Genomic DNA, 54470 nt, shown 5'->3' on the forward strand with positions numbered 1-54470 from the left:
GGGCAAAAAAGTTCGGTTGCATAGTCTGTGTACTGTGATTGAAAAGTTGTGTGTGTGTTATTATCGCAGATTAAGGTGGGTTTTTAGAGATTCCCTTAAGTATTGGTAGCCAGTAATCACGCAGATCCTCATCCTGTATCAGTTCATTCTTTTTTATGAACATGAATAGTTGCTTGATGGCGATATGCAATTCAATCTGTGTGATGAAATCCGGCTCTTGACCCGTGTTGATGTACTCTTGGAACAGGGTAACGGAGTAGTCATGGCTAGCACCGTCTTGTTCCAAGTTGCGGGCTGGAATCTTTTGTTCGTTGCCGATCTCCAGGATGCGCAGAATATAGGGCTTGATCGTTAGATACTTGTAATTTGATCTGAGCTCGAGAAACAGATCGCTCAGTTCACTGTTCAGTGCAATACAGTGTTTGATGGGGAAGTTGCTGAAGGGTTGCAGGGTTTTAATAATTGCGGTCAGTCCCTTTTTGACCCTGATCAGATCCTCCTTGTAATGTGTAACGAGATTCTCTGTGAGCCGTACTTCCTCTCCGGATTCACTGTTTTTCCTTACATTGACGATAAAATCGCCCGGAAAATGTGTCTCCAGGTAGATTCCGCAAGAGGGAAATTGTAACGCTGTTTCAGCCGATCACCGATTTCGAAAAAATTCTCATCGGAATGCTTGCCCCTGTTTATGGTATTCGCCAGTGAAATTTCAGTTAGCAGTGCCTTTGTAACGCCGTGCAGGCTGGTGACGGATGGTTTTATCCTCCTGGCGTTTAGAAGTTTTCTGTAGATGCGCTGAAAACCAGGTTTGTTCTTGTACTCGTTGATGGTATTGATTGTGCCGCTTACATCTCTCTTGAGGTAGAGACGGCTCAATTCTTTAATGAACTCTTGGGGTTCCATGTCCATCGGTTGGATATCGCCTGGTACGGGGGATTTAATTTCACGACTGTAACCATAATCCGCTTATCGGATATTCGCAACCAGTAACATCTGTTCCAGGTGCGACTAAGGGAGGTACGTCACATTGCTCCAATCAGAGGTAGAAAAAATATTCCCATGAGGAGAAAGTAAATTGTGATTATATATAGTTGTGGAGTTATTCGGCCCGGTAGGTGAATAAGATCGCCAGGAAGGAGGGCAGGGCAATAGCCCCAGGGAAATTGATGGAAATGCTATATCAGTAAGGGAGTTACACCATGAAAATCTTTATCAGCAGAGTGCCGGAGAATACCACTCGCAAGGATCTGGAGAAGTTCATTCGTGATGGAATGAACGGTGGAATGAGGAAAATTCCACTATTCAATGCGGCTTCGAATATTCGTTGTCGTCTGGTGAGAATCACCGATGATCACACAGGGCTCGAGGAGTTGCATGGATTTGCTATTATCGAGACCAGTAAGCCTGCTGAATATGTCACTGAACGGCTGACCGGAAAGAAGCTTTGCGGTAAACCGGTTTCTGTTCATGAATACCGTCGCCGTACCTCGAAATAGGAGCGTAGATCCCTTGACACCTATCCCGGTGCTTTGAAGACATTAGAGCGCAGGGAGACTGATCGGCGCCGTTACCAACTCACCGTGGAACCACTGACTGCGCCACAGGCAAATGGGGTGGCGGGTTTCAATAAAGTTCACGGCTGAATTTCCCTAGTCAGACCCAACAAGAGCGAAATGGCTTTACTACGTATAAAAATAGGAATATAATTAATCTGTTTTGGGTGTGCTATGTGTCACATCAACACCCATATATGTTCCGTACACTTAATATCTGTCTCCAGGCACAAAGAGCCAACTGAAAACGAAACTTGAGATTGGGGCTAAAAAACAGAGTCTCATGGAAATCCCAGTAGGTATGACTGTGGTCGATGAAACTCTTGAGCATCATAAAGTATGGGGAAGCAGGGAGGGTACTTTCGGTTATGCAAGACTTGGCGTCGAATGCACCATCTGATAGTGAAATCAATATTGTCCTCTCATCGGATGATCAATATGTTCACTATTTGCTGATCGCGATACAGAGCATTGTCAGGCATACGAAGTATGCAAACGATCTATGCTTCTATATCCTGGATGGTGGATTGAGTGCAGAGTCTATTAAAAGCATTGCCGACTATGCAGCTTTACACGAACTGGAAGTGCATATCGTTCGCTCTGACCCCAACAGGTTTCAAGGCATTATCTTGCCCTCTTATCTGACAAAGGCATGTCTTTACCGGGTATTGATCCCGGAACTTCTTGGTAATGTTGACAAGGTTATCTATATAGATTGCGACCTGCTTTTTATGAGGGATATTGCTGATTTGTGGGGTATCAACCTGGGAGATCATGCCTTGGGGGCCGTAGAAGACCCCTGGGGAGCAAAAAATAATTTAATCATAGCTCGGCCCTATAACAAGATTTATTTTAACTCTGGTGTCCTATTGATGAATTTGAAGAAATTCAGAGCCCGGGGATATACAAGAAAGATACTCTCTTTTCTGGAAGATAATAACGGCAGGCTGCCAACCTTGGATCAAGATGCGTTGAATGCAGTCGTAGGAGATGATTCTATGATCATCCCACTTAAATGGAACGTCATATCAAGAGCTTTTGAAAAGAAGGACGTATATCTATACAGGATGTATGCAAAGGGAGAGATTATCAGTGCATTGAAAGCACCTGGAATCATCCACTTTACTGGAAAGAACAAGCCATGGATGAGAAGCTGTGTTCATCCCCATAGCCATACATACAGACGGAATCTCAGGCAACCTTTGATCGACTTCCCCCATGAGAATGGGTTATTGCACAAAGCAAAAAAAGGGATCAAGACCGTTCAGTACTTTCTGATCAGAAAGGTTAATTATCTTCTGTTTTATTTTAAAATCCCCCAGTCTCAGGAGCATTGACAGTCTGTAGCCAGTTGGGTTGGCTAGTCCACTCACTGTTTCAAATCATTCACCATACCCCGCCCTTGTTGAGGGGCTCCCGCTTCCTAATTGATGCCATATCTGTCCCTCACTGTGACCAGATTGCGACAAACAAGGATTTTTCGCGGATTTCGATGAAAGAAAATCAGGTTATACCCGGTCTGCTGGTGGGTAAGATATTGATTTTCTTAAGATGTTAAATGGCGCCCCTGACACGATTCGAACGTGTGACCTTCCGCTTAGGAGGCGGATGCTCTATCCTGCTGAGCTACAGGGGCGATGAGAGAGGTGCCTTGTTAGTCCTGATTTTAGTTGCAAATGATGCAATCTCAGGAACTTCAGGCAAAAAACCATTTTAGCATCTGTTCCCGGTGTTCTGCCAACCTTGCCGTGAAGGCTGTTGCTGAATACCATAGGCCCATGATTACTGCTGTTTGAATCCATGTTAGATACCGCACACCTTTTATTTCCAACAACATTCCCCGATATATCCCGTGCCCAACTGGAAACCCTCCAGGTCAACTTGGGTTATCTCTGCAACCAGACATGTCAGCACTGCCATGTCAATGCAGGGCCAAAACGTACGGAGCTGATGCAGAAAGAGACCATTGATCAGCTGTTGGCGTATATCGATACACACGAGATCTCTGCTATTGATCTCACCGGGGGGGCGCCTGAGTTAAATCCCGAATTTCGCTACCTGGTAAGCGAGGCGCGTCAACGTGGGGTTCGCGTCATAGACAGGTGCAACCTGACGGTCCTCGAGGAGGAGGCGCAGGAGGACCTGGCGGCGTTCCTTGCTGAACAGCGGGTGGAGGTGGTGGCCTCGTTGCCCTGTTATCTCAAAGATAACGTTGATAACCAGCGGGGCAAGGGGGTATTCGAGACGAGTATTGCCGGCCTCAAGCGATTGAATGCCCTGGGTTATGGGCAGGATGGAAGCGGCCTGTTACTCAACCTCGTATTCAACCCGCAAGGGGCGACCCTGCCACCTGCCCAAACCGCCCTGGAGGCGGACTACAAGAAACAGCTCTGGGAGAGTTATGGCGTTCGCTTCAATCAGCTCTTTACAATCACCAATATGCCCATCAGCCGGTTCGGCAGCATGCTGCTGTCCAAGGGCGAGTTCAAGCCCTACATGCAGCTGCTGAAGGCGTCATACAGCAGTTGTAACCTGGCTACCGTGATGTGTCGCAGTCTCATCAGTGTGGACTGGCGGGGCTATGTCTATGACTGCGATTTCAACCAGATGTTGGGGATGCACCTGGAGACAGACTCAAACGAGCGCCCCCATATTTCCGACTTGATGGACATTGACCTGCAGCGGCTGCCCATCAGGACCGGAGAGCACTGCTATGGCTGTACGGCGGGGCAGGGAAGCAGTTGCGGAGGAGCGCTGGGGGAATGAGCGCTGATCGCCTTTCGGTGGTGATACCCTGTGTCGATGAAGGGGGTGTTATAGAGCGACTGCTTGATAGCCTGCAACCGCTGCGCAAGGCGGGTCATGAACTGATCCTGGTGGATGGCGGTAGTACCGACTCCACGGTCGCGTTGGCTGCGCCCCATGTAGATCATCTCATCGATGCACCCAGGGGCAGGGCCAGACAGATGAATGCGGGTGCGCACATCGCATCAGGAGATATTCTGTGGTTTCTGCATGCAGACAGTACTGTCAGTTGTGATGCTGTGGAGCTTATCGTGAAGGGATTGACTTCAGTGGAGTGTTGCTGGGGTCGATTCGATGTCTCGTTGTCCGGCCATCACCCACTGCTGCGTGTTGTCGAGTTTATGATGAACTGGCGTTCCCGCCTCACGGGTATTGCGACAGGGGATCAGGGGATCTTTGTGAGGCGGCATGCATTTTTCACTGTAGGTGGTTTCCCCGATATCGCCCTGATGGAGGATATAGCCTTGAGTCGCCGGCTCAAGCGCCTGTCCAGGCCCCATTGCCTGAGGCAACGTATCGGAACATCCAGCAGGCGCTGGGAGAAACAGGGCGTTGTTGTCACCATATTCCGCATGTGGTGGCTGCGCCTCGCTTTTGCACTGGGGGCCGATCCCGACAAACTGGCCCGTCAATACCATCAATGCAGTTCCCCGATTCAAGACTCCTGATTTTTGCCAAGGCACCCATCGCCGGGTTGGCTAAAACACGGCTGGCGCCTGCCCTTGGTCATGAAGGGGCGGCTGATTTCTATGCGGGTCTGTTGCATGAGACAGTCAGTAAATTTTCGGCATGTGAAATTGCCCCTATAGCATGCTGGTGTGCCCCCAATACCGATCATCCTCTTTTCAATTCCTTTCGGCGCGAACACGGTATTACCCTGGAGGTGCAGAAGGGGCGGGATCTTGGGGAACGGATGGCCACGGCAGCCGCCACAGCGTTGGAGAAATCGACTTCGGTTGTACTGATCGGCGGTGATTGTCCTCTGCTCACCCCAGGGCATTTGGAACAGGCCCTGCTATGGCTGGAGGGAGGGGCGGATGCTGTGCTGGGTCCCGCAGAGGATGGCGGTTACGTCCTGCTTGGCCTGAGTCGTTTCGATGAGCATCTGTTTCAGGATATTTCGTGGGGGGAGAGCGAGGTGCTGGAGACAACGCGCAGCCGACTGTCTGATCTCGGCTGGTCCTGGCAGGAGCTGGATACACTCTGGGATGTTGACCGGCCGGAAGACCTGGTGCGTTACCGTAACGAGGTGGCTATAGAGTCTAACCGCCCCTGAGGCGTTTCAATTGTGCCCGTTCAAGCTGGTTGATCAGTTTGTTGATCTTTCTCTTGGATTCCCTGTCCAGGTTCTTGAAGCACCCGCCGAGCCGGCATTTTCTCCGGTACTGGGGTTTGCTGGTAAAACGGATTTCCAGTGAGAAGACTGCATCGCCCTCTTCATAAGGTAATAGTGCAGGAGGGGAGTGTGTCGCCCTGTCGCAGGTATACCGCCTCATCCAGTACGATTCCGGCTCCGCTTTCGGAGAGATCACTCAAGTAACCACTGAGAATCTGTTCAATGCTGCCTGCACGACGTCCTTCAAAAGGGATCTGTACCCCGGTTGTGGGAACCCTGTGGTGTTCGCGTCGCTGCAGGTAGAACAGTTTTTCCGGGAGCGACATTTTATAGAATAGGATCCCCTCGTGGATACCGTGATCTATGAGCTCCGTTTCGAAGCTTAACTCCACGCCGTGGAGGTAGCCAAAGAGCCGAACGCTCTTCTCATCCAGCAGGAGTTCGTGGCTCTGCTTTGGCGTGATTTCATCCAGGATGATGTAGCGATTTCCCTCCTCTTCCTTGACCTTGAGGATGGCGGTGTTGAAGGGGTGGCTGTGGGATTTGAAGCTGGCGTTGAATAACGTGTGTGATTTACTGGCCTGGCCCAGGATTGAAGCAATCCGCCCGGCGTTGGTAATAAAGTGACCGTCGGCATCCTGGGTCTGTTTGGTCTTTTTATTTTTTAAGCGATGTAGTGCCTTGAACATGTTTTGACTGCTGCGGATCAGGTTTTCAGGGTGCTTTGTAGCGCAATTGCTATACCTTGGCCAGGGGGTCGGTGGAGGCGTCTCTTCGCTCTTCGCCCCCCGGACCGTAGGTATCACCATCATGCTGTTTGCCGCTCAGTATATCCAAGGCCTGGCGAGTATGTCTCTGTCCCACGTTAACCATGCCACCGTTTATGGCGTTTTGCTGATGCAAGGCTACGGCAAGTTCTTGAAGCTCCAGCCAGAGTTTCCCGGCTGTACTGCCAGGTGGGAGATTATCGAGTATCGTGCTGCTTTGCTCCTGCCTGGAGCCTAGAAACCGTTCACGCTCTATATCGTGTTGCTGCATTTGGTGCAGCACGGTCTCTTTATCCCGGGCTACTGCCAGTATCTGATCAGGTTTCCCGCTGGAAAGGGATTTATATTCCCGTTCCAGCAGCTGTTTCAGTTGCTTGGCTGTTGCCACTTCTGCTGAAAGGATATTTGCGAGAATTTGCTGTTGGTCTTCAGGTAGTGTCATGGGCAGCTATTTTTGTTCGCTGATCAGGGCGAAGTTTTTTTCCTGTTCGACAAGATTGTCAGCCGCTGTCTGGGGCTCAAAGTGGAAGCTGCCGGTTGCCAATGAACGCTGGACACTGGAGACAAGCTGGGCATCTACAATCGGAAGGCTCGCCAACCGGGCTTCAAGTTCCTGGAGCTTTGAGGCGGAGCCGGTCAGGGTAACCTTGTCGTCACCACCCGAAACGCTCGATTCGGATTGGCTTTGAGAGGAGGTGCTGCTCACGGAACCGGTTTGGTTCTGCTTTCTTGTGTCCTGAATGGGGCTGTCTGATAGACTTTTAATATCCATTGCTAAGACTCACCTTTCGATAGGTTCCTGACTTCATTAGCGGCTGTTAATTGTGAAAACTTTAATTTGGTCAGACTATTTTACACCTGAATCGGGGAAATCAGGACCTGTGTCACAATTGCTTTTTGACTCAAAGAGATACCTCAACAAGGTCTGATCCGACCACAATACCTTCGATTTTGCGCTCAGAGCTCAAATTTTTCACCTGCACACGCTCTCCAACCGCACCGCTGGAGAGGGCCTTTCCTTTCATTCGTACTTGTATTCCCCCCGTTTTTGCAAGAATTGTGACCAGAGAGCCTTTCTTGATGGCGTTGGCAGCGACCAATTGGCTGGGTAGCAGTACCTGGTTTGCCTGGGTGGTGCGCTTTACGATTTTACCCACCACCTCTGCAGGGGTTTTGAAATAGCCGCGATGCAGACGGGAAATATCCTTATCTTTCAATTGGATATCCGCTTGTCCCACGGTGCTGCCTCGCTGCAGTTGGTGTGTGGTTACCAGGATTGGCACGTACTGGGATACTGTGACTGGTACATAAATGGTCCAGGGTTTGCTGCCGGTGCAGCGCACTCCCACGGTTTGCCGGTTGCTGCTCTGCCTTCCCGGGGGAGCGAAGGTTTCAAGCGCCTGCTCACAACGGTGAAGCCTGAGACGCTTGTCGAGCATGCCGACCTTGATTTCGATACGTGCATCAGATTCGGGGGCGCTGGTCTCAGCGTGTGCTCTGACCGATTCCCGTATGCTGTCATGGGATTGAAGGTCAGCTGCACGTATCTCCCCCTGTGTAGATAAACTCAAGACTACAAAAGAGAAGAGCATGCCTAGCCATGCGAACCTTCGAGGCCCGTGACTGACTGATGTGACGGTCATTTGACGTTGTGTGGTCATGACAGGAAATATGCAATCAATGTGCCTATTCCATTTAAACCAGGGATGATGGACTCACATATTCACCTAACTCTATGAAATTACATAAGCTATAGTGGATTACACAGTGGTTGGATTGGTTGCAGGGAAATAGGCACTTTATGGCGGGAATTCTAGATAACGTCGATCAGCGCACGAAACTTGCCGGGCAGAACCGCCTGGAGCTTCTGCTATTCAGCCTGGGAGGGCAGGAGCGTTATGGCATTAACGTATTTAAAGTGCACGAGGTAATCCGCACCCCCGAATCACTCTCTCGCGTGCCTGGCGCTCACCCTGCAGTCAAAGGGCTGGCCACCATACGTGGTAATGCGGTCACCATTATCGATTTGAGGATGGCGATTGGTCATGAGCCCCTGGAAGATGCATCAGGCCGATTCGTGATCGTTACCGAATACAATCGCCAGACCCTGGGCTTCATGGTTCCGGCAGTGGAGCATATTGCAAACCTGAGCTGGGAAGAGGTGGAAGCTGCGCCGACGCGACAGGGAGAGAGCTACGTCACTGCCGTTGCCCACATCAAGGAAGAACTGGTCGAGATTATCGATGTGGAGCGGATTCTCCAGGAGATCATCGGTGTATCAGAGGAGATCACCGAAGCGATCGATGAGACCGGCCTTTCAACAGGTCAGCCAAAGCTGGTGATGGTGGTGGATGATTCCACTGTTGCCCGTAACCAGGTTAAACGGGTGCTCGATCAGTTGGGAGTGGACTCAATACTTTGTGATGACGGCAAACAGGCGTTGGAGCAACTCAAGAGTTGGGTTGACGAAGGTATAGATCCGGGGCAGAAACTGTCCATGGCGATCTCGGATATCGAAATGCCCCGCATGGATGGCTATACACTGACCACAGAGATCAGGAATGACCCGGCACTGGCTTCTCTCTATATTGTTCTCCACTCTTCCCTGAGCGGTATGTTCAATCAGGCAATGGTTCAAACGGTTGGAGCGGACCGGTTTCTCCCGAAGTATGACCCTAATGAGCTGGCAAAGACCATAACTGAGCGTATCGGGCAGCAGGTATTGGCACAGGATTCTGAGTCGTGATTACAGCGGTAAACAAGGCAACGGAATGATGGAAGGCAGGGCCGCAGAAGGCCAGCATTTCGCCCCTAGGGATTACCAGGCATTTCAGCAGTTTCTTGAGCAAGCCTGCGGTATTGTGCTGGGCAGTGATAAAGAGTACCTGGTGGCGAGCAGACTCTCAGGATTGATGCAGGAGCGGGGGCTTGTGGGCATGGGAGAACTGCTTCAGCAGCTCGAGTCGGGGGCATCGGCCAACCTAAAAGCTGCTGTGATAGATGCCATGACCACCAACGAAACCTTCTGGTTTCGTGACAAGCCGCATTTTCAGATGCTTGAACATAAGATCCTTCCTGAAATTGCTGCAACTCCGGGGCATCGCTTGCGTATCTGGTCCGCCGCCTGCTCCTCTGGTCAGGAGCCATACTCGATCAGTATGACCGTAGAGGAATTCAAACAGATCAACCCCACCTCCTTTACTGGAGGGGTGGATATCATGGCGACGGATATATCTCGAACCATGCTCGAGACGGCCAGGAAAGGGGTGTACTGCGGATTCTCTGCAGCCAGGGGACTCGACGACCAACAGCGTAATAGTTTTTTTGAAGACAAAGGGCAGTGCCTTGGAGTGCGGGATGAACTCAAGTGTCACGTCGCTTTCCGGGAACTCAATCTGACTAGGGGCTACGGGACGCTGGGTCGGTTCGACATCATATTCTGCCGCAATGTACTGATCTATTTTTCACCTGAACAGAAAAAGGCCATTCTCGAGCGCTTCACCAGCAGCCTCAACCCGGGGGGCTATCTGTTCCTCGGCTCCACCGAATCACTTTCCGCATACTCCGACCAGTTTGAAATGGTGAAGGAGCAGGGCGGAATCGCCTACCGACTTCGCTGAATCCACTTTTTCGTGACCTTGCCCGGATGGCCATTGCCGCCCTCCCGGTTTTTGCTTGCCGCTTTTCGCCTCAAGGCGCGACCATATCTTAAAAATATCAAGAAAGAACAAATACTTATAAATATGGTATGAACATTGCTTTATGTGGATTGAGAGCAACTCACTGGAGCAGATGAAATGAAACTTGATGGTGCTTTCGGAATTCATGCACAGGCCCTGCAGCTGAAGGCGCGTCGTGCTGAAGTAATTGCCGGGAACATTGCCAATGCCGATACCCCAGGCTACAAGGCGCGGGATTTTGATTTCCGCGCCCTGCTGAACCGGGAGATGGGGCAGCCCGTACGGATGTACACCACCCATCAAAACCACATGCAGATGGAGCCTGGAACCATCCCCCCCAGCCAGATGAGTTACAGAATTCCAAGTCAGCCGAGCCTGGACGGGAACACCGTGGACAGCCAGATAGAGCATGCGGCATATGCTGAAAACGCACTTGAGTACCAAGCCAGTCTCAGATTTTTGAATGGTGCAGTTTCCAAGCTCAGGCTTGCAATCAAGGGGCAATCATAATGTCGATGTTCAAGATTTTTGATACCGCTGCATCGGGCATGAGTGCGCAGTCTCTGAGACTCAACCTGATCTCCAGCAACCTGGCCAACGTGGACAGCATCAGCAGCAGCATCGAGCAGACCTACCGTGCACGCCAGCCGGTATTTGCCGCGCTGCTGGATGATATGAACCCCGACAATCCCGCAGTAGGCGTTCGTATGAAGGGGGTGGTCGAGAGCCAGGCTCCTCTGGTTACCGAGTACGCCCCTGATCATCCCCTGGCCAATGAAGAGGGCTACATCTACCGCCCCAACGTCAACGTGGTTGAAGAGATGGCCAACATGATCTCTGCCTCGCGTTCCTACCAGAGCAATGTCGAGGTGGTGAATACGGCCAAGCAGTTGATGAGAGCCACCTTGCAGATGGGTAAATAGGAGTAACAGGTTATGACCACAGTCAACACCGACAATGATTTACTGGCACAACTTGGCCTCAGTCCCATTCAGTCTGACAAGCGGGTCAATGATGCCTCGGAGCTGGGGATCGACGCCTTCCTCAAGCTGATGGTGACACAGTTGAGCAACCAGGATCCCTTCGAACCCATGGACAATACCCAGTTCGTAAGCCAGATGGCGCAATTCGCCTCGGTCACCGGCCTGGACAAGCTGAATGAATCTTTCGACAGTTTCTCGGCTTCCATGACTTCAGACCAGGCATTGCAGGCCGGTGAGCTCATCGGTCATGACGTGTTGGTGCCTGCATACCAGGGTTATCTCGCCCCCGGTGGGGCGATCTGGGGGCAGGTGGAACTGGATCAGAATGCCAAGGTAACCCTCAGGGTCACGGATGCCGTGGGCCAGGTGGTGCGCGAGGTCTCCCTCGGTCAGCAGCAGGCCGGGCCGGTTCATTTCTCCTGGGATGGCATCACCAGTGCTGGTGACTATGCACCGTCCGGGAATTACTACATTCAGGTCGACGCCAGCTACAACGGCAAAACAGAGGCCCTCCAGTCTTACCTGTTCGCACCCGTTGAGAGCGTCGTCCTTGGCAGTTCAGGGCAGGGCCTGACACTGAATCTGGAGGGGCTTGGCCCCGTTGCGTTCAATCAAGTTAAGCAGATCAACTAACGGCAGGAGAAGCAACCATGACATTTCGCATTGCACTTAGTGGGCTTGAAGCCGCCTCCACTGATCTCGATGTTACCGGTAACAATATCGCCAATGCGGGGACTACCGGTTTCAAAGAGTCACGGGCGGAGTTTTCGGATATCTATGCCACATCCCTTCAGGATCTGGGTGCCCAGGCATCAGGGCGTGGTGTGCGTGTAGCCCGGGTCGCCCAGCAGTTTACCCAGGGGACTATCGAGTTCAGTACCAATAACACGGACCTGGCAATTAACGGCGAGGGTTTTTTCGTGGTCGCTGACGATGATGGTACCCGTCATTACACCCGGGCGGGAGCTTTTACCGTGGATAGGGACGGCTACGTGGTAAACCATGCGGGTCAGCGGCTCCAGGTCTACCAGGCAGTGACCTCGGGTGGCATCACCACTTTCGATACCGGTACCCTGATTGATCTGCAGTTGCAGACTCAGCCCAGTGCGCCCAATGCCTCAACAGCGATTACTGCAGGTGTTAACCTCAACGCCTCCGCAACAGACCTTGGGACGGGTGTGATCGATCCCACCGATGCCTCCACCTACACCAGTGCAACCTCGATTACCATCTACGACACACTGGGTGATTCTCACACGGCGACCATGTATTTCCGCAAGACAGCGGCGAATAGCTGGGATGTGGTGACCTATGTGCCCGACGCCACCTCAGCATTGCCCGCGCAGCAGACGCTGACCTTTACGGCAGCCGGTGCTCCTGACACACCGTCGCCACCAACATTGAACTTCACCAACTATACCTTCGCTAATGGTGCAAGCCCGGTGGATCTGGCGATTGATTTTGCGACTGCCACCCAGTTTGCAGGTGAGTTTGGCGTGAATGACCTGGGGCAGGACGGTTATGCGTCCGGTCGTCTCAACGGTATCGACGTCAGTGATACCGGTGTCGTATTTGCCCGTTTCACCAACGGTCGTTCAACAGACCTTGGGAAGGTTGTGATGGCAAGATTCAACAATCCGATCGGTCTGGGTAAGGAAGGCGATAACAACTGGGCAGAAACGTTCGAGTCCGGTGACGCCCAGTTGGGTGAAGCTGGCACGGCAAGTTTCGGGACTATCCAGTCAGGCGCCCTGGAGCTTTCCAACGTGGATATTGCGACCCAGCTGGTGAAGCTGATCGTGGCCCAGCGTAACTTCCAGGCCAATACCAAGGTGATCCAGACCTCTGACCAGGTCACCCAGGCAGTAATCAACATCAGGTAGTGAGAAGCCTCCTCTCCCCGGCAGGGGAGAGGGCTAGGATGAGGGGATAGAGGAGAAAATCATGGATCGCATGCTTTACGTCGCAATGAGCGGGGCCCGGGAGACTTTTCTGGCGCAGGCGGCCAACAATAACAACCTGGCCAATGCCAATACACCGGGGTTTCTTGCTGATCTCCAGCAGTTTCGAAGCATGCCGGTTTTTGGTGACGGTCATCCGACCCGGGTATTCGCCCTCAGTGAACGTCCCGGCATCGACTTCAAGCACGGCTCCCTTGCACATACCGGTCGCAGCCTGGATGTGGCGATCAATGGTGAGGGTTTTTTTACCGTCCAGGCCGCTGATGGCAGTGAGGCCTATACCCGTCGGGGCGACCTTATGGTGGACGTCAACGGCATGCTTACGACCGGCAATGGATTGCCGTTGATGGGTAACGGCGGTCCGATCGCAATACCCCCGGCAGAGAAAATCGAAGTTGCTCCTGACGGCACGATCTCCATTCGTCCCCTTGGCCAGGCGGCCAATGAATTAGCTGTTATCGATCGGATCAAGATGGTCAACCCGGATCTTACGTTGCTGCGCAAGGGAAGGGATGGGCTCCTTAGCCAGGAGAATGGTGAGGCTTTGCCTGCAGATGCCGCTGTGCAACTGGCCACGGGAACCATTGAAAGCAGTAACGTCAACGTGGTTGACGTCATGGTGGATATGATCGAGTTGTCTCGTCGCTACGAGTTCCAGGTCAAGATGATGAAGGCGGCCGAGGAGATGGGCCGGGCCTCTACCAGCATCATGAAGATGACCTGATGGCAAGCATTTTGCATTTTATTGGTTAACACGAATTTTTGAGGAATAGATCATGTACCCGGCTCTCTGGATCGCAAAAACAGGTCTCGACAGTCAACAGACGCGGATGGCGACCATAGCCAATAACCTGGCCAATGTGAGTACGACCGGCTTCAAGCGTGATCGCGCCTCGTTTGAAGCCCTTATCTACCAGAATATTCGCCAGGTGGGTTCCCAGACATCGGAAACCACCGAGCTTCCCTCCGGCCTGGTTTTGGGTACCGGTGTGCGTACCGTCGCTACCCAGAAACTCTTTACACAGGGAAATATTACCCAGACCGGCAACTCACTCGATGTCGCCCTCGAAGGGCGGGGATTCCTGCAGATCTTGCATCCGGACGGCACCATAGTCTATACACGAGACGGTACTTTCAGCCTCAATTCGGATGCGCAGGTCGTCAACAACAATGGCTATGCCCTTGAGCCTGCCATAACCGTTCCCGACAACACGGTATCACTGACCATAGGCTCTGACGGCGTGGTCAGTGCACTGGTTGCCGGCAATACCGCCCCCACCCAGATTGGAAGTATTGAGCTGGCCGATTTCGTCAATCCCATCGGGTTGGCGGCAATAGGCCAAAACCTCTTTCGCGAGACGGGTTCAAGCGGTGCACCTACCACGGGGACTCCCGGCACTGAAGGTATGGGTACCCTGATCCAGGGCTCGTTGGAGAGTTCCAATGTGAATGTCGTCGAGGAGATGGTGAACATGATCGAGACCCAACGGGCCTACGAGATGAACTCCAAGGCGATCTCCACCACTGACGAGATGCTGGCTTATCTCAATAACCAGCTCTGATGGTGAACAGGTGATGTGATGAAGAGGCTTAGCGTAATTTCGATCTTGGCACTTGCAGCACTCTCCCTCGCGGGCTGCAATACTGCACCAAAGCGGGATCCAGCCTATGCGCCCATCCGCCCGGTAGCCATACCGACACCGGTGCAGAGCAATGGTGCAATCTACCAGGCAGGTTATGAACATAGCTGGTTCGAGGATATGCGTGCCCGGCGTGTTGGCGACATGCTGACCATCAAGCTAGTTGAGAAGACGGATGCCTCGAAAACGGCTGCAACCAGCGTGGACAAGAGCAACAGCACGACCATCACCAACCCGACTATTCTCGGCTCAACCCCCCAGTTCGACACGCCCAGTATCATTCCGCTCGCCAGCAACAGCGACAACAATCTCGGCATGAATCTCTCTTCGAGTTCATCCTTTGCCGGGTCAGGCGACAGTGCCCAGAGCAACAACCTGACCGGTGATATCACGGTTAGCGTGGTGGAGGTGATGCCCAACGGTTATTTGTTGGTGCGAGGTGAGAAACGTATCGGTATCAACCAGGGCAACGAATACATCAAGGTCTCCGGTATCGTCAGGCCTGCAGATATCGATTCCACCAACACGGTGCTTTCGACCAAGCTTGCCGATCCGACCCTTATCTATGTTGGCGATGGTGCAGTGGCCGAATCCAACACAATGGGTTGGCTGTCACGCTTCTTCATCAGCGCTCTCTTCCCATTTTAGGTGACATCATGAAACGCTATACACCTAAACAAACGATCCAGCAGTCAGCCTACTCAAAAATGAGTGAACGGTTTGGCTGGTATCTCATGGCACTCGCAGTTCTGCTGGGACTGATGAGCGTGGTCATGCCCGCAAGGGCTGAACGCATAAAGGATATCGCTTCCATCGCCGGGGTGCGCAGCAACCAGCTGATTGGTTACGGCCTAGTTGTCGGCCTCGACGGAACCGGCGACGGAAACACCAATTCTCCTTTCACCATCCAGAGCCTGCGCAGCATGCTCAACCAGTTGGGCATCGTGGTTCCCCCGGGAACCACGATAAAACCAAAGAACGTTGCGGCGGTGACCCTGCATGCCGATCTGCCCTCATTCGCCAAACCGGGTCAGAAGATCGATGTGACCGCCTCCTCCATCGGCGATGCCAAGAGCCTGCGCGGCGGTACCCTGCTGATGTCACCAATGAAAGGTGCAGATGGCAAGGTGTATGCCGTGGCCCAGGGTAACCTGGTGGTCGGTGGTCTGAGTGCCGCAGGAGCGGATGGCTCCAGTATCACCGTCAATATTCCCACCGTGGGGCGTATACCCAACGGTGCTTCAGTTGAGCGCAGCGTACCGACAGCATTCGGCCAGGGTACTTCATTGACCCTGAATCTGCATGATGCCGATTTCACCACGGCACAACGGGTGGTGAAGTCCATCAATGAAACCATTGGTCCCGGTGCTGCCCAGGCACTCGATGCGACCTCCATTCAGGTAAGCAGCCCGTTGAACCCTTCACAGCGGGTGAGCTTTGTCTCCCTGATCGAGAACCTCGAGGTTCAACCCGGCTCAGCGCCTGCAAGGATCATCGTCAACTCGAGAACCGGCACGGTGGTGATCAGCAACGAGGTGAGGGTATCGCCCGCGGCGGTCTCCCATGGCAGCCTCACTGTCACGATCAGTGAAGAGCTGGAAGTGTCGCAACCAGCCCCGCTCTCAGCCGGCCAAACTGAAGTGATATCCAGGACCGATGTTGGCGTGGAAGAGGGCGGCAGTGCGATGTTCCTGTTCAAGCCCGGCGCCTCCTTGGACGAGGTTGTCAGGGCCGTCAACCAGGTGGGTGCAGCGCCTTCTGACCTGGTAGCCATTCTTGAGGCCCTGAAGCAGGCCGGTGCGCTCAAGGCGGAACTGGTGGTGATCTGATGAACAACCTGGCCAGTGCATCCATCTATACAGACTTCGGAGGCCTTGAAGCACTCAAGGCCCAGGCGGTCAATGATGAACAGGGTTCACTGGATACGGTTGCGCAGCAGTTCGAGGCCATGCTGATGCAGCAGATGCTAAAAGCGATGCGCCAGGCCAGTATGGGGGAAGGCTTGTTGGACAGTGATCAGAGCCTCTTCTACCGGGATATGTACGACCAGCAGTTGGCTATTCATCTTGCCGAGAGTGGCGGCCTGGGTATGGCAGAGATTATCAAGCGCCAGTTGAGCGAAGGGCAGACAGGTCCTTCCGAGCAGGGTAAAGAGATCGATGACTATCCGCGTTGGGGTCATGAGATATCTGTGCAGACGGATAATTCCAATTCTGGTCGACACGTCGAGCTGAACGCCGAACTGCAGCAGCAGGGAGTGGGTGATCAGGCTCCTGATACCCGCAATTGGCAGCCTGTCGACTTCGTCAAGGAGCTCATGCCCTGGGCACGCAAGGCGGCGGCACTTTTGGGGCTACAACCCCAAGCCCTCTTGGCCCAGGCTGCCCTGGAAACGGGTTGGGGTAGACATATCATGCGCTTTGGAGATGGCCAGTCTGCCAATAACCTGTTCGGAATCAAGGCTGACCAGCGTTGGGATGGCAATAAAGTGGCCGTGAACACCCTGGAGTACGAGAACGGCGCCGCGGTGAAAAAACGGGCCTTCTTTAGGGCATACGACTCTCTGGGTGAGAGTTTTCTGGATTACGCAGAATTTGTAAGCAGCAGCCCCCGCTATCAGGGTGCGTTGGCCAAGGCTGATGATCCTACGGCGTACTTCATTGAACTGCAACAGGCCGGTTACGCTACAGACCCTGAATATGCAAGCAAAATAAAAGGGATAATGTCTGGCTCCCTGATGAAGGAAGCCATGGCCGGATTAAAGGCGGAAGGGCCGGAGCCGCTATAGATGATAAGACGCCCCTGGTGCCTGGCACCTGCGCGTCTGATATCGAGGTAAAGATATGGCAACAATTTTTGGAATAGGCACCTCAGCACTGCTCTCCTACCAGCGGGTATTGACCACGGTGGGGCATAATGTTGCCAATGCCAACACCGAGGGTTACAGCCGCCAGCGGGTCAATCTCGCTACCCGTACACCGGATCTGACTCCGGCAGGCTGGATGGGCAACGGCGTGGATGCCGTTTCCGTGCAGCGCTTCTACGATGACTTCATCGCTACCCAGATGCGTGGTGCCCAGACCGCTGCCTCCGAGATGGAGACGATTCTCGAGCACGCTGCCCGGCTGGACAACCTTCTGGCAGACCCGATGGTCGGGCTCGATCCCGCTATCCAGCGTTTTTTCGATGCATTTCAGGATGTTTCCGACAATCCGGCCTCCACCTCTGCGAGACAGGTATTGTTGGTGGAAGGTGAGTCCCTGGCCGATCGCTTCGCCTACATCAACCGACAGTATGATCAACTGCGCCAGGATATCTACCAGGAAATTAAAAATGCAGTCACCGAAATCAACACGTTGTCTGACAACCTGGCGGAGGTGAACAAGGCAATAGTCATCGCGAAAGCCGAGGGACGTGGCGAACCCAACGATCTGCTTGATCAGCGTGAAATGCTCCTGAATGACCTGTCCAAATTTATCAGTGTCCAGACGTTTATGCAGGATGACGGGGCGATGAATGTCATTATCGGTCAGGGCCAGCCCCTTGTTGTCGGCTTTGAGAATGCGGAACTTACCGTTGAGCCCAATCCGGTGAATCCCACCAGCCCGAATATTGAGCTGAGCATTGATGACGGTGCTTCATCAATTGTCGTCACCAATCAAATCAGCGGTGGAGAGCTCGGTGGATTGGTTCGGTTCCGTGAAGAGTACCTGGATGAGGGGCAGAGCCTGCTCGGCAAGGTCGCCATCGGAATGGTGGAAATGATAAACGACCAGCACGTGCAGGGAATCGATCTCCTAAACCACTTTGGAGGCAATTTCTTTCAGCCCATATCCGTGTCCGGGGCACCTAACTTTTACAACACCGGCACTGGTGATGTATCGGTCACGTTTTCTCCCAGTGATTTGGGAGATCTGACCTCATCGGACTATCAACTGGTTCGTGATGACCCGCTTGGGCCCAATACGTATACCCTGACTCGTCTCTTGGATGGCACCACGACCTTGATCAACCCGGCGAGTATCCCTGTCATCGATGGTTTCCAGATGACTATCACCCCAGGTGCGGCAGTTGGGGACTCATTCCTGATTCCTCCCACAAGGGATGCGGCAGGTGAGGTCTCCATGTTGATTACGGATGTCAACCGGATCGCTGCTGCCGGGGCATTGAGAGGGGGTGCAGCGACCGATGCCAATGGTAATCCTGTAAATATCGGAGATGCCTCCATTTCCGGTATTGCAACCAGTAGTGCCACAGGGCTTTCGTCCGCGACCGCCATGACCCTGACCTTTTCTGCTGATGCAGACGGTTTGGGCAATCCGGGTTTTACCATTGCCAGTACTCCAGCAGTCGTTCCCAGCTACGTTTTGTATGATCCCGCCACTGAATCCGGCGGCAAAACCTTTCCTGATGGAACGGTCCCGGGACATTTCGATCCCATTGGTGGGCTCAGTTTTCAAATCAAGGGTATACCCACGGCAGGTGACCAGTTTGTGGTCGAATTCAATGCCGGAGGCAGGACAGACAATACCAACGCCCTTGCACTGGCAGGATTGCAGAATGAATTGTTGATGAACGGCGGTACGGCGACCTTCCAGGATGTCTATTCGGAACTGATATCCGATGTAGGGGCCAAGACGCACCAGGCAGAGCTCAATTACATGGCCCAGGAGGGGCTGCTTTCCTCCCATACCGAGAGACTGCAGGAGATCTCCGGTGTGAACCTGGATGAAGAGGCGGCAAATTTGGCCAGGTTCCAGCAGGCCTACCAGGCTTCCGCCCAGATTATCCAGGTGGCCAATACCCTGTTTGAGTCTCTACTGAACTCAGTAGGGAGGTAATGATGTTTAGAATTTCAACGAACACGGTTTACCAGCGCGGCCTTGAAGGGATTCTGAAGCGCGAACATGATCTGAGCGAAGTACAGATGCAGGTCTCTTCGGGCAAGGCTTTTCTGAAGCCCTCTGATGATCCTTCGGGCAGCGCCCGGGTACTGGATTTCAACCGGGTAATTGAAAATACCGAGCAGTACCAGAGAAATATCCTCAGCATCAAGAACAGGCTTGCAATCGAGGATAATGTCCTGGACGGACTGGGCAAGGGACTGCGGCGCATCAGGGAACTGGCACTGCAGGGCTCCAGTGAAACCTACACGCCAGATCAGCAGGCCTACCTGGCTAAAGAGGTCAGGATCCTGCTCGACGACATGGTTAGCCTGGCTAATAGCCAGGACTCTTCCGGTGACTATATCTTCGCCGGTTACCAGGGAAGTGTCAGGCCCTTCGAATTGGTAGGAGGCAACTATGTCTTCAACGGCGATATGGGCCAGCGGCAGATCCGTGTATCCGATGACAGGACTATTGCCGACAGTGATTCCGGTTTTGAGGTATTCATGGATATAGCCACCAGCGCAGGTGGGACCCGAAACGCTTTCGAGACCGTGGATCAGATTGCGACCTCCCTGGAGAGCGGTGTGGCGGTCGGTACCCTGCTGGATGACCTGCAACTGGTGATGGAGAACGTTCTGGAGATCCGAGCAGGTGTGGGTGCACGCCAGAATGCAGTTGATCAGCACGAGATTATCAATGAGGATTTCATCCTTACAATGGAAGAGAACCGCGCAAAAATAGAGGATCTCGACTATGCAGAGGCCCTGACCCGCTTCAGCCAGTTGCAGACCGCCCTGGAAGCCGCCCAGAAGACCTTTATCAGCCTCCAGGGACTGTCGCTGTTCAATTTTTTGCGGCTCTGATGACTGGGTAAAAATTCAATGGTGTTCAGGAGCTTAGATAGTTCCTGAGTGATGGGAATCGAAGTATACCCGGCTCTTTTGCAATCCGAATTGATACTGACAGCATGAATGCAGGTCGGTTTCTCGCCCTGCCCGGTGGGAAATCGGCCTGCAACTGCTCCTCATGCCGGTGTTGGGGTCGGTCGTGCTAGGAAATAGATTCCATGAGCTTGGAGTCTCAGTCCGGCAGCGCTGATCCGGTGAATCTACTTATGTTTTTGAAAAATAAGTGGAAAACTCGGGGGCAGAAAAACAGGTTTTTTTCTAAAGATAGTTTTCCGGCGGCCGCTATAAATTACGGAAGCGGTAAACACCATCCAGTCAGAGACGGTATATCCGCTAGGTAAAACACTCCCAGGTCGCGATCTGACTAAACCTGCGCCGAGTGCATTTAAGGATTGAAATCATGGCTATCACAGTCAACACAAACCTGTATTCACTGGCTGCGCGTCGTAATATCAGCCGTTCCCAATCAGACATGATGACAGCGGTACAGCGTCTATCATCCGGCCTGCGTATCAACATGGCAAAAGATGACGCGGCGGGTATCGGTATCGCTCAATTGGCAGAAGGTTTTGCACGCGGAAACGCCGTTGCACAGCAAACCCTGGGTGACGCCTTCTCCCGTCTGCAGATCGCTGACGGCTCACTTCAGACCGCAAACCAGATCATCCAGCGTATCCGCGAGCTGGCGGTACAGAAACAGAGTGGCACCTACACCTCGGTCCAGAAAGGCTACCTCAATACTGAAATGACCCAGTTGGGTACCGAACTGAGTGCAATGATCGGTCGTGCCAAGTACAACGGCGCAGACGCATTCGGCACCTTCACCGTTGTAGCTGACGGCGAGGGCGGTACTATCTCGATCGCTCTGGGTGCAGCACCCTCTCTCTCACTGGGTTCCAGTACCACAGTGGCCCAGGCAACCTCCGCCTTGAACACCATCAACAGCTCCCTGGCTACCATCGGTGCCTTCGAGAGCGTGGTCGAGAAGGCGATTACCACGGCCATGAACAACGAAGAGGCACAATGGGCTGCATATGGTCGTGCAATGGATGCTGATATGGCTCGCGAGACGGCGCGTCTGACCAGTGCCCAGGTGGTGCAGCAGGCCGGTGTAGCTGCCCTTGCCCAGGCCAACACGCTGCCTCAGCTGGCACTTGGACTCCTTGGGTAACTCAGGTGACCCCGGGCTGAAAAGCCCGGTGTGAACGGGAAACGAAAACGAGGAAATAGCTATGGCAGTTGATATCGTCAACATTAACAGCCTACCGCCGGCTAAGCGTCCTGTGACTTCGTCTCGACCTGAGAACGTCCAGAAATCATCTGGACCGCCCCAAGTCCAACAGGCAATCGAGAGTGTCGCTTCAAAACAGGCGGAAGTTCAGCAGGATGTGGAAACACAGAATGCTGATAAGTTTGTTGATGCGGATCAGCTCAAGGGTCTGTTGGATGAAGCGAACCAGATGATGCAAGTGTCGAAGCGCAAGCTTCAATTCAGTATCAATGAGGACACAGGAAAACCGGTAGTGAGGGTATATGACGCGGAGACAAAGGAACTGATCCGCCAATACCCTCCTGATGAAATACTGGCTCTGGCAAGAACCATCAAGGAGATGATGGATGAGCCACAACTTGGCTTTATGCTGGACGAAAAGGGATAAAGCCTATTTGGCCATGAAAATGGCGGTTGGGTGGTGGGTAGTATTGTTTTCAAGGAGTTAGGTTATGCCAATCGGTATGCCTGGTATCGGATCGGGTCTTGACCTGGGAACGGTGATCGATCAGTTGATGGCGATCGAGCGCCGTCCCCTCGACCGGCTATTGCAGCAGCAACAGGAGGTCGAGACCCAGATCAGTGCCTATGGTCGACTCTCCAGCGCGGTAACGTCATTTCAGCTCAGCCTGAGCCCGCTGAGATTTCAGACCGCGTTTCTCCCCAAAACGGCCACGTCCAGTAACGAAAGTGTGGCCACGGCTACGGCAACCGCAGGAGTCGCGACATCTAGTTATGACCTGGTTGTCACCGACCTGGCACAGGCGCATAAGCTGGCATCCTATCGATACACTGACAGTGCTGAAGAAGTTGGTACGGGCACCATTACCCTGGAGGTCAATGGCAGTTCCACCTCCATTACGGTGGACAGCAGCAGCAACACCCTGGCCGGCCTGCGGGATGCGATCAACGACGATGCAAACAATCCTGGTATCAGCGCTTCACTGATCAACGAGAGCGGTGGAACGAGGCTGATACTGCAATCAGACGAAACCGGTGAAGATAGCGAGATCACGGTGACCTGCTCCGGCGACGGCAGCGGTGATGCCGACAATGTCGGGTTGTCCAAGCTGTTCTATGTTGATGCCGGTGATCCGGCAGCTGCCGAAGAGGTCACGGCAGCCCAGAATGCGGCGGGAACCATTGATGGTTTTGCCTTTACAAGCGCCTCCAACACGGTGAGTGGGGTTGTGGAAAATCTCACCTTCACGGTTAAATCTGCAGGTTCTTCAACCCTGTCCGTGGAAAAAGATACTGCAAGTATCAAGTCCGCGATCCAGAATTTCGTGGACAAATACAACAGCCTGCACAGCGTGATCCAGTCTGAGCGAGCAGCAGATCTGAGCGGTGATACCTCGCTCAACTTTATCGAGATGGCCCTCTCGGGGGTGCTTAACGAATCAACGGGCGGGACCCTGGGCAGCCTGGCGGAGATCGGTATGTCCCGCGATCGCTACGGTGTGATGTCAATCGACAGCGAAGTATTCGACTCGGTTCTGGAGAACCGGTTCGATGACGTGGTCAGCCTGTTTACTGATGAGACCACGGGCGTCGCAAACCGACTCTACGATATAGCCGGTGCGATGCTGGATGAGAGTGGCGTGATCGGTTCAAGGCAGACCAGCCTGGACGACAGAAAGAGTTTCCTGCAGATTGACGAGCTCAGGCTGCAGTCAATCCTTGATGCCACCGAAGAGCGGCTGGTGAGGCAATTCGCGGAGCTCGATCAGCTTGTTGCCTCTTTCCAGGGGATCAGCGATTATCTGTCGAACAACTTGTCCAGTCTCAACAGGTAGCAATAACTGGACTATCTAAAGTAATGACGTTGTGTGGTGCCAGAAGATATGATGATGAACAACAAAGGCTCTAGTGCATCGAAGTATTCAGAAGCTTCAGGTAGTGAAGCCCACTTCGCGACCCCCCATCGCCTGGTGCGGATGCTGATGGAAGGTGTCCTGGATAAAATTGCCGTCGCCAAAGGAGCGATCGAGCGGCATGATGTTGAATTGCGCCAGCGCAATATCACCTGGGCGGTTTCGATTATCGATGCCTTGCGCTCCAGTCTCGACTTTGAGAAAGGCGGTGAGATTGCCGCCAACCTCGAATCGCTTTACAGCTACAGCAATCACAGGCTGATGGAGGCCAATATCAGTGATGATGTCACGAAGCTTGATGAGGTTACCGACCTTATCAGGGAGCTCAAAAGGGGATGGGATACCATTCCCGATGAGATCAAGCAGGCATCGAGCATTGAAGAAGCCGTTACTTCCTCTCCCAAGTGAGATCCCATGGCTGCCACCGGCCAATATCTGCAGCAATCACTTGAATTGACGCGTGACCTGTTGGCGCTTGCCAGGCAGGACCAATGGGATGCTATTCTGGAAAAGCAGAAACAACGCGTTGAGTTGCTCCAGTCATGGGAGAAGCATGAAAAAGGTTTACTCGACCGGGCCGTTGAAGAATCGATGCTCGAGGAGATGTTGAACCTGAATAACGAGATTGTCTCGCTCAGCAGCAAGGCGAGGGATGCCGCCAAGAAAGAGTTTCAGAATATGCGTAAGAGCAGGGCAGCAACCGACGTCTATAAGAAATTCCGCTAGCTTTTCGTTAGAGCCCTTATTTTTCCTCGCGGCCTCGGTATCCGCCAGTATCCATGTCTGATCATAGTATGCTTGATGACACGGTTATTAGGCCGTATTGACCCATGGTGATAACATCAACACTACCGTCATGGGCCAGGAAACCGGAAAATGGATGTCTTGGAGAAGGAACCTTTTATATTCAACCAATCTGGTGAGCAGTTTCTGTTTTCGGCCAACAGGGAAGATTTTTCAGCGCAGTCGAGTGCAGATGTTTACCGGGAAGCGTTCGGTGACTCCCTTTTCAACGAGAGCAGCTTCTATCTCATAATTGGCACGGACTCCGGGCTTCTTCCCGCCTTCATTGCAACCAGGGGTATACCCAGGGGAACGCATTATTATTTCCTGGAAAGCCCTGCCGTGCTGGAGCGTTTGAATGAGAAAGAGGGAGTGCTTGATACACGCTTCCATTTCAGTACACTTGATTCCATCGACTCCACTCTGGAGCAGATGAGTGCTGACGGCCTGGTTTTCTACCTGGCCGATGATACCTTCCAAGTTATTCCTTCTCTTGCGGCTCGTCATGATTACCTTAGTGAGTATGCCCTGATCCAGACGGCCACCAATGAGAGGCTCAAGGCATTTGCCTGACAACACGCCTTTGAAATCAAAGAAGATCTTCACTTGATGAACGGGCTTGAGAACAGTCAGGACAGCCTGCTCTATTGTGATTGCCTGAAGGGGAGGGTTAAGGATATTACAGCTGTTGTATTGGCTGCAGGTCCTTCGCTGGATACCTTTTTACCCTGGGTCAAAGCGCATCAAAGGGATTTGCTAGTAGTTGCCGTGTCGAGAGTCTGCGCCTATCTGAAGAACCAGGGTATCACGCCGGATATAATGATCCATACCGATCCCAATGATTACAGTGTCGGCGTGGGGAAAGGAATTTTTCATTTTCCGGAATCACTCTTTGCTTATACATTCTGTGCGCATCCTTCGCTGGTAACCCAGTGGCCTGGTATGAAGGTGCTGCTGGATAAAGCGTCGATCATGGGGCAAGTGTTCCCGGATGCTGTCAACATACATGAATTCGGATCAACTGTGTCCAACATGGCGATCAGCCTGGCTTCCTATATGGGGGCAAGCAGGGTTGTTCTGCTTGGAATCGATCTTTGCAATGGGGTCGATGGAATGAGGCATGCGAAAGGAGTAACTGAAGCATATTATCCGATCATAAGTAGAAATTTGATTAAGGTTGAAACCAACCGGGGAGGATATGCCTATTCAACAACGGATTATGTGCAGGCTGCCAATGAGTTGGAGATGCAGGCGCAAAGCCTGAAGTGCTCTGGAGTCACTTTGGTCAATCCTTCGCCTGAGGCGGTAAAACTGGCGCACGTGGAGTATTGCCCCATAGAGCACATTGAGATTCCCGGTTTGGAAAGAGACGTTGTGGAAACCATTCGATCGGCTTGTGCAGGCAGGGATCCTATCGGTTTTCAACGGCGGCTCAAGGGTAGCGTGGAAAAAATGCTCCAAGAACTAACTCGATTGGAAGCCCGCGTGCAATCGGTGTTGGAGTTCATCCGGCAATTGGGAATTGGCGGGAGCAAGCTATCAGCAAATGTTCGACAAGAGATGGTGACTTTATTGAATGAAACACAAGGTAGTGAAAGTTTCAGGCTTGCCCTCAGAATTTCATGGCAGGAGATCTTTGCAGCGCTGAAGCGTATACAGGAGGGGGTGGCTGATGAGAGGGCTAAGCTGAACTGTCAGCGTGATTATTTGCGTTCTTATCTGTCAGCATCGGCTCGTTTTCGTGATCTATTGACTGGAACACTTGAACGGGTGCATTGCAGACAGAAAGAGTTGAACGGATATCAGGATATTGGAAGTATTCTGGACCAATGGGATAAAGACGAGCAGCCGGGACGCAGCCTGATGATCCAGGAGCAGGTGTTGGAGTCAGGCGACATTGGGCAGCCCCACCTTGGTCGTATACAGGAAATGCGCAGGAAGTTTAAGGCGTTTCTTCAGGAGGATCAGAGTGCCAAGAGTTCAGGGGGAAACCATTAACTATGGGCTGCAGAATGTTGTGGCCAGAGTCTCAGAGCTGTTCAGGACCAGGGATTACCTGGGGTTTGATTATTTGTTGACCATGTTGGGTCAATATCCCGAAGAGATGGCCTTTCCATATCTCTGTATCACTCAAGGCATGAAAGCGGAGCTCGAAGGAGACCCGGGCCAGGCTGTTAAGCACTATCACGCAGTCCTCGATAATATTGAATCTCCGGTAATCGAGTTTGCACTGAAGCGAATCGCGCATATTTGCATGAATGCGGGTGATATGGAGAACGCGGTATATGCAGTGGATTCCCTGGTACATATTTCGGATAGGTATGTCCCATTTTTTGCCAATCTGCTTACTAGCATCGGCCAGCCGGAAGATGCGATAGCGCTTTATGAGCAGTACACAGGGCAACATCCCGGGGACATGGGATCGGTAGAGAAGCTGGCGGTGCTTTACCACAAGCTTGGGAGGCAGGATGATATTGTGCCGTTACTGCAATCTGTAGAGCAGCTGGCTCCCGGCTCAGAAATGCTCGGCAGATTGAAGCTGCTTTGCAGTTCCAGCCTGCCTTGAGAATCAGGTGAGGATGAGCTCGATCACCGCCTTACTGCCGAAGTAGGCCAACATCAGTACCACAAATCCTACCAGTGTCCAGATCAGGGCCTTCTGTCCCCGCCAGCCGAATCTGAAGCGCCCCCACAGCAAGGTGCCGAATACCAGCCAGGCTGCGATGGAGAGAATGGTCTTGTGAACCAGGCGCTGGGCGAATATGTCCTCCAGGAATACAAAGCCACTGATCAGGCCCAGGGTGAGCAGTGCAAAGCCCAGGATGATCATCTCGAACAGTAGTACCTCCATGGTCTGGAGGGGAGGTAGGGAGCGGATGAAGCCGCCAGGATGGCGATGTCTCAAATGATGATCCTGGACAGCAAGCAGTACCGCCTGAACACTGGCCAGTGCCAGCAGACTGTATGCCAGCAGTGAGATCAGGACGTGAATCTGCAGTCCCCAGGGTGCCGTCGAAGAGAGGAAATGCTTGGCCGGAAAGTGCAACTGTAAAATGATGACTACTGCCGCCACGGGCAATAAGGCGATGCCCAGGTTCTCAACCGGTTTGTTGATCGATGAAAAGAGGAGCAGGAGCAGGGCGGTCCAGGCAATCAGGGATGCAGCACCAAAAAAGCTGAGATTAATACCGCCGTTACTCATGATGCTCTGGAACAGCATTGCCGCATGAAGGTTGAGGCCAATGAATATCAAGCCGAGACCGAGTCCTCGGGGCAGCTTGTTTTCAGGGGCTGGCCTGAACAGGCGAATGGCGATAACGATGGCGCTTGCCAGGTAGCAAGCGATGGCTAATGATGCGATTAGAGTGGTGTTCATATCGGACTGAATCATCGCATATCTGTGGCAGTCATGGAATGGGTTGCCTGTTTATTGTCCTTCATCGGGACCCTCTGCCAGAGGGGCGACGGCGTCATACGAATGCGTTCCAGGTTTCCACCCGGGTCGGCAGCATATTTGATAATCATCCACAGAAACCCCACATACCTATATAATATGCAGAATTTCCGCCTATAAACTGAACTGAAGTGAATAGAAGTCATGTTTGACAATCTCACCGAACGCCTGGGTGGCGTACTCACAAAACTGCGCGGCCAGGGTCGCCTGACCGAGGACAACATCAAGGAGACCATGCGCGAGGTGCGTATGGCGCTGCTGGAGGCCGATGTGGCCCTGCCGGTAGTGCGTGCCTTTGTAGACCAGGTTAAAGGGAAGGCCATGGGTGAGGAGGTGATGAAGAGCCTCACACCTGGCCAGGTTCTGATCAAAATACTCAACGACGAGCTCGTCAAGGTGATGGGCGAGGCCAACGAAGGCCTCGACCTGGCATCACAGCCCCCGGCAGTGGTGATGATGGCGGGCCTTCAGGGTTCAGGTAAGACCACCAGCGTGGCAAAACTCGCCCGCTGGCTCCAGGAGAGCCAGAAAAAGTCGGTGATGGTGGTCAGCTGCGACGTCTACCGCCCTGCGGCTATCGACCAGCTTGAAACCCTGGCCAAAGAAGTGGGTGCAGACTTCTTCCCAAGCCGTGGTGACCAGGATCCATTGTATATCGCCACGTCTGCATTGGAGCAGGCGCGCAAACAGTACAAGGATGTTCTGATCGTGGATACCGCCGGCCGGTTGCACGTGGATGAGGCGATGATGGGCGAGATCAAGGCGCTGCACGCCGGGATCAATCCCGTCGAGACCCTGTTTGTGGTCGACAGCATGACCGGCCAGGATGCGGCAAATACGGCCAAGGCCTTTGGCGATGCACTCCCCCTGACCGGCGTGGTGCTGACCAAAACGGATGGTGATGCGAGGGGTGGTGCGGCGCTCTCCATACGCCAGATCACCGGAAAGCCGATCAAATTCCTCGGTATCGGCGAGAAGACCACGGCGCTGGAGGCATTTCACCCGGAGCGCATGGCCTCACGCATCCTGGGTATGGGCGATGTCCTCTCCCTGGTGGAGGAGGTGCAGCGCAAGGTCGACCACAAAAAGACAGAAAAGCTGGCCAAAAAGCTCCAGAAGGGCAAGGGGTTTGACCTGGAGGACTTCAAGGAGCAGATGGAGCAGATGGCAAAGCTCGGCGGCATGGGCGCCCTGATGGATAAGCTTCCTGGCATGGGCGATGTCCCTGATCATGTGAAAAATCAGGCTAACGACAAGGAGATCAACCGCCTGGTGGCCATCATCAACTCCATGACGCCCAAGGAGCGGCAATTTCCCAACATTATCAAGGGGTCACGCAAGCGCCGGATCGCGACCGGATCAGGCACCCAGGTGCAGGATGTGAACAAGCTTCTCAAGCAGTTCACCCAGATGCAAAAAATGATGAAGAAGATGAAGGGCGGCGGCATGGCCAAGATGATGCGCGGACTCAAGGGGCGCATGGGGCCAGGTGGCGGGATGCCACCAAGCGGCGGCTTCCCATTCTGATGGGTAACTCATTGAATTTATAAGGATACGATCTGTTTTTGTAGGAGCCCGGTCCCCCGGGCGATAAAACACCAGCCTCGCTATCGCCGTCAGGAGACGGCTCCTACAAGAACCATTAGACCCGCTACAGGCTCATAATCACCACTTCCCATTCGGAGAGATGAGCGGGATGAGTTCAACCCGTATGCCTATATCTAGTGCGCCCTGCAAAAAAATCACACTAAAAGAGTGAAAAAGGCTTCACTTTTCCTCAAATATAAGTACAATTCCCCGTTTTCCTGCCCCCGGTCCCCGGCCCCCGGTTGGACCGGGCGGTAGTGCGTGGAAGATTAATTCATTTAGGGTAGAACATGGTAACAATTCGCCTTGCACGGACGGGCGCCAAGAAGCGGCCGTTTTATCATATTGTTGTGGCTGACAGCCGCAGAGCTCGCGACGGTCGCTACATCGAGCGCGTCGGTTTCTTCAATCCCATTGCTACTGGCGGTGAAGAGCGCCTGCGCCTCGACAACGCGCGTATCGATTACTGGGTTGCCACCGGCGCCCAGACTTCCGATCGCGTTGCCCAGCTGATCAAGGAAGCGGCCAAGGCTGCTGCCTGATCATTGGGTAGGGCTTCTGGCCTGCTGAAACATGCCGGACAAGAGAAGCCCAAAATCCGCTGAACCCGAGGTTGCAGCGGAGAGAGACAGAGACTCCAAGTGGGTCACCCTGGGCCGGGTTTCCGGCCTGTTTGGTGTCCGGGGCTGGGTGAAGATCTACTCTCATACCTCGCCGAGGACCAATATACTGGAGTACGCCTCCTGGTATCTGAACCGATCGGGTCAGTGGCAGGAGTACGAACTCAAAGACGGCAAGGCTCACGGTAAAGGCATTATTGCCAGGCTTTCGGGCTGTGACGACCGTGACATGGCCGCAGAACTGGTAGGGGCGGATATCGCTATTCCCCGTGACCAGCTGCCCGGTGCCGGGGAAGATGAGTTCTACTGGACTGATCTCGAGGGACTGGAGGTTCGTACGAAGAGCGATATCGCTCTTGGCAGGGTGGATTACCTGTTTGAAACTGGTGCCAACGACGTCATGGTCGTCAAAGGCGACCGGCAGCGGTTGATTCCCTTCATACCCGATGTGGTGCTGGAGGTGAGTCTGTCCGATGGTGTAATCACTGTGAACTGGGATCCGGAATTTTAAGGATGCGCCATGAGATTTGACGTGGTGACCCTGTTTCCGGAGATGTTCGAAAACATGATCGGTGAAGGTGTCACCGGGCGTGCGATCGAAAGAGGACAGGTTGACCTTGCCCTCTGGAATCCGAGGGACTATGCTCATGATGTCCACCGTACCGTGGACGATCGCCCCTACGGAGGCGGCCCGGGTATGGTGATGAAGATCGAGCCGCTGGAGGCGGCTATCGAAGACGCCAAGGCAGCGGCGCCCAATGCGGCTGTTGTCTACATGAGTCCCCAGGGGCGGCGCTTTGACCAGGCGGCAGCGAGAGAGATTTCTGAGCGTGATGGCGTGATACTGATCGCCGGGCGCTATGAAGGTATCGATGAACGCATCATCGACTGGTATGTTGATGAGGAGTGGTCGATAGGTGACTACGTACTGAGCGGTGGCGAATTGCCGGCGCTGGTACTGATGGATGCCGTTATCCGGCTGATACCCGGCGTGCTGGGGGCAGCGGATTCGGCAGAGCAGGACTCCTACACGGACGGCCTGCTGGATTGCCCGCACTACACGCGGCCCGAGGTTTACGATGGCGAAGCCGTACCCGAGGTGTTGCTGAGTGGCAATCACGAACTGATACGCCGCTGGCGGTTGCAGCAATCGCTGGGGCGGACGTGGATGCGCAGACCTGATCTTCTCGAAGGGCGGGAACTGACAGCAGAAGAGCAGAATTTGTTAGACGAGTTTATACAGGCGCAGATAGACGCCAGTTGAGTAACAGGAGCAAACGATCATGAGTTACATCATTCAGGAACTTGAAGCTGAACAGATGGGGCGCGAGGTTCCCGAGTTCGGTCCCGGCGATACTGTGGTCGTCCAGGTAAAGGTTAAAGAGGGAAACCGTGAGCGTCTGCAGGCGTTCGAAGGTGTGGTAATTGCCAAGCGCAACCGCGGCCTCAACTCTGCGTTCACCGTTCGCAAGATCTCCCACGGTGAAGGCGTTGAGCGTGTCTTCCAGACCTACAGCCCCTCGGTTGCAGAGATTGAGGTGAAGCGTCGCGGTGACGTACGTCGCGCCAAGCTGTACTACCTGCGTGGCCGTACCGGTAAGGCTGCACGTATCAAGGAAAAGATCTAAGCGCTACGCAGATCTTCATCCTGTTCAAAAAGCCACCCCGCATATGCGGGGTGGCTTTTTTGTGCCAGGAAAATTCCCGATTGTTCTCTTGTTGATTCAGGAGCGGGCAATCTGGACCAATTGCTGAAAATCTTTCAGTCCATGTTCTTCAAGAGCCTGTGAAATTATCTCCAGGCCTGCTTTGTTCCAGTGATCAAATGCTCGGCGGTTTTTTTGGACGACCTCGACCATCACATTATCCAGGCGTTCTTTATGATCATTTTCTTTGACGCCTCTTTTGAGTTCGCTGGTTATTTTCCTTGTTTCCGGGTGAAGGAAAAAAGGATTTTCTCCATTAGTATCAAACCCATGATGCTATGTATGTGCTGCAGCAAATCCTTTGCGTGGATGTAGTGATAGTTGAAGCAGCTGTAAACAAGCATTCTTTCAATATGGTGTTCCATACGATCGCTATACACCTGCTCAATAGTCCAGCGCTGTTCAATGTAGTGATCAATCAATGCAGCCAGGGCTGGCTTGTTGAATGTCTTCTTCTCGTTGAGCAAGTCGATGTCATAATCGCTGAAAATTGTATGAAGATATCTTTGATATTCTGATTCCGTGCTGTATCGGATTGCGAGAATTGCAATAGTGGCTGCTGCCGAGGATGTGTAGTCCGGCTCGACTTCAGTAAATTGCTTGACAAGTTGTGAGTGGTTCTGTGGTGAAGCGATACTGTCTACTTCTACTGCCAGCATTTCTTCAGGGCAGTGTTTACTGTTCCTGTTAAAGAAGGGCTGCGTCATTTTTGCAAAATGGAGCATCAGGTAGATTCGTCCAGCTGTTGGATACTGGTTTGCCTCTGCAAGAAGCAGGAAAACCTGCCTTATTTCATTTCTGTATTTGAAATAGGGTTTCAGTGACTTGGAGTTTGGTAGATGTTCATGCCGTTGGGTATAGCCTTCGAGTATTTTTCCCGGAATCTCCAACAGATCGGTACTGTTCTCTTCCAGTAAGAACAGCCTGCACGCTTCAGGGCATGAGAGTTGTATGCACAGTTCTGATTGTCCAAAGTTCTCCGTCAGTTTTCGCGGGTAGTTCTTGCAGATTTCGCTCAAGCTCTCTCCGCCAAAACGATTTTGAATATTGCAGAGACGGTTGGAATCCAGGAAAAAACAGTCTCCGTTCTCCTTCATCTCAAGGCTGGCATAGCTGTGTTTTGAGCCGCCGTCTTTTATTCGCTTGATTCCTTGCTGGAACTGTTTTGTGCCATCAGGAGTCCCTGGTACAGCTTTTTCAGGTTTTGATAAGTTTTTTTATCGATTTGGATGTCCCAGTCATGGCAGCAATCGTCCGGGCAATCCCCTCCTATGCATTTGAACTGGGTTGCATAGCGCATAGTGAGAATGTTTTTTCTTCTATCGGTATTCGCCATTTCTAAAAGTCCTTGATGCGTATGCACACATTCTGGCAATCGCAAAACTTACCAGGGGTCATAAGCAACATCTGGTTTCCATCTGCAACACCTGATAGCATACACTGTTGCAATAGTGGTGCAACCTTTCCAAATATTTCAACATTTTCACGGAGACGAGCTGTGAATATGTTAATGTTTGTCATCCAGTAAATGGTGTTTCCATTTATGCTTTTGACTTTCTATTGGCATGACTATGAGGCTTGGGGGATCGATCCCCGCAAAGACAGGGCTTCTCAGTTTGCAGGAATCCGAACCGATGAAAATCTGAATATCATCGGCCAACCCCTGGTCACCTACTGCAAACCTGCAGACGATATGCTGCCCCAGCCGGAGGCCTGCCTGGTTACCGGCATTACACCTCAGAAGGCCATGGCTGAAGGTGTAAGCGAGGCAGAGTTTTTTCGACTGATTCACCAGGAACTCTCCTATCCGGGGACCTGCGGCGTTGGCTATAACACGATTCGGTTCGATGATGAGTTTACCCGCCATGGGTTCTACAGGAATTTTTTCGATCCCTATGCCAGGGAGTGGCAGAACGGCAACTCACGCTGGGATATTATCGACATGGTCCGCCTGACCCGGGCATTGAGACCTGAGGGTATCGAATGGCCTGAACGCGAGCCGGGTGTTCCCAGCTTCAAGTTGGAACATTTGACCCAGGCGAACAGTATATCCCACGAGGATGCACATGACGCCCTGTCTGACGTTCATGCCACCATTGCAATCGCGAAACTGATCAAGGAGCGCCAGCCCAAGCTGTTCCAGTATATCTTTCAGATGCGGGACAAACGCAAGGTGAGGCAACTGCTCAATCTACGTGAGAAGAAGCCGGTACTTCACGTCTCATCCATGTATCCGTCAACGCGCGGCTGCATCGCCATGGTGGTGCCACTGGCCAAACACCCCACCAATTCCAACGGGGTCATTGTCTACGACCTATTACAGGATCCTGAACCCCTGCTGACGCTTTCGGTGGAAGAGATACAGCAACGGCTTTTTACCCCCAGGGACCAGTTGCCGGAAGGGGTGGAGCCTATCCCGTTAAAGACTGTGCATATCAACAAGTGCCCTGTTATCGTCCCGATGAACACCATGACCGATGAGGCGGCAGCCCGTTGGCAGATCGATATCGAGCAGGGGCAACGGCATCTTGAGCAGATCATGGCTGCTGCAGGATTGGAAAAAAAGGTGCAGTCTGTGCATTCGGGGCGGGAGTTCGAGCCGATCACCGATCCCGACCAGGCACTCTATTCAGGGGGCTTTTTTAGCGATACCGACCGCAGGCGCATGGAAGAGATTCGCAATACCGAGCCCCAACAACTGTCACACTTCGTACAGGTATTCGATGACGCACGAATTCCCGAGATGCTGTTCCGTTACCGTGCCCGGAACTGGCCCGAAACCCTAAGCAGGGATGAGCGGGCACGGTGGGACGAGTATCGGCGAGACCGGATTATGGAGCCTAGTGCCGGCGGTAGCATCACCCTGGATGAGTATCAGGGCCAATTGGCAAAGAAAATGGTCGATCCGGAAATCGGCGACCGGGACAGGATGGTGTTGTCAGAGCTGGCCGACTGGTCTGCTGTAATTGGCATGTAGGAGCGAATTTATTCGCGATCGGCTCTTGGCAAATAAATCAACGCCGTTCGCGAATAAATTCGCTCCTACAACAACAAGGGTAATGGTGTCTTCATCGCCCGGAGAAAGGGCTCCTACAGGCGTTACTCTTCAGTCCACTTCTGCAGCCCGGCGATGATGGCCTTGGCCTGGTCCGGGCTGGAGATGTTGAATTTCGATTTGGGAATGTACTCACCGCTTCGCTTCTGGTAGCGGCGGATGCTGTACTTGTCGGCACCGTATTCGCTCTTGGCGCAGTTCCACTCCTGGTAGCGGTACATGATGGTTGACCAGGCGCCCTTGGAGAGGACGACCTTGTCCAGTTCCTTGACGATATCGATACCGTCTTCGCTGTAGTTGATGGTCAGTTCGTCAACTGTTGATGCCATTGTCGCTTCGCTCTGTGTCGGTTGATCGGGAATTACCGGTTTGTATTACCGGTTGATGGTGGGCGAACTTATCAGAACTTTCCCTGGAGGTCACGGTTTTGTTGTGGCCTGTGCGCCATTGCGCTTGAGCAGGCGGATGATATCAGGATTGTTCTGCTTTATGGCCAGGTCCAGTGGTTTTTCGCCAGCAGAAGTTCCTTTGTTGACATCTGCACCGGCAGCTATCAGCAGCTTCACCATTACACGCTGGTTTCGGGTTACGGCATTCGCCAGGGGGGTAATGCCCTGGGGGTCGACATGATCGATGTCAGCGCCGTGTGTGAGCAGAAACTTGATCACATCCCTGTCAGTGGTGTTATTTGAGACGACCTGGTCCAGGAGAATATCTGGGTCGTAGTCTGCTCCCTGCTTGACGAAGAGGTCGGCTACCTGGGTTCTGCCCGCCAGCAGTGCACTGTGTATGGGGGTGAATCCCTGGCGGTTTTGAGCGTTGATGTTGGCACCGTTTTTCAGCAATAACCTGGCTATCACGAAGAGTCCCCGGTCCGCAGCCACATGCAGGGGGCGACGCCCGTCCACATCCATCTTGTTGATGTCTGCTCCCCAGCGAATATGGCGCTCGATCTGGTCGATGTCACCGCGTTGGATGGCCAGGTAGAGGCCGATGGTCGGACGGTCAGGCTGGCCGCATCCGGCGAGCAGCAGGAGCAGTAGGGTCACGAAGAATGTTTTTGTTCTCATATACCAAAGATAGTAAATCTAGACCGAAGTTGACTGCAACTGTGGAGGCAATAGCATCATGAGAATGGGCATGATATGGTAGCTGGCCATGATCTGGAAGCTTTTACTCACCCTACTGGTAATCCTCGGCGCCGTTCTCGTAATCCGCAGGCGAGGACAGGCGCGCCTGGCTCCCCCGCTGCCTGCCCCCCAACTGGAGGCGCCTCGCAGGCGCATCGTGATGTTCACTGCCACAGCGGTCGTGGCGCTGATGATCGTTGGTCTGGGAGGATACGCCTATTTTTACTGGCAGGACGCCAACCAGGTGGTCAATGTCCGGGTGATCGATAGCCGTACCGGCAACTCAGTGACCTACAAGGCATACAAGGGTGATGTGGAAGGTCGCTCCTTCACCACCACAGAGGGACGGACGGTGACCCTGGCGGAGGTTGAATGCCTTGAGTTGGGTGGGGACTGAGCCTCCACACTTTACCCTGCCTCCTGCTAGAATTGTGGGAAACCTATAACAACAAGCAGGTTGCCATGTCGTTTGCCCGATATGTCGTACGGCGTTGCTATGCCCTGGAAGATTCAGCCCGCTATAAGCAGGTGAAGGGTTTCTTCTACGATCTCCTGGAGAACCCTCGTTCCAGGATCAAGCCCTATTTCGATATTTTCATGATTCTGCTGGTGCTCTCCAGTGTCTATCTCCTGATCTATGACATCAAGGAGGATATCGGGGATTTCGGGCGGTTATTCGAGATCTACGCCGTATCCATATTTTTAGTGGAGTATCTCCTCCGGCTCTGGATCTATAACGATAGCCACTCGATATTTATCGAACACTACGAGCGGGCGGAGTTTCTGGAACAGCCCTTCAGATTGGGCCCCCCGTTCAGGGAGGTGCTGGTCAAGAAGTGGAACTACATGACCACGCCCCTGGCCATCATCCCCAGTTACCGGCCGTTGCGGTTTCTGCGTATCTTTCTCCTGTTCCGCCTGTTCAAGCTCTTTCGCTACGCCCGAAGTATCAACGAATTCGTCAAGGTGCTGTCGGAGAAGCGCTTCGAGCTGTTCACCCTTGGCATATTCCTCGCCTTCGTGGTCGTGATCTCGGCTTCAGCAATCTATTTCTTCGAAGCCAGGGCCGAGGGCGGTGAGATCGAAAACTTCTTCGATGGTATCTACTGGGCCCTGGTCACCATATCCACCGTGGGCTATGGTGATATCACGCCGATGTCTACTGAGGGGCGGGTGATAACCCTGGTATTGATCATCTGTGGCATCGTGGTCATCTCCTTCACCACCTCGGTGATCGTCGCAGCCTTCAATGACAAGATGCAGTAGATGCGCGAGAACCGGGTGTATGCCGAGTTGGAAAAGCGCAAGGGCAAGCACACCATCATTTGCGGTTTTGGCCGGATTGGCCAGGTGGTGGCTGAACGCCTGGCAGCTGAGCGGGAGAATATCGTTATCATCGACGCCGACCTGGAGCAGGTCAATGAGGCGCGAAAACTGGGTTACCTTGTGATCGAGGGGAGTGCCGAGCGGAGTGACCTGCTGGAAAATGCGGGTATCGGTGACAGGGCTGAACGGATTCTCTGCCTCACAGATGACGATGTGGCCAATGTGTATATCACCCTGACAGCAAAATACATGAACCCTGAAATCGAGGTGATATCACGGGCCAACCGGGAGGAGTCGGTTCGCAAACTCTACCAGGCAGGGGCCGACCATACGGTAAGCACATCACAGGTATTCGGATTGATTGCTGGTGAGTATATTGGTCAGCCGGTCGCCTTCGAGGCTATTCACGGCATCCTCTCCGGCAAGGACGGCATTGCACTTGAGACGGTGGTTGTACGCCCAGGTTCTGCCCTTGAAGGAAAGCGGATCGGTGAAATCGATTTTTATGGCAAACGGCTTGTGCTGTTCGGTGTTATCACCCATACGGACCGGCTTCCAGGAGAGCCGACTTCGGCCTATTCGCTGTTGAGTCGTCAACTCCATTTTAACCCCGGTAGTGATTTTTGCCTCAACGGCAACGATACGCTGGTCGTGTTCGGACATCAGTTCAGCATTGTTCATTTCAAAGGTCGTCTCGAGAGCGATTCCTTATAGAGGGAGCAGTGGTGTATTCAAAGGTCGTGATATTCGGTTGCAACGTCTTGAGCATGGAAGTAGCCCTGAGGCTGCATGAGCGCTCCTGGGACATGACCCTGGTTTCAAAGGATGAGCGTTGCTTGGAGGGTGCCCAGAATCGTGGGTTCAGGCTTGTGGAGGTGGAGGCGGACTACACGGATGATGAGGAGCTGAAGCGACTCGGCATCGGTCTCGACGTGGACGTGGTTTTTACCCTGTTCGAGGAAGATGCCAATAATGTTTTCCTGACCATTTCGGTGAAAGATCTCGATCCCCAGGTCAAGGTGGTGTCCCTCGCCCAGTCAAAAGATTCCGCACATAAGCTTCGGGCTGCCGGTGTCAGCAAGGTGATTGATCCCTAGGAGATCAGTGGCCGGAAGATTCACGACATGGTCAAACGTCCCCTGATTGCGGAGGCTATCGAGAAACTGGTTTATGGCCAGGAGCACCTCAATCTTGCCGAGGTGACGGTGACGAGGGATTCATTTCTCGATGGCCGGAGATTGGGCGAGCTTGGGTTGTCAGAGCGCTACAACCTGGTGTTGCTCGGTGTGGTCGACCGGGAACTGGGAGATGAATTCATCTTCTCCACCAGCGGGGTGGACCATAAGCTGGACAAGGACGATGTACTGGTGGTGATCGGCCCGATGGAGGAGATTGACCGATTGCGCCACGACTCCCTCTCCGAGTAGGGAAGGGCTATGAAAACACCGGTGAGAACCGCCGGTGTTTTCCATTTGAACTCAGATCAGGCTGGTGCAGCTTCCAGAATGGCGGCCAGTTGGCTCGGGTTCAGTCCGCCCTGGGCTGTAAGCGCCTGGGCACTGTCCTGCTCGATTTGTCGTCTGAGGCGCCCTACAAGGTCGTTAGCCTCATTCGAGGATCCGATGCTGCCTGTACTACCTTGAGTCTCTGCTGGGGGCTGGTTAAGCCGTTGTCCTGTAGCGCTGAGCTCCAGGGTATCGTTCGTCGGCTTCGGGGCCTCGGCAGACTCTACGGGGGCAGTATCGCTGGCCAGCTCCCGCTCGACGCGCTCTCCATCGGATGTAGAGTTGGTTGCGGGAGCCTGTGACGATATTTTGTCGTTGTTAATCGGGTTGATCACGATAGTTTCTCCGATAAAGTGCCGGCAGAGCGGCATTCTTCGATCAAATCTTGCTGCTTTACCACTTTGTAGCAGGTTTTAGGCCAGCTTGCTATTTTCTGCCGAATTAAAGGTGATGTGCCTCTCAGTCTTCTCCTGAAAACCTGGGGTCGTCATCATCCTCTTCGAGATGCAGCGCGCTGACATCCGGAATGACCGCGGGTTCTGGCTCGGTGTGAGCATCTTCCAGGGAACCCGTTTTGGGTGGGTTCAGATCAAGATCGTCGGTGTTGATATCCGCATCAGGCACAGGTTCGGATTCGTCGATTGTGACACCTTCCGGGTCAAGACTGAGACTGCTGGTATCAATCTCTGCCTGGGGTAGGGGTTCATGCTCGTCGACAATGGTTCCCGGTGGCGACAGATCAAGATTGCTGATGTCAGGAATGGGTGCAGGTTTCACCGGTACCTGGCACTCCTCCAGGCTGCCTGTCCTGGGAGGCAGCAGGCTCATGGATTCAGGCCCTTGTTCCTGGGCTTCTTTGCCTGCCGGTTTGATGTCGATCAGGGCGCCGGCATTCTTGAAAGCACCGCGGTATTTTATGGCCGTATCCTGGTCAACGCCTGACTTTATTCGAATCGGCTTGCCGGAAAACATGCGCTCCACCTGGGCCGCATCCGCCTTGAACATCTGGGCGATCTTCTGTTTGACCTGGTCAGGGTCATTTCCCTCGATGATCTGGCCTGAAAAATAGATGTCGAAGAGGGTAAAGGACATAGGGGTCTTCCATTGGCTCAATATCCACTTCCCTTGAGTATATATGTTTTTTGCCGGTTCAGAGCAGATGTAGGTCAGGCACTGGTGAGAATGGATACAAAAAAGGGGCCGTGTCGGCCCCTTTTCTCCGCAATAATTATTCCCTCAGAGTGTTTTGCTGAGGGTAAAGGCGCCGCGCAGGTCACCTTTATTGAAACCCCGTGCCTTGTCGGCAGGGTAGAGCATATCCAGCTTTTTGACGACGGGTTCCTTGATCGCGGTACCGTGACAATGCAGGCACACATCTCCAGTGGGTATGGCTTTCATGTAGCGGAAGGTCTTCTGACCGTTAACTTCTACTACTTCAGTGTGTTCCATTTTGGTCGGGTCTTCACCCGCTGCCTTCCGGGCTTCGAAATCGTTGAGAGCCTTTAGTTCCCAGGTATCCGGCTTGTTGCTGGGGTTGCGCAGTTTCAGGCTGGTTCTGGCAACGTCCCAACCCGAATTTTGAGATGCGTCACGAGCGATGCCGGGGGCCTTGGTGTTGCACACCTCGATGGCGTTGACCGGGCCGCCGCTTTTCATGCCTTTTTGCAATTCACCTTTCAGGTTTTTTAAAAAGCTCTTTACAATGCCTCGTGCTTCAGCAGTGTTGTCCATCATCTGGTCTGCGATGGCGTTGCCACTGAAGATGGCGCATATCGCAGCGGCAAATACAACTCTCTTCATGGATGATTCCTCCAGTATTAGGCTTTGGTGTCTCTGTTATGCCGGCTTACTGACCGCAGGTTTCCGTCGGTCTGGTTATCCGGTCGAATATTGTGCCGGGTAAATATAACGGTTTTACGATGTAGAGCAAAATCAGCCGTCAGGCCAGCTCATGGGTTTTTTTTAAGGGCTGTGATGGCACTTTTAATCGCTGCTTCCAGATAGAGGGGGAAGAGTTCAGGGGAGGTGATACCGATAATGCGTTCGGTCAACTCCTCTCCTTCAGGTCCCAGAAACAGCAGGGTGGGGGTAAGGTCGGCACCGTATTCATGAGCCAATTCGGCACTGGGCCTCCGCTTACCCTGAAAATCGGTTACATCGGTGCCCAAATCGATGAACAGCTCCCTGATTACCAGCTCATTTTCATAATCCCCGGAAAGGATCAGCGGGTTGATGATTTCACGTTTGATCAGTACGCAGTAGGGGCAGTGATCCTGAGACATCAGCAGCATGATGGGGACACCTGTCCGTGCATCTGTGGCCAGGTTCCGGGCTTCTGCGATCCCGGCATGTCTGTCCGCTGAGTAGGCTGCCCATGCAAGCATGGGAATGGTGAAGATGAAAAAGAGTGTCAGCAGTCTTTTCATGGCAGTTCAGGGTATTTGATTTCTCAGACGCTCGATCTTGCCTGAATAGCTCTGTTTCATGGCCTGTTCGAACGCCTCGTTGGATTCATACTCTATCCCGAAAACTGGCTTCCAAATATTATGGTTTTCCATACATAGATAAAAGAAAACCTCCTTCTGCCATTGACTGCTGAAACTGTTGTAAGCGTGGCTGAACAGCTCCAGTTTGATCTCCCCGGGATAAGAGAGCTTGCCTTCGGTATCCACCATGGGCATTTTCAGGATCTGGCTCCTGGAGCCCTGTTCCCTGATCTTCTTGATTACCGGCTTGATGAAGGTCAGGGTGCCAAGAGACACCATTGCCACCTGTTTCGGATCAAAAAAAGAAGTCTGAAGGATATTGAACAGGTCTGCATACTCCTCTTTCCAACCCTGGTAGTGGATCATGGGGTGGAAATGGAAGCCAACGATCACGCCTTTCTCTGCAAGATGTTTTGCCGCATCCAGTCTTTTCTCAAGGGGCGCACTAGCGTGCTCTTCATTGCTTATGATAGTTGGCGTGTTCAGTGACCAGCTGCAGATGATATTGGGTGGAAGATCATGATTGAGCAGATAGGAGACGTTTGCCGACTTGGTTTTGAATTCCAGGATGACGTTGGGATGTTTCCTGGCAAATTCGATCTGGGCTTGCAGTACACCGTGACTGTTGCCCCACATCAGCGAGTCTGAGGACTGGCCGGTTCCAATATGGTAGGTCTTTTCGGGATCGATGGAGAGGGCGGCGAGCTTGTCGGCAAACTCGGGATCAAAATAGACTTGGTCACCGGTGAAAAACGATTGAATACTGCAGTAGCTACAGCCATATCCGCAATTATCCACGGCATCCAGCGTGAGGAGATTACAGCAACGGGTTTTGGGTGATGCCACAGGACAATAACCCAAGCCGAGTTTTCCTTTCTCTTTTTCCATCACCTCGGCAGTTACCTTTTTTACAGGAATCGAGGTGCCAAGCTGATAATTGTTTGCCGCCTCTTTGTATCTCTCCCAAGTGGCGACAAGTGTCCTGAGTATTCGCTGCTTCTCCTGCTTTCCGGTATGAGTTTCAGATGCGACAGGCCAGACCGACTCAATATTGCTCTCCCCCCACATCTGCAGGTCACGGGCAATCTCGGTGACCTGGCGCAGGTCCTGTTGGGTGAAACGGTATTCATGGGCCATTTCCCTGATGAACATCCGGCTCTCATCGGACAAAGTGTTCAGCAGGGTCTGCTCAGAGATGGATGCGAATTTTACGCTGTAGTCTGCTTTGTGGGACATGTGCTCGTGGGCTTGATGGCGCAGGGTAGAAGATTATGCCTGATTAGTGGCTTGTTGGCAGTATTTTAGGGTGAACCTGAAGTGAAATGAACGAGTTTCTCCTTCGCTATTATGGATGGTGTAAGCTATTGAAAAAACAGTTGAATTTAGTGTTTATTGATCTTTGTGGCAATTTTACAGGGTTTCCCACCCATGGTGATGGTCTAAAATCAGGGGGTATCTGGATGGATGATTGAGGAATCTCCACGAGCTATCCAGGCGTATGCCCGGCACAGGGATATCCGTTGTCGCCAGGGAAGGTGTTCAGACAGATCAGGGTGGGCTGAATGCATTTAACCTGGCGATCACAAAGCCGCTTTCTCACGCAGCGGGTGAAAACCAAGTTTTCAGGACCTAGCCTCAGGTTCGGTATCTGCAAGGCGATTCACCGGTCGTCGATACATTCATTCAAGGTCAGGCAGGCAAGGCAGTCTTTTCTCAGGCCTGCATCCGGCCCGGTAACAGTATGCGGCGTTCGCTATCCCGATTGTCATTCCAGGTTCATTTCTTACGTCGAAGAGTTGTTTTTCCATACTTCCAGGTATTACGGTCATACAGAGTCATATCTTCGAACGCTTGCCCATAGTCCTGATTTCAGCATGGCTGGATTTCGAGCGACCTTGATGTCCTGCCTGCAAAGACGAATGATGGGGATTCTGCTGTCACACTCACCGTCACAGGCGGTTGGACGGGGGGCATTCAGATCGTAGAAGCGGTAATCAAAAAGGAGAGCGGGGTAGGGGACCTGGAAGCGCGATACCACTTTCCGGAACAACAAGAACATGATGATAAAAACCTGAACTGACTTTCCCAGTTCACAACAAGGATCACAATATAGCCGGGCCTGTCGAACAGCTTTTGCACTTTGCAGCAAGGCTTAATCTCGGTGTCGATATATGCGACAGGGATATTAGTTTGTCTTCCCGGCAACTGGAACGAACCGTGAAGTATCTCAACCCCACCATCCGGTCCGTGTTTGAACAGATATCCCGACGTCTCCAGGCTGCCGGATACCGGATTGTCGAGCGTGAAGTGCCGCCGAGACCAAAATATGATTGGAATTAAAGTATTAATGCAGTGTTTATAAGAAAATTCATTATATTTTAAACTAAGGCCTATAATTGCTGTTAAGCACTATGGATAAAGCACAAAACCTGCAATATGGGTTAGAATATCTTAAGGATGTAAATCATTTATTTACACATGGGACAGGTTCCTCAGGGACAACCGGGGACCTCTGAGTACGTAGAAGAATACTATGCAGGGGTGAGACAAGAATAAATGATCAACAAAAGATCCTTTTGGGCATTGATACTGCTTTTGGCGCCTTCTTCTCTGTGGGCTTTGGGGTTACGTGACATAGAGGTCATGTCTGCACTCAATCATCCCCTCAATGCTCGTATCCAGTTGCTATCTGTTGAAGCCGTAGATCTCGATCGCATCAAGGTGAGGTTGGCGGGCGCAGACGCATTCAACAAAGCGGGAGTCGATCGTCCGTACCACCTGACCCAGTTGCGTTTTAATCCGATGATGGATGAGTATGGCAATGCCTACATCGAGGCTACGACCCGCAGGTCTGTACGCGAACCCTACCTCAACTTCCTTGTCGAGGTACTGTGGCATGGTGGAACCATTATCAGAGAATATGCTGTTCTCCTGGATCCACCCGTAATAAAGCCCGCCATGGTGGCTCCTTCCAGGCCGGCAAGGGCTGAACAGCCCCGTGTAGAGGCGCCAAAACCGATTCCACGGGAGCAGACCTATCAGGTTCGCAGATCTGAGACCCTTTGGGTTATTGCAGACAAGACCCGTGCTGATATAGGCATCTCCATCGAACAACAGATGATGGCCCTGCAAAGGGTCAATCCTGATGCGTTTCATCGCAATAATGTAAATCTGCTGAAGGCTGGATCAATTCTACAGCTGCCCGATTCAGCTACGGCTCGAGAGATGAGCAGGCAGGAGGCCAGGGCGGTTTTCAGGCAGCAGACCCGGGAGTGGAGGGCGATGCGTGCCAAGCCCAGGCCTGCCAAACCTGCTCCCCCGGTAGTGCAGGAACCAGCGCCCAAACCGGCACCTGAGCCTGTTGTGGAAAAGGTCCCGGAGAAGGCACCGGAGACGCCGGCTGTCGAAGAGGAAACGGACAGGCTCGAGGTTGTGGAGACAGGTAAGGAGTGGCAGCTGGCAGAAACTGTTACCCCTGACGAGAAAAAGTTCCCTGCAACCGATGAAGAGAGGCTGAAAGCAGCCATCGCAGATTCAGCAGAGGATCTCGCAGCTGTTCGGGAGATCAACCAGGACCTGGATGAACTGAGAGGTGCCCTGGAGGCCAAAATCGAAGCTCTGCGCAAATCCCTTGATCAGAAAAACCAGGCGATTGAGGATCTGAGGCAGCAGCTGGAGAGCGCGAGCACGGGTGTCGATCCCGAGGGTAAGATCGGTGGCGAGGGTGTGGCCGAGATCGAAGAGCGGAAGTCGCCTGGCGGTGTCGATGCAACCGTACCGGTGGCTGAGAAGCCTGAAACCGAGATGGCCCCTGGGCCGGAAGAGGATAAAACCGATTTCTGGAACCTGGTACTTATGGTTGGAATCGGGTTATTCGTCTTATTTGTGATTGTATTGATGGTACGACGCAACGCTAAAGCCAAGGATGATGAAACCGCTGAAGTGCTCGAAGGCTACATGGACGAGGAGGAGTCCCCAGAAGAGAAAGCGGCAGATGTTTTTCTTAGTGGTCTGTTTGAAGATGCTGAACCAGGGCCTGCGCCCCCTCCCGAAGAAGAGTCCACACCTGAAGTAGAAGAGCCGATTGGGAGCGGTGAAGATGTGGCCTCAGTGCTGACCGAGGCTGATATCTACCTCGCTTATCGTCGTTACAGCCAGTCGGAATCCCTTGTTCAAGGTGCGATGAATCAGCACCCTGACAATCTTGATCTGAAACTGAAGATGCTCGAGATCTACTCATTCAGAAAAGACAGGGAAAGCTTCAGCAGTTACCTGGATGAGATCTATCCGCTGCTTGCTGCCGGTCCGGCAGATCTGCAGGATCGTGCGCTGGGTATGGCCCAGGAACTGGTACCTGAACACAGACTGCTGAAGTCAGGTGAAGGCAAAAGGAAAGAGGCCCCGGCCGAGCTTGAAGAGGGCGTGATGCCGCCTATTGATGAGGATACTAATCTTTTCTCAAAGGAAGTCGATGATATCGATATTTCAGTCGATGATCTGATGATGCCTGACGACAAGATACCCCCCATCGAGATGGATCCCGGTGCGAAAGAGAAACAACCGGATCCTCATGAAATTTCGATTCCGGACATGAAGCTGGATCTTGATGATGAGGACAAGGACGAGCCGAAAAGTTAGCGGCTGAAAAAATATCAGCCAGTCCGGAATATGCTGATATTACTTTATTAGAAAGCGATATTTATTGAGATCTATTCGAAATAAATATCGCTTTTTTTTCTTGTCACAAATAATCCGCCGAACAGGTAGTCTGCATGTAATGCTGAGATTGTTGCATTTTGGTGCAGGTTTTATTTTTCACAGCGCATTGGGTCGCCGGGTTACATGTTTTGATTGAGGCTATTAGAAATCTTGATCTGTTTCTTTGGGTCGGGATGTAGTATATGTGTGTAAAGGAAGATGGCATCGGAGAGAAATATTCGTTGCAAAGAGGACTTCCATAATCGGCCACTAATAAAGAAGCCGGAGTTGTAGTAACACCAAATGAGGAACAAGAACATGCAGGTTAAAGAAATAATGAGCCGGGCTCCGCGGACTGTAACTCCAGATACTGACCTGGTGGAAGTGGTCTCGCTGATGTGTCTCTACCGCTATAGCGGTCTCCCAGTGCTGGAAGACGATAAGATGGTTGGGTTTATTGCCGAGAAAGATGTACTGCATCGCATGTTTCCGACACTGGAAGAGATGATGAGTGCAGGATTCGGATAAGTGGATCTGGATGACATGATGGGGCGTTATAAAGAAGTCGTAAACCTGAAGGTCAAGGACCTGATGGCTGGCAGCGTTATTACCGTATCCGCCGATGATCATATCTTGCGAGCAGCTACTACCATGGTGCGGCACAAGTTCCGCCGTATCCCGGTCTCTGATGGCGGTAAGCTGGTTGGCATGCTCAGCCTGGGTGATATTCACAAAGCGATCTATCTAACCAACATTACCAGCGGTCTCTGCGACAAGTCTAAATAAGGGCTTGGCATCACCATCCTGGTGATGCTTAACAGGATAAAGGCAGGGGGAGTAGATGCTCCCCTTTTTATTTGTTTCTGTTATTTAATACACGTTCAACGGTATCAACAATAGCCTGGGTTTGGGGGTCGATTTCGATATTCACCCGGTCGCCCTGCTGTCTGGCTGACATGTTGGTTCTGGTCAGTGTTTCCGGAATCAGGTTGACGTTGAATTCGTCGTTGTCCACATCACCTATGGTGAGGCTGATGCCGTCGATGCCGATATAACCCTTTGTGAAAACGTACTTCATTAGGTCGGATGGCATCCTGAACCAGACCTGCCGGTTGTTTTCGCTATCGATGACTCGTGTCACCTCTGCAGTGCAGATGATATGGCCGGACATTTGGTGTCCGCCGATTTCGTCACCGAATTTTGCGGCACGTTCAAAGTTTACCCGGTCACCGGTAACAAGCTCTCCGAGATTGGTAATGCGCAGTGTCTCCTGCATCAGGTCGAAGCTCACCAGGTCATCTTCCATGCTGACCACGGTCAGGCAGCAGCCGTTATGGGCAACCGAGGCGCCCGGCTCCAATCCGGAGAGTTGATCTTCGGGCATGCGGATGGTGTGCGTGCGAAAATCTTTTTTCTCCAGGATGCTGACAGCCTCTGCAGTACCCTGAACGATACCTGTAAACATGGACATACCTCTCGCTTCCGTTGACCAGCCATTCTAACATGCATGGCAGATATCAAGAGCTCAAGTAGAAGTAGACTTGAGATCGACGACGAACCATTGGTCGCTTGATAACTGGTGTGTTTCTTCATTACTGCTTAGCGAGAGACTTCCTGGAGGCTGTATGCGAATAGTCCGTTTTATGGATAGTGCCGGAGAGATCAGGCTGGGACGAGAGATAGATACACTGACGGCAGAACTGCTCGAGGGGAATCTATGGGATGGTGTGCAAGAGACAGGAGAGATTGTTGCCCTCCATAAGCGACTTGCTCCTCTTGAGCCCGTCAATATCTTCTGCATTGGTCTCAATTACAGGGAGCATGCTGCGGAAACCGGACTGGATCTTCCAGAGAACCCGGATATTTTCATGAAGCCAACCGGTTCGATGTGTCACCCGGGGGACGATATCAAGTTGCCTGCATGCAGTCGTCATGGACCGGAAGTGGACTATGAGGCCGAACTGGCCGTTGTTATCGGCAGGCCGGCACGCAATGTACCGGAAGCCGAGGCTTTTGAGTACGTTCTCGGTTACACCTGTGCCAATGATGTGTCCGCCACGAAAGTGGCAACTGCATGGGGGTGGTGGCCAATGGATAAAAGGCAAGAGTTTTGACACCTTCTGTCCCTTGGGTCCAGTGCTTGTAACGGCGGATGAAATTACGGACCCTCAGAACCTTGGGGCGCGTTGCTTTCTTAATGGCGAAGTGATGCAGGACGGCAACACCAGCGACATGATTTTTCCAATCGCCCGGCTGATCCACCTGTTGAGCCAGGATACAACACTGCTGCAGGGCACGGTGATACTGACAGGTACTCCATCGGGTGTGGGCTTCGTCAGGGATCCGCAGGTCTATTTATCGGATAATGACAGGGTAAGGATCGAAATAGAGCACATCGGTACACTGGAGAACAGTGTGTCTTCAGCCGATTAGTGTCAACGAACCCTGGAGTCAGTTTGTACCAAGCAGCGGGTCTGTCGGGCGTTTCGGCAGGTCAAGAATCTCGATACTCAGGTTGTGGTGGCGACGATCTGGCCAACGCTTTTCAAGGCTAAAGTGTGCCCCTCCGTTATAACCGGGCTTACGACGATCCTTGTTGGGTGAACGGTGCTGATACTTGTGAACCTCTAATTGCTTGCCGTTGAGCAAGTTGGCGTTGAGCTGCTCGGTCACATGCATAAGGATATTTTCGGGTGTGATTTCGGCGAGGCAGTGCACTTGTCGCTGCCCTGTATCACGGTCCGTGATGCGCATCAGTTCACAGTGGGGTACCTGATTTCTGTTGGGTGAAAGCGAACCTTTCATTCCGGGATTCAAGCTTCTGTCGATGAACCGGGTCAGATCCCGATGGTTTATGCCTTCAGGGATGTTGCTGATAAAAATCCACATCAAAACAACCCTACGCCCTTAATGGGCGTCCACTAACAAGTATAGCTTGCCTTGGGTGCCAGTGCCGGAAAACAGGTTCCAAGGGAATGCTATTCCGGCATGTTTGGTGGATCAAGGTCTTCCTGGGGTTGGTGTGATGGGTCTCAGAGATTCTCCTTCCACTTGCTGATCAATTCGATATGCTCCTGCTCCTCTTCGCTGAATTTCAGTGCCAGGTCCCGCACTTCGGGGTTAGGTGAGCTGTCAGCAACCTTGGCGTAGAAATCCTTGCCGCGCTGTTCATTTTGAATTCCCACGGCGGCAGATCCGGCAGTGTCATGTCGGCTGAAAGCACTTCGACTTCGTGGGCGTGCTTCTGCCCGTAATGTGCCAGTTTGCGGAACAGGTTGGCGGTATCGATATTGTTGTGAACCTCCATGCTGTCGGCCAGTTGCTCGTAGCGTTCCACCGATTCCAGTTCAAGTTCCATCGCATGGGCCAGAAACTCTTCCACGGTCTCGATCAGGGTTGTTGTCGTTGCGCTGTTCATACCTGGAACTCCTTCTCAAGAGCTGAGGGTTCGCAAATCGCATCGTATGCAGGTTGCCACGGGGGCAGTTCGGTCCTGTAAATCAAGCCGGTACCCATGCCGTCGTCGGCTTGCAGGCCTTGGGCGGTCTTCACAGGGTTGGCGGTAACCTCTTCGGCATATTCGTGGACCTGTTTCTTCCAGCCTTTCTGTTCAGGGCGGAAGGTGGTGCAGGGACTGAACACGTGGATGAAGGAAAACCCTTTATGCTGGATCCCCTCCACGATCATCTGTGTAAGCTTGTTGGGATCGCCTGAGAAGCCGCGTGCAATGAAAGTGGCGCCTGAAGCAAGTGCAATCGCAGCTGGATTGAAGCTGGGTACACCAGGACCGTGAGGCGTGAGTTTGCTCGCTGACCAGTCGGGGGAGGTGGTTGGTGAGGCCTGCCCCTTGGTCATGCCGTAGACTTCGTTGTCCATCACGATGTATGTGATATCCATATTTCGTCGGCAGGCATGCAGGAAGTGGTTGCCTCCGATGGAGAAGCCGTCACCATCACCACCTGCAGCGATAACCGTCAGGTCGGGGCGTGCTGCTTTGAGGCCGCCGGCAACAGCAAGTGCACGGCCATGCACGCCATGGAATCCATAGACTTCGGTATATGCGGGCAGACGTGAAGAACAGCCGATGCCGGAGACCATCGCAACATCCTCCCGTTTCAGTGCCAGGTGAGCCAGCGCTTTGCTCAGGGCACTGAGCACAGCGAAGTGTCCACTGCCCGGGCACCACACGGGTTTGATGTCCGATTTATAGTCTTTGGCTTTCAAGGCCGGTTGGGTCTGGGTTTCAGTCATTGTCGGCCTCCTGTGTCATCATCGCCATTACATCGCCTGGGCGTATGGGCAACGGACCGGGCTGTGCCATGGAGCGGGTGCCCGGTGGAAGGAGCTGGTTGGCATTCAGGTAGTGATAAAGCTGGGCCCCATGGTTCTGCTCCACGACAATGGCGTTTGAAACACCCTGGAGGGTGTTTTGCTGTTTCTGTTTTTGCAGCGGAGCCAGCAGTCGCAAGGCAAGGGCACGGGTGGGAACGCCTGCCTGGCTCAGCCTTTGGGCCGCTTCGAATGCAGCGCCCGATGACGAGCCCCAGGTGATAATGCAGTTCTCCCCCTCGCCCTGAAGATCGGCCCACGCCTCACCGTAGTCGAATCCATCGATTTTGTTACGGCGCTTGTCGAGTTGGAGGAGATGATCCTCGGTCATGCTCGAGGGCGTTCCCCGCTCATTGTGCTCAAGCCCGTCAGCAGTGTAGATGCAGCCCTCGGTTCCCGGAATGGACATGGGAGATAGGCAATCTTCGGTCAGTGCGTAACGCTGGTAGTGATTCTCCTCCTCGGGGGACTTGGCCAGCAGCCGCTGGTAGGCCTCTTTCGGCTCGGCGGGAGGCTCGATGATCGACCGTGCCTGTCCCTGTGATTGGTCGCTGAGGACGATGGCCACGGTCTGCAGCACTTCACTCAGGTAGACGGCCCACTGGGTAGTGAATGCACAGTCGCCGATGTTGGTTGCCGCAAGAACCAGGTGCGGCGCATCACCGTGAAAACCGTAGAGCGCAATATTCAGGTCGGACTGTTCCGACTTTGTGGGGATGCCGGTTGAAGGGCCACCGCGCATCACGTTGGAGACGACCAGTGGGGTCTCGCTGGTCACTGCCAGGCCCAGTCCCTCCATCATCAGGCTGAGTCCCGGGCCCGAGGTTGCTGTCAGGCTGGGCACACCGCCGAAGGAGGAGCCGATAATCATGTTCACCGAGGCAAGCTCATCTTCGGCCTGCAGCAGCGAACCGCCCAGTTTCTCCAGGTTGGGTGCCAGCCACTCAAGAATCTCGCTGGCCGGTGTAATGGGATAGGCGGCGACAAATCGTACCCCGCCGCGGACCGCTCCCATGCAGCTCGCTTCATTGCCAGAGATATTCCAGCGCACGGGTGGTGTATGCGGTGGCTCCAGGGGGGAGATTGGCAGTTCGCTCCACTCCTGGGTGTGACCGAGAGAGATGCAGGCTTGGGTGGCCTCTACCGCCTTTTCCCCCTTCTTCTCCAGGTGTTCTGCTGCCACTTGGCGCAGCGCCGCTTCCGGCAGGCCGAGCAACTTGGCCAGGATACCCAGGCCGATCATGTTGGGGCGTCCACCGTCTATGGTCTTGGCCAGGGATTTCAGGGGAGCGTCCAGTACCTGGATATCGTCGCTTGCAAGTTCTGGCGGGACCTCCCCTGCATCGGGGTCGCGGATGATCAGGCTGCCGGGCTGCAGCGGTATTTCGTCAACAAAGCGAGTTACGTTCAGCCAGTCGAAGGCGAGCAGAATATCGAACTTGTCGTCCAGGTTGTTGACCGGCTTGACCCCAAGCCGCAACATGGCGGCTGATTCTCCGCCCCGGATCTGGGGGCCAGACGAGCGGGTCATCAATCCAAAAAGCCCGGCCGCGGCAACCGCTTTCAACAACATCTGGCCGGCGGTGACGACTCCACTGCCGCCTGAGCCGGTGATTGCTGCCGATAGAGTGTCAGGGTGATTGACGTTTGTCTTGTTCATTCTTATCTCACTGATTTCCGTGTCAGCTTTTGTCTCTGTTCAAGTATGACCTGAAACCGGGTTCCGGGAATATGACATAAATCGTCATTTCGTAAGAACGGTTTGATATGATTGCTCCATTGAATCTGAAAAAGGCCCCATCCAAGGGAAGGTTTGCGGACAATCAACATGCATACCACCAGAAGAATAGCCCTGATTGCACTATTGTGCCTGTTCAACCTGCAGGCCTTGGCGGAACCTGCGGAATCGGCAAATGAAAAGCGTTCGGTCTGGGATGTCGTTATGCAGTACGGCGACAAGGCTGCCGCCCGATTGATGCCGAGATTTCAGTTCGCTGGTGTCAACTGGCCGCCCCAGGAGGTGACCCTGCTCGCCTTGAAGGATACCCGGCTGCTTGAGCTTTGGGCCCTGGATAATGGTACCTGGAAGCATGTGCGGGATTACCGCATCAAGGGTATGAGTGGGATCAAGGGGCCCAAGCTGCGTGAAGGTGACCGGCAGGTGCCTGAGGGGCTGTACCGGATAACCGAGCTGAATCCCAACAGCAGCTACCATCTCTCCATGAAACTGGACTATCCCAATGCGTTTGACTTGGCCCAGGCAAAAATTGAAGGCAGGACCGATCTTGGAGGTGATATCTTCATACATGGCAAAGCCGTCTCGAGGGGCTGCCTGGCAGTGGGTGACAATGCGATGGAGGAACTCTTCGTCATGACTGCACTGCTGGGTACTGACAAGGTCTCGGTACTGATCTCCCCCAAGGATTACCGCTTTCGCCCATTGGAACCCCTGGCACTGGATGCACCTTACTGGGTGCGGGAGCTCAATGAGCGTATCGCATTCAACATCCGTAGATTTCCGCTGCACAAAAAGTAGCCGTTATACCGTCTCCATAAAACAGCTCTCATCTCAAGGTTAATGGCAAAAGCTCCCGTAAAAAAAAGGCGAAAAAGCACCCGTACTCCAAAGGGACGGAAACGTAGCAGCAGGGCGGTCAAGCGAGGCGGTCGCGGTAGCAGACGGAAATCCACAAAAGGCCGCTGGCTTCTGCGGTTTATCGCCCTTGGCTTTCTCTTCAGCCTGGTTGCAGGGGTCTATGTGCTCTACCTGGACCACCAGGTGCGGACCAAGTTCGAGGGAAAACGCTGGGCGGTGCCGGCCAGGGTGTACGGCCGTGCCCTGGAGCTTTATCCAGGGGCTGCTGTGACACCCGTCCAGCTGACATCGGAACTCAAACGGCTCGGCTACAGCAAAGTCAGTCACCCCAAGCAGGCTGCCTCCTGGTCGCGCAACGGTAACCGGTTTCTGGTGCGTACCCGGCCCTTCAGCTTTTGGGATGGCAAGGAGCCGGCCCGTTATCTCGATTTCAGATTCAAGGCCGATCAGCTTTCCACAATCCGGAAAGTAGGCGGGGGTGAGCTCCCACTGGTGCGGCTCGAGGCCCCGGAGATAGGCAGCATCTACCCGGCCCACAACGAAGACCGGGTGTTGGTGCAGCGCAAAGACCTGCCTGACCTGCTGGTGAAAGCGCTGCTGGCGGTGGAGGATCGTGATTTCTACCGTCACCATGGGGTCAATCCCAAAGCGATTGCACGTGCCGTGTGGGTCAACATGCGTGCCGGGGGGGTGGTGCAGGGCGGCAGTACACTGACCCAGCAGCTGGTGAAGAACTTCTATTTGACCCGGGAGCGCAGTCTCTGGCGCAAGCTCAACGAGGCGGTGATGGCGCTGCTGCTGGATGCCTATTATGAGAAGGACGATATCCTGGGGGCCTATGCCAACGAGATCTACCTGGGCCAGGATGGGCAACGCGCTATTCACGGCTTCGGGCTGGCCAGTCATTTCTACTTCAATCGCCACCTGAAGGAGCTTGACCTGCCCAAGCTGGCCTTGCTGGTAGCCATGGTGAAAGGGCCTTCATACTACGATCCGCGCCGCCATCCGGAACGGGCCCTGAAAAGACGCAACCTGGTACTGCAGCTGTTGGCGGACCAGGGGGCGATCACTGCTGCCCGGGCAAAGAAAGCTTCAGCCGCTTCACTCGGGGTGACTTCCATGGAAGGCAAAGGGCGGGGCAGTTATCCCGCGTTCATGGGCCTGGTGCGGCGACAGCTCCACCGGGACTACCGGGAAGAGGACCTCAACTCCGAAGGGCTGCGTATATTCACCACCCTCGATCCCTGGATCCAGAAACATGCAGAGGAGGCCGTGGCAGGTAGCCTCAAGCGCCTGGAGAATCGGCATAAACTGCCGGCGAAAAAACTAGAGGGTGCGGCGGTTGTACTGGACTCCCAGAACGGCGAGATCCTTGGGGTAGTCGGCGGCAGAAAGTCCCGCTATTCCGGTTTCAACCGTGCACTGGATGCGGTGCGCCCCGTCGGCTCCCTGGTCAAGCCCGCCGTCTACCTTGCGGCGTTGATGGATTCGCAGAAGTACACCCTTATCAGCCAGCTGGATGACAGCCG

Annotated in this window: 65 protein-coding genes and 1 tRNA gene (1 of these 66 running past the window's edge); 44 read left to right on the forward strand and 22 right to left on the reverse strand. The window is 53.3% G+C overall.

Annotated features, from left to right (window positions below; genetic code table 11):
* Positions 1-561: 561 nt before the first annotated feature.
* Positions 562-909 carry a hypothetical protein gene (locus BOW53_RS00760; protein ID WP_078485627.1) on the reverse strand — a complete coding sequence of 116 codons (348 nt, stop codon included), beginning with the start codon at positions 907-909 and terminating at the stop codon, positions 562-564.
* Positions 910-1199: 290 nt separating this feature from the next.
* Between BOW53_RS00760 and BOW53_RS00765 the strand changes: the two genes are divergently transcribed.
* Complete coding sequence (locus BOW53_RS00765) at positions 1200-1496, forward strand: RNA recognition motif domain-containing protein (protein WP_078485628.1); 297 nt, start codon at positions 1200-1202, stop codon at positions 1494-1496.
* A 371-nt stretch (positions 1497-1867) separates the two neighbouring features.
* A complete protein-coding gene (locus BOW53_RS00770) occupies positions 1868-2890 on the forward strand; it encodes a glycosyltransferase family 8 protein (RefSeq protein ID WP_078485629.1) in 1023 nt (340 codons plus the stop codon).
* Positions 2891-3112: 222 nt separating this feature from the next.
* Here BOW53_RS00770 and BOW53_RS00775 read toward each other — a convergent pair.
* Positions 3113-3189: transfer RNA gene (locus BOW53_RS00775), tRNA-Arg, on the reverse strand.
* 164 nt (positions 3190-3353) lie between these two features.
* On the opposite strand from BOW53_RS00775, the gene arsS reads away from it, so the two are divergent.
* The 3 genes from arsS to BOW53_RS00790 are packed head-to-tail and all read left to right on the forward strand — an operon-like array spanning position 3354 to position 5634.
* Positions 3354-4319 (forward strand): arsenosugar biosynthesis radical SAM (seleno)protein ArsS, encoded by a 966-nt coding sequence (gene arsS / locus BOW53_RS00780; RefSeq protein ID WP_078485630.1) that lies wholly within the window; start codon positions 3354-3356, stop codon positions 4317-4319.
* Positions 4316-5026, forward strand: coding sequence for a TIGR04283 family arsenosugar biosynthesis glycosyltransferase (locus BOW53_RS00785; RefSeq protein ID WP_078485631.1), 711 nt, complete (start codon positions 4316-4318; stop codon positions 5024-5026). The genes arsS and BOW53_RS00785 overlap by 4 nt, the downstream gene beginning before the upstream one ends.
* Positions 4999-5634 carry a TIGR04282 family arsenosugar biosynthesis glycosyltransferase gene (locus BOW53_RS00790; protein WP_078485632.1) on the forward strand — a complete coding sequence of 212 codons (636 nt, stop codon included), beginning with the start codon at positions 4999-5001 and terminating at the stop codon, positions 5632-5634. The genes BOW53_RS00785 and BOW53_RS00790 overlap by 28 nt, the downstream gene beginning before the upstream one ends.
* Positions 5635-5795: 161 nt before the next feature.
* Here BOW53_RS00790 and BOW53_RS00800 read toward each other — a convergent pair whose 3' ends face one another.
* The 4 genes from BOW53_RS00800 to flgA form a co-directional block, all read right to left on the reverse strand.
* Positions 5796-6383, reverse strand: a complete 588-nt coding sequence (locus BOW53_RS00800) for a flagellar brake protein (RefSeq protein ID WP_172838715.1) — start codon at positions 6381-6383, stop codon at positions 5796-5798.
* A 49-nt stretch (positions 6384-6432) separates the two neighbouring features.
* The gene (locus BOW53_RS00805) at positions 6433-6903 is read right to left on the reverse strand and encodes a flagella synthesis protein FlgN (protein ID WP_078485634.1); all 471 of its coding nucleotides are present in this window, start codon (positions 6901-6903) and stop codon (positions 6433-6435) included.
* A 6-nt stretch (positions 6904-6909) separates the two neighbouring features.
* On the reverse strand, positions 6910-7233 hold the full coding sequence (flgM, locus tag BOW53_RS00810) for a flagellar biosynthesis anti-sigma factor FlgM (protein ID WP_078485635.1): 324 nt from the start codon (positions 7231-7233) through the stop codon (positions 6910-6912).
* 130 nt (positions 7234-7363) lie between these two features.
* Positions 7364-8032 carry a flagellar basal body P-ring formation chaperone FlgA gene (gene flgA, locus BOW53_RS00815; protein WP_172838716.1) on the reverse strand — a complete coding sequence of 223 codons (669 nt, stop codon included), beginning with the start codon at positions 8030-8032 and terminating at the stop codon, positions 7364-7366.
* A 230-nt stretch (positions 8033-8262) separates the two neighbouring features.
* On the opposite strand from flgA, the gene BOW53_RS00820 reads away from it, so the two are divergent.
* From BOW53_RS00820 to BOW53_RS00920, 21 genes are all read left to right on the forward strand, one after another.
* Positions 8263-9207 (forward strand): chemotaxis protein CheV, encoded by a 945-nt coding sequence (locus BOW53_RS00820; protein WP_078485637.1) that lies wholly within the window; start codon positions 8263-8265, stop codon positions 9205-9207.
* A gap of 25 nt (positions 9208-9232) precedes the next feature.
* Positions 9233-10081 (forward strand): CheR family methyltransferase, encoded by an 849-nt coding sequence (locus BOW53_RS00825; RefSeq protein WP_245831912.1) that lies wholly within the window; start codon positions 9233-9235, stop codon positions 10079-10081.
* Between the two features lie 177 nt (positions 10082-10258).
* Positions 10259-10651: a flagellar basal body rod protein FlgB gene (gene flgB, locus BOW53_RS00830; RefSeq protein ID WP_078485638.1), complete on the forward strand. Its 393-nt coding sequence runs from the start codon at positions 10259-10261 to the stop codon at positions 10649-10651.
* Positions 10651-11064 (forward strand): flagellar basal body rod protein FlgC, encoded by a 414-nt coding sequence (flgC, locus tag BOW53_RS00835; protein ID WP_078485639.1) that lies wholly within the window; start codon positions 10651-10653, stop codon positions 11062-11064. The genes flgB and flgC overlap by 1 nt, the downstream gene beginning before the upstream one ends.
* A gap of 12 nt (positions 11065-11076) precedes the next feature.
* Positions 11077-11757 carry a flagellar hook assembly protein FlgD gene (locus BOW53_RS00840; RefSeq protein WP_078485640.1) on the forward strand — a complete coding sequence of 227 codons (681 nt, stop codon included), beginning with the start codon at positions 11077-11079 and terminating at the stop codon, positions 11755-11757.
* Positions 11758-11774: 17 nt separating this feature from the next.
* On the forward strand, positions 11775-13007 hold the full coding sequence (gene flgE / locus BOW53_RS00845; protein ID WP_078485641.1) for a flagellar hook protein FlgE: 1233 nt from the start codon (positions 11775-11777) through the stop codon (positions 13005-13007).
* Between the two features lie 61 nt (positions 13008-13068).
* Entirely contained in the window at positions 13069-13809 is a 741-nt protein-coding gene (gene flgF, locus BOW53_RS00850; RefSeq protein WP_078485642.1) for a flagellar basal-body rod protein FlgF, read from the forward strand.
* A 52-nt stretch (positions 13810-13861) separates the two neighbouring features.
* Positions 13862-14647 carry a flagellar basal-body rod protein FlgG gene (gene flgG, locus BOW53_RS00855; RefSeq protein WP_078485643.1) on the forward strand — a complete coding sequence of 262 codons (786 nt, stop codon included), beginning with the start codon at positions 13862-13864 and terminating at the stop codon, positions 14645-14647.
* A gap of 18 nt (positions 14648-14665) precedes the next feature.
* Positions 14666-15373 carry a flagellar basal body L-ring protein FlgH gene (flgH, locus tag BOW53_RS00860; RefSeq protein ID WP_078485644.1) on the forward strand — a complete coding sequence of 236 codons (708 nt, stop codon included), beginning with the start codon at positions 14666-14668 and terminating at the stop codon, positions 15371-15373.
* Between the two features lie 59 nt (positions 15374-15432).
* Positions 15433-16554 (forward strand): flagellar basal body P-ring protein FlgI, encoded by a 1122-nt coding sequence (locus BOW53_RS00865; protein WP_078485645.1) that lies wholly within the window; start codon positions 15433-15435, stop codon positions 16552-16554.
* Positions 16554-17513: a flagellar assembly peptidoglycan hydrolase FlgJ gene (gene flgJ / locus BOW53_RS00870; RefSeq protein ID WP_078485646.1), complete on the forward strand. Its 960-nt coding sequence runs from the start codon at positions 16554-16556 to the stop codon at positions 17511-17513. The genes BOW53_RS00865 and flgJ overlap by 1 nt, the downstream gene beginning before the upstream one ends.
* A 55-nt stretch (positions 17514-17568) precedes the next feature.
* Positions 17569-19566 (forward strand): flagellar hook-associated protein FlgK, encoded by a 1998-nt coding sequence (gene flgK / locus BOW53_RS00875; RefSeq protein WP_078485647.1) that lies wholly within the window; start codon positions 17569-17571, stop codon positions 19564-19566.
* Positions 19566-20477, forward strand: coding sequence for a flagellar hook-associated protein FlgL (flgL, locus tag BOW53_RS00880; protein WP_078485648.1), 912 nt, complete (start codon positions 19566-19568; stop codon positions 20475-20477). The genes flgK and flgL overlap by 1 nt, the downstream gene beginning before the upstream one ends.
* 445 nt (positions 20478-20922) lie before the next feature.
* Entirely contained in the window at positions 20923-21693 is a 771-nt protein-coding gene (locus BOW53_RS00885) for a flagellin (protein ID WP_078485649.1), read from the forward strand.
* 61 nt (positions 21694-21754) lie between these two features.
* Entirely contained in the window at positions 21755-22180 is a 426-nt protein-coding gene (locus tag BOW53_RS00890; protein ID WP_078485650.1) for a flagellar protein FlaG, read from the forward strand.
* Between the two features lie 64 nt (positions 22181-22244).
* Positions 22245-23588, forward strand: coding sequence for a flagellar filament capping protein FliD (fliD, locus tag BOW53_RS00895; RefSeq protein WP_078485651.1), 1344 nt, complete (start codon positions 22245-22247; stop codon positions 23586-23588).
* Between the two features lie 48 nt (positions 23589-23636).
* Entirely contained in the window at positions 23637-24074 is a 438-nt protein-coding gene (fliS, locus tag BOW53_RS00900) for a flagellar export chaperone FliS (RefSeq protein WP_245831914.1), read from the forward strand.
* 6 nt (positions 24075-24080) lie between these two features.
* The gene (locus BOW53_RS00905; RefSeq protein ID WP_078485652.1) at positions 24081-24392 is read left to right on the forward strand and encodes a flagellar protein FliT; all 312 of its coding nucleotides are present in this window, start codon (positions 24081-24083) and stop codon (positions 24390-24392) included.
* Between the two features lie 150 nt (positions 24393-24542).
* The gene (locus tag BOW53_RS00910) at positions 24543-25022 is read left to right on the forward strand and encodes a hypothetical protein (RefSeq protein WP_078485653.1); all 480 of its coding nucleotides are present in this window, start codon (positions 24543-24545) and stop codon (positions 25020-25022) included.
* 36 nt (positions 25023-25058) lie between these two features.
* Positions 25059-26447, forward strand: coding sequence for a motility associated factor glycosyltransferase family protein (locus BOW53_RS00915; protein WP_078485654.1), 1389 nt, complete (start codon positions 25059-25061; stop codon positions 26445-26447).
* Between the two features lie 19 nt (positions 26448-26466).
* Entirely contained in the window at positions 26467-27015 is a 549-nt protein-coding gene (locus BOW53_RS00920; RefSeq protein WP_135606935.1) for a tetratricopeptide repeat protein, read from the forward strand.
* 3 nt (positions 27016-27018) lie between these two features.
* Here BOW53_RS00920 and BOW53_RS00925 read toward each other — a convergent pair whose 3' ends face one another.
* On the reverse strand, positions 27019-27825 hold the full coding sequence (locus tag BOW53_RS00925; protein ID WP_078485692.1) for a cytochrome C assembly family protein: 807 nt from the start codon (positions 27823-27825) through the stop codon (positions 27019-27021).
* A 222-nt stretch (positions 27826-28047) separates the two neighbouring features.
* On the opposite strand from BOW53_RS00925, the gene ffh reads away from it, so the two are divergent.
* The 5 genes from ffh to rplS all read left to right on the forward strand — a co-directional run bounded on the left by ffh (position 28048) and on the right by rplS (position 31738).
* Complete coding sequence (gene ffh / locus BOW53_RS00930) at positions 28048-29430, forward strand: signal recognition particle protein (RefSeq protein WP_078485657.1); 1383 nt, start codon at positions 28048-28050, stop codon at positions 29428-29430.
* Between the two features lie 350 nt (positions 29431-29780).
* Positions 29781-30032, forward strand: coding sequence for a 30S ribosomal protein S16 (gene rpsP / locus BOW53_RS00935; RefSeq protein WP_078485658.1), 252 nt, complete (start codon positions 29781-29783; stop codon positions 30030-30032).
* A gap of 31 nt (positions 30033-30063) precedes the next feature.
* On the forward strand, positions 30064-30621 hold the full coding sequence (gene rimM, locus BOW53_RS00940) for a ribosome maturation factor RimM (RefSeq protein ID WP_078485659.1): 558 nt from the start codon (positions 30064-30066) through the stop codon (positions 30619-30621).
* A 9-nt stretch (positions 30622-30630) separates the two neighbouring features.
* Complete coding sequence (trmD, locus tag BOW53_RS00945; RefSeq protein ID WP_078485660.1) at positions 30631-31374, forward strand: tRNA (guanosine(37)-N1)-methyltransferase TrmD; 744 nt, start codon at positions 30631-30633, stop codon at positions 31372-31374.
* A 19-nt stretch (positions 31375-31393) separates the two neighbouring features.
* Positions 31394-31738 (forward strand): 50S ribosomal protein L19, encoded by a 345-nt coding sequence (gene rplS / locus BOW53_RS00950; RefSeq protein WP_078485661.1) that lies wholly within the window; start codon positions 31394-31396, stop codon positions 31736-31738.
* Between the two features lie 96 nt (positions 31739-31834).
* On the opposite strand, the gene BOW53_RS13450 is transcribed toward rplS, so the two are convergent.
* The 3 genes from BOW53_RS13450 to BOW53_RS12640 are packed head-to-tail and all read right to left on the reverse strand — an operon-like array spanning position 31835 to position 33152.
* On the reverse strand, positions 31835-31969 hold the full coding sequence (locus BOW53_RS13450; RefSeq protein ID WP_281254006.1) for a hypothetical protein: 135 nt from the start codon (positions 31967-31969) through the stop codon (positions 31835-31837).
* Between the two features lie 59 nt (positions 31970-32028).
* Complete coding sequence (gene fliB, locus BOW53_RS00955; protein WP_216641077.1) at positions 32029-32964, reverse strand: flagellin lysine-N-methylase; 936 nt, start codon at positions 32962-32964, stop codon at positions 32029-32031.
* Positions 32952-33152 (reverse strand): hypothetical protein, encoded by a 201-nt coding sequence (locus tag BOW53_RS12640; protein ID WP_078485663.1) that lies wholly within the window; start codon positions 33150-33152, stop codon positions 32952-32954. The genes fliB and BOW53_RS12640 overlap by 13 nt, the downstream gene beginning before the upstream one ends.
* Positions 33153-33359: 207 nt before the next feature.
* On the opposite strand from BOW53_RS12640, the gene sbcB reads away from it, so the two are divergent.
* Complete coding sequence (gene sbcB / locus BOW53_RS00960; RefSeq protein ID WP_078485665.1) at positions 33360-34793, forward strand: exodeoxyribonuclease I; 1434 nt, start codon at positions 33360-33362, stop codon at positions 34791-34793.
* 122 nt (positions 34794-34915) lie between these two features.
* Here sbcB and BOW53_RS00965 read toward each other — a convergent pair whose 3' ends face one another.
* Positions 34916-35200, reverse strand: coding sequence for a hypothetical protein (locus BOW53_RS00965; RefSeq protein ID WP_078485666.1), 285 nt, complete (start codon positions 35198-35200; stop codon positions 34916-34918).
* A gap of 90 nt (positions 35201-35290) precedes the next feature.
* Positions 35291-35941 (reverse strand): ankyrin repeat domain-containing protein, encoded by a 651-nt coding sequence (locus BOW53_RS00970; protein ID WP_078485667.1) that lies wholly within the window; start codon positions 35939-35941, stop codon positions 35291-35293.
* Positions 35942-36029: 88 nt separating this feature from the next.
* Between BOW53_RS00970 and BOW53_RS00975 the strand changes: the two genes are divergently transcribed.
* From BOW53_RS00975 to BOW53_RS00990, 5 genes are all read left to right on the forward strand, one after another.
* Positions 36030-36398, forward strand: coding sequence for a hypothetical protein (locus BOW53_RS00975; RefSeq protein ID WP_078485668.1), 369 nt, complete (start codon positions 36030-36032; stop codon positions 36396-36398).
* A 65-nt stretch (positions 36399-36463) separates the two neighbouring features.
* Positions 36464-37267, forward strand: coding sequence for a potassium channel family protein (locus BOW53_RS12970; protein WP_245831916.1), 804 nt, complete (start codon positions 36464-36466; stop codon positions 37265-37267).
* A complete protein-coding gene (locus tag BOW53_RS12975; RefSeq protein WP_245831918.1) occupies positions 37268-38041 on the forward strand; it encodes a potassium channel family protein in 774 nt (257 codons plus the stop codon).
* Positions 38042-38052: 11 nt separating this feature from the next.
* Positions 38053-38424, forward strand: coding sequence for an NAD(P)-binding protein (locus BOW53_RS00985; protein ID WP_172838717.1), 372 nt, complete (start codon positions 38053-38055; stop codon positions 38422-38424).
* 27 nt (positions 38425-38451) lie between these two features.
* A complete protein-coding gene (locus BOW53_RS00990; protein ID WP_078485670.1) occupies positions 38452-38754 on the forward strand; it encodes a cation:proton antiporter regulatory subunit in 303 nt (100 codons plus the stop codon).
* 56 nt (positions 38755-38810) lie between these two features.
* On the opposite strand, the gene BOW53_RS00995 is transcribed toward BOW53_RS00990, so the two are convergent.
* The 5 genes from BOW53_RS00995 to BOW53_RS01015 all read right to left on the reverse strand — a co-directional run bounded on the left by BOW53_RS00995 (position 38811) and on the right by BOW53_RS01015 (position 42554).
* Positions 38811-39167 (reverse strand): hypothetical protein, encoded by a 357-nt coding sequence (locus BOW53_RS00995; RefSeq protein ID WP_135606938.1) that lies wholly within the window; start codon positions 39165-39167, stop codon positions 38811-38813.
* A 124-nt stretch (positions 39168-39291) separates the two neighbouring features.
* Entirely contained in the window at positions 39292-39924 is a 633-nt protein-coding gene (locus BOW53_RS01000; protein ID WP_078485672.1) for a hypothetical protein, read from the reverse strand.
* 144 nt (positions 39925-40068) lie between these two features.
* A complete protein-coding gene (locus tag BOW53_RS01005) occupies positions 40069-40632 on the reverse strand; it encodes a Tll0287-like domain-containing protein (protein ID WP_078485673.1) in 564 nt (187 codons plus the stop codon).
* Between the two features lie 149 nt (positions 40633-40781).
* Positions 40782-41258 (reverse strand): thioredoxin family protein, encoded by a 477-nt coding sequence (locus tag BOW53_RS01010; RefSeq protein WP_078485674.1) that lies wholly within the window; start codon positions 41256-41258, stop codon positions 40782-40784.
* Between the two features lie 6 nt (positions 41259-41264).
* Complete coding sequence (locus BOW53_RS01015; protein WP_078485675.1) at positions 41265-42554, reverse strand: SPL family radical SAM protein; 1290 nt, start codon at positions 42552-42554, stop codon at positions 41265-41267.
* Between the two features lie 1320 nt (positions 42555-43874).
* Here BOW53_RS01015 and BOW53_RS01020 point away from each other — a divergent pair.
* The 3 genes from BOW53_RS01020 to BOW53_RS12985 all read left to right on the forward strand — a co-directional run bounded on the left by BOW53_RS01020 (position 43875) and on the right by BOW53_RS12985 (position 46802).
* Entirely contained in the window at positions 43875-45956 is a 2082-nt protein-coding gene (locus tag BOW53_RS01020) for a FimV/HubP family polar landmark protein (protein ID WP_078485676.1), read from the forward strand.
* 396 nt (positions 45957-46352) lie between these two features.
* A complete protein-coding gene (locus BOW53_RS12980; RefSeq protein WP_245831920.1) occupies positions 46353-46544 on the forward strand; it encodes a CBS domain-containing protein in 192 nt (63 codons plus the stop codon).
* The gene (locus BOW53_RS12985; RefSeq protein ID WP_245831922.1) at positions 46545-46802 is read left to right on the forward strand and encodes a CBS domain-containing protein; all 258 of its coding nucleotides are present in this window, start codon (positions 46545-46547) and stop codon (positions 46800-46802) included.
* A gap of 67 nt (positions 46803-46869) precedes the next feature.
* Here BOW53_RS12985 and BOW53_RS01030 read toward each other — a convergent pair whose 3' ends face one another.
* Positions 46870-47481, reverse strand: coding sequence for a riboflavin synthase subunit alpha (locus tag BOW53_RS01030; RefSeq protein WP_078485693.1), 612 nt, complete (start codon positions 47479-47481; stop codon positions 46870-46872).
* A gap of 160 nt (positions 47482-47641) precedes the next feature.
* Here BOW53_RS01030 and BOW53_RS13620 point away from each other — a divergent pair, with 160 nt between their 5' ends.
* Both BOW53_RS13620 and BOW53_RS13625 read left to right on the forward strand, forming a co-directional pair.
* Positions 47642-48130, forward strand: coding sequence for a fumarylacetoacetate hydrolase family protein (locus BOW53_RS13620; protein WP_342748379.1), 489 nt, complete (start codon positions 47642-47644; stop codon positions 48128-48130).
* Positions 48063-48449 carry a fumarylacetoacetate hydrolase family protein gene (locus BOW53_RS13625; protein WP_342748380.1) on the forward strand — a complete coding sequence of 129 codons (387 nt, stop codon included), beginning with the start codon at positions 48063-48065 and terminating at the stop codon, positions 48447-48449. The genes BOW53_RS13620 and BOW53_RS13625 overlap by 68 nt, the downstream gene beginning before the upstream one ends.
* A gap of 18 nt (positions 48450-48467) precedes the next feature.
* Here the strand turns inward: BOW53_RS13625 and BOW53_RS01040 are convergent, their stop codons facing one another.
* From BOW53_RS01040 to BOW53_RS01055, 4 genes are all read right to left on the reverse strand, one after another.
* Positions 48468-48905, reverse strand: coding sequence for a hypothetical protein (locus tag BOW53_RS01040; RefSeq protein ID WP_078485677.1), 438 nt, complete (start codon positions 48903-48905; stop codon positions 48468-48470).
* A gap of 205 nt (positions 48906-49110) precedes the next feature.
* Positions 49111-49434 (reverse strand): ferritin family protein, encoded by a 324-nt coding sequence (locus BOW53_RS01045; RefSeq protein ID WP_078485678.1) that lies wholly within the window; start codon positions 49432-49434, stop codon positions 49111-49113.
* On the reverse strand, positions 49431-50267 hold the full coding sequence (locus BOW53_RS01050) for a 2-oxoacid:ferredoxin oxidoreductase subunit beta (protein WP_078485679.1): 837 nt from the start codon (positions 50265-50267) through the stop codon (positions 49431-49433). The genes BOW53_RS01045 and BOW53_RS01050 overlap by 4 nt, the downstream gene beginning before the upstream one ends.
* A complete protein-coding gene (locus BOW53_RS01055; RefSeq protein WP_078485680.1) occupies positions 50260-52005 on the reverse strand; it encodes a 2-oxoacid:acceptor oxidoreductase subunit alpha in 1746 nt (581 codons plus the stop codon). The genes BOW53_RS01050 and BOW53_RS01055 overlap by 8 nt, the downstream gene beginning before the upstream one ends.
* 168 nt (positions 52006-52173) lie before the next feature.
* On the opposite strand from BOW53_RS01055, the gene BOW53_RS01060 reads away from it, so the two are divergent.
* Both BOW53_RS01060 and mrcB read left to right on the forward strand, forming a co-directional pair.
* Complete coding sequence (locus tag BOW53_RS01060) at positions 52174-52881, forward strand: L,D-transpeptidase family protein (protein ID WP_078485681.1); 708 nt, start codon at positions 52174-52176, stop codon at positions 52879-52881.
* 42 nt (positions 52882-52923) lie between these two features.
* On the forward strand, positions 52924-54470 hold the 5' portion of the coding sequence (gene mrcB, locus BOW53_RS01065; RefSeq protein WP_078485682.1) for a penicillin-binding protein 1B. It continues 838 nt past the right edge of the window; the window shows 1547 of its 2385 coding nt (coding positions 1-1547); it begins with the start codon at positions 52924-52926; the stop codon falls past the right edge of the window.

Source organism: Solemya velesiana gill symbiont, assembly GCF_002020805.1.
Classification (GTDB): domain Bacteria; phylum Pseudomonadota; class Gammaproteobacteria; order Chromatiales; family Chromatiaceae; genus Sedimenticola_A.

Excerpts from the sequence above, each read along its gene's own strand:
- fliS (WP_245831914.1), top strand. The coding sequence starts at position 23,637 with ATGATGATGAACAACAAAGGCTCTAGTGCATCGAAGTATTCAGAAGCT.
- BOW53_RS13625 (WP_342748380.1), top strand. The coding sequence starts at position 48,063 with ATGTGTCCGCCACGAAAGTGGCAACTGCATGGGGGTGGTGGCCAATGG.
- flgF (WP_078485642.1), top strand. The coding sequence starts at position 13,069 with ATGGATCGCATGCTTTACGTCGCAATGAGCGGGGCCCGGGAGACTTTT.
- sbcB (WP_078485665.1), top strand. The coding sequence starts at position 33,360 with ATGCTTTTGACTTTCTATTGGCATGACTATGAGGCTTGGGGGATCGAT.
- BOW53_RS00805 (WP_078485634.1), bottom strand. The coding sequence starts at position 6,903 with ATGACACTACCTGAAGACCAACAGCAAATTCTCGCAAATATCCTTTCA.
- arsS (WP_078485630.1), top strand. The coding sequence starts at position 3,354 with ATGTTAGATACCGCACACCTTTTATTTCCAACAACATTCCCCGATATA.
- BOW53_RS00865 (WP_078485645.1), top strand. The coding sequence starts at position 15,433 with ATGAGTGAACGGTTTGGCTGGTATCTCATGGCACTCGCAGTTCTGCTG.
- BOW53_RS00785 (WP_078485631.1), top strand. The coding sequence starts at position 4,316 with ATGAGCGCTGATCGCCTTTCGGTGGTGATACCCTGTGTCGATGAAGGG.
- BOW53_RS01000 (WP_078485672.1), bottom strand. The coding sequence starts at position 39,924 with ATGTCCTTTACCCTCTTCGACATCTATTTTTCAGGCCAGATCATCGAG.
- BOW53_RS00965 (WP_078485666.1), bottom strand. The coding sequence starts at position 35,200 with ATGGCATCAACAGTTGACGAACTGACCATCAACTACAGCGAAGACGGT.
- BOW53_RS01005 (WP_078485673.1), bottom strand. The coding sequence starts at position 40,632 with ATGAAGAGAGTTGTATTTGCCGCTGCGATATGCGCCATCTTCAGTGGC.
- BOW53_RS12640 (WP_078485663.1), bottom strand. The coding sequence starts at position 33,152 with ATGGCGAATACCGATAGAAGAAAAAACATTCTCACTATGCGCTATGCA.
- flgE (WP_078485641.1), top strand. The coding sequence starts at position 11,775 with ATGACATTTCGCATTGCACTTAGTGGGCTTGAAGCCGCCTCCACTGAT.
- BOW53_RS00840 (WP_078485640.1), top strand. The coding sequence starts at position 11,077 with ATGACCACAGTCAACACCGACAATGATTTACTGGCACAACTTGGCCTC.
- BOW53_RS00800 (WP_172838715.1), bottom strand. The coding sequence starts at position 6,383 with ATGTTCAAGGCACTACATCGCTTAAAAAATAAAAAGACCAAACAGACC.
- BOW53_RS01030 (WP_078485693.1), bottom strand. The coding sequence starts at position 47,481 with ATGTTTACAGGTATCGTTCAGGGTACTGCAGAGGCTGTCAGCATCCTG.
- BOW53_RS13450 (WP_281254006.1), bottom strand. The coding sequence starts at position 31,969 with ATGGTCGAGGTCGTCCAAAAAAACCGCCGAGCATTTGATCACTGGAAC.
- rplS (WP_078485661.1), top strand. The coding sequence starts at position 31,394 with ATGAGTTACATCATTCAGGAACTTGAAGCTGAACAGATGGGGCGCGAG.
- BOW53_RS00975 (WP_078485668.1), top strand. The coding sequence starts at position 36,030 with ATGATCTGGAAGCTTTTACTCACCCTACTGGTAATCCTCGGCGCCGTT.
- flgK (WP_078485647.1), top strand. The coding sequence starts at position 17,569 with ATGGCAACAATTTTTGGAATAGGCACCTCAGCACTGCTCTCCTACCAG.
- BOW53_RS00890 (WP_078485650.1), top strand. The coding sequence starts at position 21,755 with ATGGCAGTTGATATCGTCAACATTAACAGCCTACCGCCGGCTAAGCGT.
- rimM (WP_078485659.1), top strand. The coding sequence starts at position 30,064 with ATGCCGGACAAGAGAAGCCCAAAATCCGCTGAACCCGAGGTTGCAGCG.
- BOW53_RS00990 (WP_078485670.1), top strand. The coding sequence starts at position 38,452 with ATGGTCAAACGTCCCCTGATTGCGGAGGCTATCGAGAAACTGGTTTAT.
- flgC (WP_078485639.1), top strand. The coding sequence starts at position 10,651 with ATGTCGATGTTCAAGATTTTTGATACCGCTGCATCGGGCATGAGTGCG.
- BOW53_RS01020 (WP_078485676.1), top strand. The coding sequence starts at position 43,875 with ATGATCAACAAAAGATCCTTTTGGGCATTGATACTGCTTTTGGCGCCT.
- BOW53_RS01050 (WP_078485679.1), bottom strand. The coding sequence starts at position 50,267 with ATGACTGAAACCCAGACCCAACCGGCCTTGAAAGCCAAAGACTATAAA.
- BOW53_RS00765 (WP_078485628.1), top strand. The coding sequence starts at position 1,200 with ATGAAAATCTTTATCAGCAGAGTGCCGGAGAATACCACTCGCAAGGAT.
- BOW53_RS01060 (WP_078485681.1), top strand. The coding sequence starts at position 52,174 with ATGCATACCACCAGAAGAATAGCCCTGATTGCACTATTGTGCCTGTTC.
- BOW53_RS12970 (WP_245831916.1), top strand. The coding sequence starts at position 36,464 with ATGTCGTTTGCCCGATATGTCGTACGGCGTTGCTATGCCCTGGAAGAT.
- BOW53_RS12980 (WP_245831920.1), top strand. The coding sequence starts at position 46,353 with ATGAGCCGGGCTCCGCGGACTGTAACTCCAGATACTGACCTGGTGGAA.
- BOW53_RS00905 (WP_078485652.1), top strand. The coding sequence starts at position 24,081 with ATGGCTGCCACCGGCCAATATCTGCAGCAATCACTTGAATTGACGCGT.
- BOW53_RS00970 (WP_078485667.1), bottom strand. The coding sequence starts at position 35,941 with ATGAGAACAAAAACATTCTTCGTGACCCTACTGCTCCTGCTGCTCGCC.
- BOW53_RS00825 (WP_245831912.1), top strand. The coding sequence starts at position 9,233 with ATGATGGAAGGCAGGGCCGCAGAAGGCCAGCATTTCGCCCCTAGGGAT.
- flgL (WP_078485648.1), top strand. The coding sequence starts at position 19,566 with ATGATGTTTAGAATTTCAACGAACACGGTTTACCAGCGCGGCCTTGAA.
- flgG (WP_078485643.1), top strand. The coding sequence starts at position 13,862 with ATGTACCCGGCTCTCTGGATCGCAAAAACAGGTCTCGACAGTCAACAG.
- BOW53_RS00910 (WP_078485653.1), top strand. The coding sequence starts at position 24,543 with ATGGATGTCTTGGAGAAGGAACCTTTTATATTCAACCAATCTGGTGAG.
- BOW53_RS00915 (WP_078485654.1), top strand. The coding sequence starts at position 25,059 with ATGAACGGGCTTGAGAACAGTCAGGACAGCCTGCTCTATTGTGATTGC.
- BOW53_RS12975 (WP_245831918.1), top strand. The coding sequence starts at position 37,268 with ATGCGCGAGAACCGGGTGTATGCCGAGTTGGAAAAGCGCAAGGGCAAG.
- BOW53_RS00760 (WP_078485627.1), bottom strand. The coding sequence starts at position 909 with ATGGACATGGAACCCCAAGAGTTCATTAAAGAATTGAGCCGTCTCTAC.
- BOW53_RS01045 (WP_078485678.1), bottom strand. The coding sequence starts at position 49,434 with ATGAACAGCGCAACGACAACAACCCTGATCGAGACCGTGGAAGAGTTT.
- BOW53_RS00885 (WP_078485649.1), top strand. The coding sequence starts at position 20,923 with ATGGCTATCACAGTCAACACAAACCTGTATTCACTGGCTGCGCGTCGT.
- BOW53_RS01010 (WP_078485674.1), bottom strand. The coding sequence starts at position 41,258 with ATGAAAAGACTGCTGACACTCTTTTTCATCTTCACCATTCCCATGCTT.
- BOW53_RS00820 (WP_078485637.1), top strand. The coding sequence starts at position 8,263 with ATGGCGGGAATTCTAGATAACGTCGATCAGCGCACGAAACTTGCCGGG.
- flgJ (WP_078485646.1), top strand. The coding sequence starts at position 16,554 with ATGAACAACCTGGCCAGTGCATCCATCTATACAGACTTCGGAGGCCTT.
- trmD (WP_078485660.1), top strand. The coding sequence starts at position 30,631 with ATGAGATTTGACGTGGTGACCCTGTTTCCGGAGATGTTCGAAAACATG.
- BOW53_RS00770 (WP_078485629.1), top strand. The coding sequence starts at position 1,868 with ATGAAACTCTTGAGCATCATAAAGTATGGGGAAGCAGGGAGGGTACTT.
- ffh (WP_078485657.1), top strand. The coding sequence starts at position 28,048 with ATGTTTGACAATCTCACCGAACGCCTGGGTGGCGTACTCACAAAACTG.
- fliD (WP_078485651.1), top strand. The coding sequence starts at position 22,245 with ATGCCAATCGGTATGCCTGGTATCGGATCGGGTCTTGACCTGGGAACG.
- BOW53_RS00925 (WP_078485692.1), bottom strand. The coding sequence starts at position 27,825 with ATGAACACCACTCTAATCGCATCATTAGCCATCGCTTGCTACCTGGCA.
- BOW53_RS01040 (WP_078485677.1), bottom strand. The coding sequence starts at position 48,905 with ATGTGGATTTTTATCAGCAACATCCCTGAAGGCATAAACCATCGGGAT.
- BOW53_RS01055 (WP_078485680.1), bottom strand. The coding sequence starts at position 52,005 with ATGAACAAGACAAACGTCAATCACCCTGACACTCTATCGGCAGCAATC.
- flgH (WP_078485644.1), top strand. The coding sequence starts at position 14,666 with ATGAAGAGGCTTAGCGTAATTTCGATCTTGGCACTTGCAGCACTCTCC.
- flgM (WP_078485635.1), bottom strand. The coding sequence starts at position 7,233 with ATGGATATTAAAAGTCTATCAGACAGCCCCATTCAGGACACAAGAAAG.
- BOW53_RS00790 (WP_078485632.1), top strand. The coding sequence starts at position 4,999 with ATGCAGTTCCCCGATTCAAGACTCCTGATTTTTGCCAAGGCACCCATC.
- rpsP (WP_078485658.1), top strand. The coding sequence starts at position 29,781 with ATGGTAACAATTCGCCTTGCACGGACGGGCGCCAAGAAGCGGCCGTTT.
- BOW53_RS01015 (WP_078485675.1), bottom strand. The coding sequence starts at position 42,554 with ATGTCCCACAAAGCAGACTACAGCGTAAAATTCGCATCCATCTCTGAG.
- BOW53_RS13620 (WP_342748379.1), top strand. The coding sequence starts at position 47,642 with ATGCGAATAGTCCGTTTTATGGATAGTGCCGGAGAGATCAGGCTGGGA.
- flgB (WP_078485638.1), top strand. The coding sequence starts at position 10,259 with ATGAAACTTGATGGTGCTTTCGGAATTCATGCACAGGCCCTGCAGCTG.